The sequence below is a fragment of the Pseudomonas sp. P129 genome (assembly GCF_020312195.1).
Classification (GTDB): domain Bacteria; phylum Pseudomonadota; class Gammaproteobacteria; order Pseudomonadales; family Pseudomonadaceae; genus Aquipseudomonas; species Aquipseudomonas fragariae.
The window spans coordinates 1-57671 of sequence record NZ_JAGPYS010000002.1 but is presented as its reverse complement, the minus strand read 5'-3'; the positions used below and the strand labels follow the sequence as shown (position 1 = coordinate 57671).

Here is a 57671-nt window from a genome sequence, read left to right as displayed (position 1 = left end):
ATACCAGCAAAGGCACCAAAGCCAGGACGGTGAACATCGCCGGGCGTAGCCAGTGGACGGGAACAATGCGTTTGCTCTGCACCGACTCGCACACCAGCCAGGCGAAAATGACCACACCCGGCATCGCGAGGCCCAGCACACCCTTGCTCAGGGTTGCCAGCGCGATCCCTACTACGAAGAGCAACCAAGCCCCTGCAGAAGATCCGTCGCTGCGCAGACGCTGACTGGCGTGAAAGAACCCCAGTAGCGCCATGCTCACACCCAGCGCCAGCAACGCGTCCTCGCCCACCTGCCGCGAATTGCTCCAGAAGCTGGCCTGGGTCGCGAGCATGAATGCAGCCACCCACGCCACGGAGGCAGGTCGCCCGAAGCGACGCAGCATGCTGTACAGCAGCAACACGCTGAACAGCCCCGCACAGGCGGACGCGAGCCTGACCGTCCAGGGAGTCGCACCGAACGCCCCGATGGACGCAGCGTCGAGCCAGACACTCATCGGCGGCTTTTCCAGGAACGGTTGATCGTTCAGTTTCGGAGTGACCCAGTTGCCACTCAGGTGCATTTCCATGGCAATGCCCGCCACGCGGGGTTCTGTCGAGTTTTGTAATTGGTGATTGCCCAACGCGAGGAAAAACAGCATTGCACCCAGCAACAACAGCAACGGTGAAAGCACACGAGAAGTCATCAAGGTAGGTACCGGGTTGACGGGGGGCAAGCAAAGAAGCGAATCGGTCTGGCGAAGTATAAGTCGCCAATTGTTGAAGAATTGTTAACCGGCGGCACACCAGACAGCCACTCAACGCTTGTTTAAAAGCTCGGCAAAAAGTCGGCCGTGAACGCCTGACCTGGCGCAGACTCCCCGTGGCCCAGAACGCATCCGACATGCAGGATGCGACCGGTGATCGGGCCCAATAAATCTCTTCGCAGGTCTACTAATCTTACAGATAAGCCAGCCTGATGCAGGTCATGCCTAAGCGTGACCTGGCCGTGTTGGTCGATCCTGTGTTAACCGCGAACTTTTAGTTCAGAAACAGTTATAGGGCAAGCAAAATACAGACGGCGCAAGGGATGCGCCGACACAAGCAACAGGGAGAGTTATGAAAACAATGCCGGCTTTCACGTACGTGTTTTTCCTGGGTTTTTTTCATTCAAACGCCTTTTCTACGGAGATGAATCCTTATGAGCAGATCATCAGCATTGCGCAAGGTGAGCAGGTCTGTTTAACCCTCGACAGTGATTTAAGTTCTGTCTCACTGCAGAAGTGTGTCAACACCGATTATCAACAATGGATCTTTGTGTCATCAGGGTCCATGCTGTACCTAAAAAACAAGGCGTTAGGCGGATCAACGCAGGCCATGTGTTTGTCAGCGTCGAATCCACGTCACGTCAGCATGAAAACCTGTGCCAGCGCCGACAGCAACGACTATCAATCCTTGCGACTCTGGAGCAGAGACGGTGACCACACCAGCGTGTTATCAAATAAATACATCAAGGATTTAGGCTTTGATAACTACCTGCTCAGTGATGGAAGCGGGCAGTTGGTATTTGGCCCTGCAGAGGGAGCTTCATCACACTGGACAATCACCCAACCTCTTTACGAAGAAATCATCAGTACAGTGAATGGCCCGGACGCCTGTTTAACACTGACGGGTGACATGACCAGTGTGGTACTGCAAAAGTGCCTGGGGAGGGACAGTCAGCAATGGACTTTTACGCCCAAGGAAAAAAGGCTTTATGTAAAAAACAAACTGCTGTCCACATCAGCGCAAGAAATGTGTTTGTTTGCGGCGAATGCCAACAGCGTAAAAATGGCCGCGTGTGCCAGCGCGGGCAGTCATGATTATCAGTCCAAGCGACTGTGGAATCGGGACGGCAACAACCCCAGTCAGCTGTCAAACAAATATATCAGTGATCTGGGAATGGCTAACTACCTACAAATCAATGCCAGCGAACAGTTGATATTGGGTGGCAAAGAACAAGGCTCGGCGAACTGGAGTATCGCCAAGCGTTATGGTTACATCAGGAACGTTGAAAAAGGGCAGGAAACGTGCCTCGCGTTGTCTGCAGATGAAGTCAGCGTCGAGTTTTCTCCCTGTAAAAGTGTGCCCGGCCAAGACTGGCGAATGTCCGTCATCGTACCGGGGTATGACAAATTGACCAATCGCGCGCTGCTGGACAGGGATACAGAAAAGTGCTTAGGGTCAACTAGTAAAATGATCAACTGCCAAGGTACCGGGTATACCTCGGAGCGTTCCTGGAGTTACAACAGGAACTTCATTCCCCTCATAGAAGGGTTTGTACTGGCCAATAAATATCGCAACGACCTTGTCGGTGATAACGAAGTTCTGGGCTTTGCAGGTAACACCATCCAGATGGTGCCGGAGTCACGGTCGAAGGCAGTGACATGGAACTTTGAATTGGCAGTACCCAAGATCCCCAGACGCCCCATCGTAGGCGATAGAAAAGTTCTCCTGCTGCACACCCGATACAGTGACAAGCCAGAAACCGACTTCGAGGCCACCAGGGAGGCCTTCTTCGGAGCGCCTGGTGATAACACATCATTTGTCAACGCGGTCTCTTTTTCCTCCGGCGATCATCTGAAGTTCATCGGGGATGCGGTGACCGGTCTAGACCTGGGCCCAAGACCTTCAGGTTGCCCGTCCACTGAACTGAGGAACAAAGCGATAGAACTCGCACGCGACAAGGGAACTGACAGGGATAATTACGATTATGTCGCCGTTGAGATTCCTTCTACTTCGTGCTCCTGGGGTGGGCTTGCTGCGATGCCGGGCTGGTGGGCCATGGGAAATAATTCGGGCCACAAGCCATGGATGTGGCAACACGAATTCGGTCATAGCCTCGGCGGACCTCATGCGACCTCGCTGGAGCGCTGCCCTTACAATAGTCGGGAAGTTGTGCAAATCGGCGCCAGTGGGTGCGCAGTCACTAATAGCGCTGACCCTTCGGATACCCTGAATGGTGGGGGGTCACGTCTTTACCCCATTCCTTATTTGTACTACGCGGGCTGGCTCACTGATGACCAATTTCCTGAAGTGATGAAAAATGGCACCTATAACATTGCACCCTTGTTCAGAGCGGCGGATCCCGAAGTGGTCAAAGGCTTACGCCTGTTTCGTAGCGATGGCAGTTATCTCACGCTGGAATTCCGCAAGCCTTCACCCGGCTTTGAAAACTGGCCAACTGACGATCCATTTGTCAATGGTGTGATTGTGAGAATCGCTCGTTTTAATGGCAACTCCGTCTCCAACACGCTCGTGGACACAACGCCATCAGGCATACATGGCATGAATGACGCTCCGTTGCGGCAAGGTGGGTCGGCAGACGACGTTTTATCCGGGAAGCGAATCAGAGTGACCCATGCCGATGACACGGGGGCTACCGTTGAAATCAACGATATTCCTGGTAGCTCTTTGGCAGAACGCTTGCTCTTTGAACGCTCTTTTAATAAGCAGATTGCAGAACAGGATGATGAGGTGGTGGAAGATTGAGGATTTGCCGAAAGGTAACCTCAATCAAAAAATGTCGACTGCATCAGTATCAACTGCACGCCATCAATCGCCTGCATCATGAATAAAAACGGGGAGCGATCAACGCTCCCCGTCTGGTGCTTCCGTTCAAGTCTTATTGCAGTGAATCAGACCGCAGCAACAACCTTGGCTGGCGGCTGAGTGCGACGACCCAGTACGCCTGCACCCGCAGCTACCAGACCCGAGATCACCAGCGTGATCAGCAGAATCCAGGCACCTTGCGAAACACGCTTGGCGGTCACTTCAGCCGCTTCGCGGGCTTTCTGTTCGGCCTGAGCTTTCAGTTCCTGATACTTGGCATACGCCTGACGGTAGCTGGCCTGAGCCTGATCGACGATCTGGTTGGCTTCGGCGTCAGTCTTGTTGCCACGCGCCTTGATCAGATTGACCAGCGCCTGACGGTCAGCGGCGTCCCACGCCTGGTCGCCTTTAGCTTTGATGCGATCCATCAGGCCGCTCAATTGCTCGTCAGCTTGCTGAGGGTTCTGCGCGCTCTGCTTGGCAGTATTCTGCGCATCTTGCTGAGTCGCTTGCGCTTCCTGCTTGACGTTGTCAGGGTTCAGCTCGGGCTTGCCGGTCTGACGCATGGCTGTTTCGATTTCGCCCTGGATATCGTCCAGATTGAAATCAATGCCTTGGGCGCGCAATTGATCCTGAATCTTGCTGCCAACGGCCGGAGCCACCTGTGCGATACCGCTGCCCAGTGCCGACATGCCGCTGCCCGCCAGGTTAAGGCCGCCGCGCACGACGCCGGTCACTGCGCTGGAGACCAGATAAACAGTGATCAGCGAGACGCTCGCCCACACCAGCAGGCCATGAAACGCACCTTCGCGCTGCGCCAGACGTCCAGCGGCCCAGCCGCCGACGAACAGCGAGATCACCGAGCTTACAACGACCCAGATACCTGCGCCCGTACCAATGCCGGACAATGGATTGGCTTCCTGCATGGGATCGATACTGGCACTTCCGATTGCCGTACCCAACAGGTTCAGCAACAGCGAAACAACCATGGCCAGAACAACACCGGCCAGAATCGCACTCCAGGAGATTCGTTTAAGCAGCGGAGCCGCTGCATGAGTTTCGTGGTACACAGGGGCACCTGGGGCGATACGGTCGTCGCGAATCATAGTCATAGTCCTTTGAGTCATTGGCAGTAAACGCACACATGTGTGGCGTACACATCAATGACCCAGAAGACGTTCAAGAAGTTTAAAAATTTTATAGACTTTTTTTCAGGCTGGGCCCAACACAATAGAACTGTATTGATACTGACGCACATCAAGGGAACGTAACCTTTGCCCTATGCTCCAAGCGATTTACACACTTTTTGTTTTATTAGGCTGTTTGCTCTAACTATTGGGAGTTGTGTGATGTCCGTTAATAACAGACGGGAATTAACCGACTGCCCGCCTTTTTGAATGCCGACACTCACTGGCTATACGCAACACTCACAAGTGTTTGCGCAGGTATCGTAATAAAGACCGCGCCAAACAGCATGAAGGCCCGACTGAGAACAGGCAGGCCTTCATGTGTTCATTGTCAGTATCGTCAGGCGATACCGTTCGGCCCGTCGAGGACCTGCCTGACCTTCCTGGCGAGGTCCTGCGGCATGCAGGGCTTGGACACCACCTCAAACTCGGAGCCGCCAATGTCGGTTCGCTCGATCGAGCTCTCAGCGTAGCCGGTGGTCAACAGCACCTTGACCTTCGGAAACCGGCGCCTGACTTCCCGCGCGAGCATCACACCGTTCATCCCGCCCGGCATGATCAGGTCGGTGAACAGCAAGTCATACGTACTGCCGGCCTCGAAGCGCTTCAGTGCCTCACGGGCATTGAGGACAATTTCCGAGACATAGCCATAATCATCCAGCACCATCTTCGCCAGTTCGGCCACATCAGGACGATCTTCCACGATCAGGATCCGCTCGGAACTGCCAATGCGCCGTTCCGAAGCTTTCGGCGGATCGTTTTTGCTCAGAACGGCTTCGTCTACCGGGAAATACAGGCGCAGCGTGGTGCCGACACCTTCTTCGGTATAAATACGCGCCGCACCACCCGACTGTTTGGCAAAGCCGTAGACCATCGACAGGCCGAGCCCGGAGCCCTTGCCTTCTTCCTTGGTGGTAAAAAACGGGTCCATTACCCGATCACGGATACTCGCAGGCATGCCAATGCCATTGTCCGTGACCGCAATAGAGACATAACGGCCAGGTAACAGGCCGTCATAGGACATATTGGCCAGCTCATCGACGACCAGGTTACGGGTTTCGATGAATATCTTGGGGTTGAGCCTGCCAATCAGCGCGTCCCGGGCGTTGATGAAAATGTTCAGCAAGGCAACTTCTGCCTGGGTCGGATCAATACGGCAGTTCTTCAGCGCCGGATCCAGATCGGTTTCGATAATCACTTCCGGGCCAAAAGTACGCTCGATCAGCGGTTCTGTCGTGGAGACCAGACCATTAAGATTGAGGACTCGCCCCTGCAGTTTCTGTTTACGGGCAAACGCCAGCAATTGCTTGGTCAACGTACTGGCGCGTTCGACGGCAGACTTGGCGTGATGAACACTGCGCTGGACACGCTGCACATCAATGACGGGTTTCTCTGCCGCACTGCCGATCAGATCAATATAACCGCCCATCACTTGCAGCAGGTTATTGAAGTCGTGCGCGATGCCACCGGTAAGCTGCCCCAGCGCTTCCATCTTCTGTGCCTGACGCAATGCTTCTTCGGCATCTCGACGGCGACTGATGTCCAGTTGCGATGCAAAAAAATAAATAAGCTCGCCTGCGTCGTTATAGACCGGAGAAATAAACAGGGCATTCCAGAACGAGGAGCCGTCTTTACGGTAGTTGAGAATTTCAGTGGAGATATCGACGCGCTGGTCAATTGCATCGCGAATCGACTGCACCGCCGTCCGATCAGTGTCCGGCCCTTGAAGAAATCGGCAGTTGCTACCGATGATTTCCTCTGACGCATAGCCGGTCATTTCCAGAAATGCCCGGTTGGCAAAGATGATGGGATTGTCCGGGCGATTGGGGTCCGTCACGATCATCGGCATCCGTGTCGTTTCTACCGCCGCGAAAAAGATATCTTTCCCCTGATGCTTGATATCTCCCGTCGCCGCATTGTCGACCCGGGTTTTATTTTCCGACACTCCAGAAACTCCAAGACTGTTTATTGGGCTATTGCGCCTGCTCTCTCATGGCTAGGACTGGCGCAGCCTCAAAAGGGTTCTCAGGTATCTGACAAAAATCGAATTATATTCATTTGAGGGGTCACGCACTCCCGAAACGCTTACTCAAACGGCCGGTTTTCCATTCTTTTCTCGAATGAGAGCCGCCAATTCAAGCGTGTTGTCGCGCAACGCCACCTGCAAAGGGCCAAAGATCGCCCGCGTACCCTGCCCGTCTGCATAACCCAGCAGCCCCGCCGGACAGTATCGGCCGTCATCCCAGCCCGGATAATCGAGAACGGGATACCAGCAGATACCTTGCACAGGTACGCCGGCCCTCAACGCCTTGCCGACCTCGGCACAAACGTAATTGAACCAGGGCAGACGCTGAACGTCTTCCGCACCGGTTTCAGAAATCAATATCGGTCTGCCGTATCGCCCGTGCAACTCGCTCAACATGCCCTGAAAAGGCCTGTACTGCGGATCGTCGTGCGTAAGTTTATGGCCATTGAGCTGCCATTGATTATGCGGATAAAAGTTGACGCCCAGGATATCCAGATACTCGGGGCGGCCGCCCAGCCCAGGCCATTGCCGTCCGGATAAAAGATCCCAGGCTTCGAACTGCGCCAGCCGATAGCGCTCTGCTGCCGCAGCATCTCCGCTGCCACGTGTCGCCGGTACTACATGAATCAATGGCTCGGCCTGAATAAAACGCGCGTTGGGCTCTATCATGCGTATCGCGTCTATTGCCGCAATACTGGCCCGGACCAGTTGATGCTTGAGTTCCATGCCGCGCTGCTCACTACCGGGGTTGAAATAAGCCATGTCGCCCCCGGCCCAACTCCAGAACGAAATCTCATTGATCGGCGAATAGAAAGGTGCGGTCTCCCCTTCGTCCTTGACGCGCTGAGCCACCGCAGCGGCAAAACGCGCAAAGTGCTCGACAAACTGCGGCCGCCAGACATCCAGATGATCAGGGTAACCGTAATGGCACAAGTCCCAGATGACTTGGGTGCCCTGATGCCGCGCGGCTCGCAACATGGGCAGAAAACTGCTCCAGTCGTAACAACCTGGGCGGGCTTCAATCAGATGCCAGCGCAGACCGTCACGTACAGTACGCATTCCGCACTCGGCCACTGCGGCAAAATCTTCCTGCGTCCAGCGGTCGTGCCCGGTGGTGTGAAGCAGGTCGAGTCGCACACCGTCACCTCGTCGATGGCTGGCGCACTCGAATCCGCCGATGAAAAAACTGTCGAACAGACCGCCCATGCTCAACCTCGCGCAGGCTGTTCAATCGGTTCGGGAGGTTGCTCAGGGAAGTCATGGGCCAGCCGCTGGTACAACGCCAACGCCTGGCCCACGACCTGGTCCATGTTGTAATACTTGTAGGTGCCCAGTCGCCCAAGGAAAGTGACTTCATCCGACTGATCGGCCAATGCTTTGTAACGCTTGTACAACTCGGCATTTTCGGGTCGGGGAATGGGGTAATAAGGGTCGCCCTCGGCACTTGGAAACTCGTAGCTGAGACTGGTTCTGGCGTGCTGTTGACCGGTAAGGTGCTTGTATTCGGTGATGCGCGTATGAGGGACTGCCTCATCCGGGTAGTTGATCACCGCCACCGATTGAAACTGCGCCTGATCAACGGTCTTGTGCTCGAAACGCAACGACCGATACGGAAGACGGCCGTAGCAATAACCGAAGTATTCATCGATCGGCCCGCAATAGATCAAATGCGAATACTTCACCGCCTTGCGCACATCGGCAAAATCGACCCCCAGTACGGTATCGATAAGCGGGTGGTTGAGTATCTGTTCAAACATGTGCGTGTAGCCATGCAGCGGCATTTTCTGAAAAGTGTCCGTGAAGTAACGACTGTCCGAGTTGGTACGGGTAGGTACTCGGGCGGTGACCGACCGGTCCAGTTGCGAAGGGTCCAGCCCCCATTGTTTGCGGGTATAGCCACGGAAAAACTTCTTGTACAGCTCCCGACCAATCTGACTGATCACAACGTCTTCGGAGGTTCTTATCGTCTCGACAGGCTCGGCGCGGCTGGCAAGAAACGCTTCGGCTTCTTGTTCATTCATCTGCAAGCCGTACAGGCTGTTGAGCGTATCGAGGTTGATCGGAACAGGCAGCAGTTGTTTGTCTACGCTGGCGAGCACACGGTGTTCGTAATCGCGCCATTCGGTAAATCGTGAAAGGTATTCCACAATCCGCTCAGCGTTGGTGTGGAATATATGGGGCCCGTATTGATGAACCAACACCCCGGCACTGTCCAGGTGATCGTAAGCGTTACCCGCGATATGTGGACGTCGGTCGATCAACAAAACGCGCTTGCTCGATCCCGCCGCCAGCCTTTCCGCCAACACACTGCCTGCAAAACCTGCACCGACGATCAGAAAGTCATAGGGCGTCTTTTCACGCGCGGCTGATTCAAGATTTATCCGAGGCATTCGATGTGCTCCCCGATGGCCACCAGGGCGATTTGCGCCTTCATGGCCGCGCACGTGTTGTCCCAGGACTCGCCAACCAGCAATGCGTCAACTTTGCGAAGAAAATCGATAGTACCTTTGTGCGCCAGGGCCTCTTGAATCGCGCGCACAAACCCGTCGGCGTCATCGGCAATGGCCACAACACCCGACTCACCATACGCTCTGACAACATCGGCAATCCGGGTTGATACCACCGGGCAGCCGCCAGCCAGGTATTCCGGCGTCTTGGTCGGGCTGATAAAGCGTGTGGAGTCGTTCAGCGCAAATGGCATCAACGCAACGTCCCAGCCCGACAGATAGGCTGGCAAGTCGTCATAGGACTTGCTGCCTAGATAATGGACGTTGGCCAAATGCGGCAGGCTTGCCGGGTCGATTTTCACCACGGGGCCGATCAAGACGATTTGCCAGTGCGGCTGCAACTCGGCCAGTTGCTGAATCAGCCCGATATCAAAACGTTCGTCAATGACGCCGAAAAAGCCAAGCCTTGGATAGGGGATGTACTGTTGATCCTCAGGGTCAGACTGCCCGCTGCGAGCGGCTGCAAAATGCACGACATCGACGCTGCTGGGCATGGCGTGCACATTTGCATGCTGCAGACGCTTGGTCTCCCATAGGCTGAAGCCGCCAGTAAACACAACATCTGCGCGCTTCATCAAGGCTTTTTCCTGTTCGACAAGCGCTGGCGGCGCACCTTTGAACGCAGACAATTCGTCCATGCAATCGAAGATCGTCACGTGCGCGCTGAGGTGGTCGGTAAACGCCAGGCTCATCGGGGTGAAATACCACAACAGCAACTCACCGAAGTGTTGTGCATCGATAAAACGATTCAGTAATGCGCGCTGTGCAGTGATCACCTCATCAGGCTGCATTTTCCGGGGCAGGTGCGGCACCAGTACCGTGACACCGCACGCTTGCGGCAGTTGTTCAAGCCGGATATCAGGGGAGTCCGACAGAACAGGCTCCTCAAGAAACACCACCTGATAATCCTGCGCCATTCGCGACATGATGTGCTGAGGACGCTGATAGACAAACCCCCATCGCAGATGGGACAGGCACAGCAGTAAAGGCCTGATGGCAGCCTCGACTCTGGTTAAGGCCGACGTCTCGGATTGAATCGTTTGAACACCGTTCATAGAGTTTTCCCTTCTGTTAAAAAGTCCTGGATGAAACTGAAGGGCTCTGAAAAGGGCTGAACTTCGACGGCATTCATGATGAGGATAGGCAGTGGCGGCTGTTGCGTACATGGAACAATCACATGCATGGAGCAACCATAGACCGGCTCATGGGTTTCGAACACGCGCCCAGGCCGCTGTTCGTTGATTCCGATAAAGGGTAGGCGCCGTTGAGAATGAACCGTTGAACTCGGCGGAACAAATACGCCCCTAGTCTTGAGCGAATGTTTTTTTGGCACCTGCAGTACGTTTTCCCCACGCGGTGGTCTGGTCCTGATTTTCGCAAGCGAGGCTCCTCTGTCGTCCTGTTGAGAAAGGTCACGACGACGAGCCGTCAGCTCGCTTCTTGCCGAGGCGGCGAAAATCCAGGGAGGACAATCATGATTCTGGTTACCGGTGGTGCGGGATACATTGGCGCTCACATCGCGCTCGAGTTGCTTGAAGATGGCCGCGATGTCGTCGTGCTTGATAACTTGTGCAACAGTTCGCGAGAGCCGTTAAGACGGATAGAGGAACTCTGCGGGCGACAGGTTGCGTTCATCCACGGCGACGTGCGCAGCAAAGCGACGTTGCACCGGCTGTTCGCTCAGTACCCTGTCAAGGCAGTGGTGCATTGCGCCGGACTCAAGGCGGTGGGCGAAAGCGTTCGAGAGCCGCTGCGCTATTTCGAGACCAACGTGAGCGGCAGCGTCAACTTGTGTCAGGCAATGGCAGAAGCAGGCGTGTTCGACCTGTTATTCAGCTCATCCGCGACGGTTTACGGCGGGTGTGAGCAAATGCCGCTGGATGAGAACTGCCCACTGGGTTTACCGACCAATCCTTACGGGCACTCCAAACTGATGGCCGAGCATGTGATGCAAAGCGTCGCCCGCTCGGATCCACGCTGGTCCATCGGTCTGCTGCGCTACTTCAACCCCATTGGTGCGCATCCGTCCGGCCTGATGGGCGAGTCACCCTGCAACACGCCGAACAACCTGTTGCCCTTCCTGCTGCAGGTTGCCAATCGACTACGCCCTGCCCTGCACATATTCGGCAGTGACTACCCCACGCTGGACGGAACAGGTGTGCGTGATTACCTTCATGTGATGGATCTGGCCGAGGGACACCTGAAGGCGCTGGACAAAATTCATGACGAACGTGGCGTATCCGTCTGGAATCTGGGCACAGGACAGGGTTATTCGGTGCTTGAGGTGGTGCAAGCCTTCGAACGTATCTCCGGCAAAGCTGTGCCGTTGATCTTTGAACCACGCCGGCCCGGAGACATTGCAGCATGCTGGTCCGATCCGGGAAAAGCAGCGCGCGAGCTGGATTGGCGAGCCAGGTTCAACCTTGATTCGATGCTCACCGACGCCTGGCGCTGGCAGTGCATGAACCCGCAGGGTTACAGGCCGACAGCGCTGGTCAGTTGAATTTTTTCCAGACGTGTTGCCAGACGTGCTGAACGATCATCACGTTATCGTGACGCCTGCCAGCAAGCGCATGCTAGAAGTTGGCCGGCGTGTTGGCGCTGATGATCTCGGCTTCGTCCTGGCCAATATTGCGGAAGCGATGCGGCAAGGTGGTCGGGAAGTAATAGCCGTCCCCCGGACCGAGAATGTTGACTTGCCCATCGATGGTCAGCTCCACGGTGCCGCGCGTCACCAGACCGCACTCCTCGCCTTCGCTGTGAACGATCGGCTCATCGCCCGAGTCGGCACCCGGCGCGTATTGCTCACGCAGAAAACGCATCTGCCGGCTTGGCAGGGTCGCGCCCACCAGCAGCAAACGGGCACCGTTGCGCCCCAGATCGGGTTGATCACCGGCTCGAAACACGTACTGATCATGTCCCGGAGGCTGATCGAATGTGAAAAAATCCGCCAGCGTCATGGGAATCCCCTCAAGCAGCTTTTTCAGCGAGCTGATGGAAGGACTGACACGATTTTGTTCGATAAGGGAAATCGTGGCATTGGTCACACCACTGCGTCGGGCGAGCTCACGCTGTGACAGCTTGTAGCTTTCACGCACCAGTTTGAGTCGTGCTCCCGTATCCATAGTGGCCTTATGTGAAAGATATCCGGTGAATGAGGCAGCGCCCCGGCGCAATGGATCGTCCATTACCCGAAGCCGTCAAGCCGGATATTAAATCACGTTTGCCCGCAACACTCAGCAGCTCATCGCTCTAGCGGTGGTTGCGCGCATAGCTCTGGCAGGCCTCGCGGAAGGCCTTGAACAGGTTGAGCGACACGGGGTTGTCCATGAACTCCCATTCCGGATGCCACTGCACACCCAGCACAAAGCCTGGCGCGCCGGGCATGGACACCGCTTCGACCAGACCGTCGGGGGCCAATGCTTCTGCGCGCAGGTCCGACGCCAGACGATCGACACCCTGACTGTGCAGGCTGTTGACCTCGAAGCCCGGGCCCAGCCCGAGCGAGTCGAGCAAACCGCCAGGCTGCACCTGTACAGCATGCTTTGGCGCGTACTGCACCGCCAGCACCTCGCTTTGCGGCTCACGATGATCCAGATAGCCGGGCAACTCCTGAACCCGCTGATGCAGGCTGCCGCCAAAAGCGACATTCAGCTCCTGAAAACCGCGGCAAATGCACAACACCGGCACGCCCTGAGCGATGGCAGCCCTGAGCAGCGGCAGTGTGGTGCGGTCCCGGAATACATCATGAGCGGTGCCCTCCACGCTCGCCGGTCCATTGTAGTGACGCGGCTCGACGTTGGACGGCGAGCCGGTAAACAGCAGGCCATCCAGCGACGCGAGCAGTTGCGCAGGCTCGGTGGGCACCTCGAGTGCAGGCAGAATCACCGGCATGCCGGCGAAGGCTGCAGCCTCGACGTACTTGTCGCCTGCGGTGTGAGAAGAATACTTGCCCAACTGCTGACGGCAGGCGGTGACACCGATCAAGGGAGGTCGCGACATAGCTTGAATCCTGTGTGAAATCTGAATGGTCAGCGCCATTTGGACGCTATCCAGCGGGAATGAAACCAGTCTAGGATAGTCATCTGCGCAACAAACATAGGCATTCTGGCAAAGAAACAATGCACCGATGCAATATGAAATCACCCACGCCGACCTTTCATTGGTGCTCGCCCTGGTTCGCGGCCGCACGCTGGCACGCGCCGCCGATCTGTTGCAGGTTGATGTATCGACCGTATTCCGCTCGATCCGTCGCCTGGAAGCAGCCCTCGGTGCAGCGCTGTTTGAAAAGAACCGGCGCGGGTACATACCGACCGATACCGCGCAGGCCATGGCCGAGCAGGCCGAGCGCGCCGAACAGGCGCTTGCTGCTGCGCGCATCGCCCTGCAACAGGGCGAACAGGTCGTCAGCGGCACGGTACGCCTGACCTGTACCGATGCAGTACTGCATAGCCTGCTATTACCAGCGCTGGCGGACTTCATGCCGCAGTACCCTGCCCTTACGCTGGAGCTGGCCACCTCCAATGCCTTTGCCAACCTCAGCCGTCGCGATGCCGACATCGCCCTGCGCCTGACCAATACGCCACCCGAGCACCTGATCGGACGCTGCCTGGGCAGTGCCGACTACTTTGTCTGTGGCCGAGCCGAATACCGCGAGGCCTTGACGCAGAACCCTGCCTCGATCCCGTGGATCAGCCCGGACGACTCGATGCCCGACCACACCTCGGTAATCTGGCGTAAACAGGCCTTTCCGGGGGTATTACCGAGCTACCGCTGCAGCAACATGTCGGCAGTCTCGCAGTTGGTCGCTGCCGGCCTGGGCGTCGCGGCGTTGACCGGCTTCACGGTCGAGGGCCTTGGAGCGGTCGAACGCCTGAGTGGCCCGCTGGAAGGATGCCGCACCGACCTGTGGCTGCTGACCCGCCCCGACTGTCGCGCACTGCGTTCTGTGCAGACCCTGCTGGAAGCACTCGCGCCACGACTGCGAGCCGCATTGCAGGTATCCAGCCCCGGCTGATCAGCCTCTGTGGATCCATTAAATAATAGTTAACAAAATTAATCATTGGATTAATCGCGATCCTGTGGCATTAATAATCACGAGGAAACAACTTGATTCATTCTGTGGATCCATAAGACCAATAATCGAACCGTGGAGAACCATCATGCACCCGAAAAATGCGTGGTACGTCGCTTGCACAGCGGATGAAGTCGCCGACAAGCCTCTGGGCCGGCAGATCTGCAACGAAAAGATGGTGTTCTATCGCGACCAGAACCAGCAGGTCGTGGCCGTCGAAGACTTCTGCCCGCATCGCGGCGCCCCGCTCTCGCTGGGCTATGTCGAGAACGGCCAGCTGGTGTGTGGTTACCACGGGCTGGTCATGGGCGGCGACGGCAAGACTGTTTCGATGCCCGGCCAGCGTGTTCGCGGCTTCCCTTGCAACAAGACCTTCGCCGCGGTCGAGCGCTACGGCTTCATCTGGGTCTGGCCCGGTGACCGGGAAAAAGCCGACCCGGCACTCATTCATCATCTGGAGTGGGCAGTCAGCGACGAATGGGCCTACGGCGGCGGGCTGTTTCATATCCAGTGCGACTACCGCCTGATGATCGACAACCTGATGGACCTCACTCACGAAACCTACGTGCATGCGTCAAGCATCGGCCAGAAGGAAATCGACGAGGCAGCGCCCGTCACAACGGTCGAAGGCGAGGAAGTGGTCACCGCCCGGCACATGGAAAACATCATGCCGCCGCCGTTCTGGCAGATGGCATTGCGTGGCAACAATCTGGCCGATGACGTGCCGGTCGATCGCTGGCAGATCTGCCGCTTCACGCCGCCCAGTCATGTGCTGATCGAAGTCGGCGTCGCCCATGCGGGCAAAGGCGGCTATGACGCGCCTAAGGAGTTCAAGGCGTCGAGCATCGTCGTCGACTTCATCACCCCCGAGACCGACACGTCCATCTGGTACTTCTGGGGCATGGCGCGCAACTTCAATCCGGCCGACGAAGCGCTGACTGCCAGCATCCGTGAAGGCCAGGGCAAGATCTTCACCGAAGACCTGGAAATGCTTGAGCGCCAGCAACAGAACCTGCTTCAGCATCCGCATCGCAACCTGCTCAAGCTCAATATCGACGCCGGTGGCGTGCAGTCACGCAAGATCCTGGAGCGATTGATCGCTGCCGAGCAGGCCGGTCCCGGCGAGCAGATTCCCGTGATGGCGACGAAATGACCGGCCATTGCCCGTCGAAATACGAAGAAAACAATCAGAAGTGACCCTTGCCGCGGTCACCCGAGGACCTGACATGATCGACGTGACAGTGTTATCACGTAACGATGAAGCGCTGGATATCTGCAGCTTTGAACTGGTGCGGGCAGACGGAGCGCTGTTGCCGCCGTTCAGCGCAGGCGCGCACATTGACGTGCACCTGCCTGACGGGCTGATCCGCCAGTACTCGCTGTGCAATGCCCCGAGCGAGCGTCACCGCTATCTGATCGGCGTCCTCAACGACCCGGCCTCGCGTGGTGGCTCACGCAGCCTGCATCAGCAGATTCAGCCTGGCGCGCAGTTGCGTATCAGCGAACCGCGCAACCTGTTCCCGCTGGCTGAAAACAGCCGACGCACGCTGCTGTTCGCCGGCGGTATCGGCATCACCCCGATCCTGTGCATGGCCGAACAGCTTGCGTTGGAGGCTGCCGATTTCGAGCTGCACTATTGCGTGCGTTCCGCCGAGCGCGGCGCCTTTATCGAGCGCCTGAAGCATTCGGCATTTGCCGAGCGCATCACGCTGCACTTCGATGAACAGCCGGACACCGCACTGGAGGCTGGTAAAGTGCTCGCCACCCCCCAGCCCGATACCCATCTGTACGTGTGCGGGCCAGGCGGTTTCATGCAATACATCCTCGACAGCGCGCGTGCCGCTGGCTGGTCCGAGGACACTCTGCACCGCGAGTACTTCTCCGCAGAGCCGGTAGACACCAGCAACGACGGCAGTTTTTCGATAGAGATCGCCAGTACTGGCCAGGTCATTGCCATTCCGGCCAACAAGACGGTCGCTCAGGTGCTCGAAAGCCACGGCATCGATATTCCACTGTCGTGTGAGCAAGGTGTCTGTGGCACCTGCCTGACGCGGGTGTTGAAAGGCATTCCGGATCATCGCGATCTGTTTCTGACCGAAGATGAGCAGGCGCTCAACGATCAGTTCACGCCGTGCTGTTCACGTTCGAAGACGCCCGTGCTGGTGCTCGACCTCTGATCAGTCCGGGCGCTGAATGACCTTCATGCGCTCGTTCTGCCCGGCGCCGAAGATTTCCGCGTAACGCAAGGTGGCATTGGCATGCTCGCGCATGATGGCCTCGGCGCGAGCGCCCTGCCCGTTGACCAGCGCATCCACCACGGCGTGATGCTGCATGTGGGCGAAATTGAACCGCCGGTATTCGCGAATCAGGTTGTCGCGATCCACGGCCAGCGCGGTCACCGAGGCAAAAGGCAGATGGTCGTTGCGCGACAGTGCATCGGCAATGGCGCGATTACCGCTGCCCTCGACGATCACGCGATGCAGACGCATGTTCATGTCGTGATAGACCTCAAGGTCATCTTCAGTGACATGGCCTTTCTCGAACAGCGCGTCACCCTGCACCAGACAGGCCTCCAGTTCGTCGCGCGCCTCCTGGGTCACGCCGCGCTCGGCCATTTGCCGCGCAGCAAGCCCCTCCAGGACACCGCGGACATCCACCGCACCGGCGATTTCCATCGGGCTGATCGAACGCACCTGAAATCCACGCCCGCCAAAGGGCACCAGCAGCCCTTCCTGCTCCAGCGTGCGGAACGCCATGCGCACCGGCATGCGCGACACGCCGAACAGCTCGGCGGTCGGCACCTCCATCAGGCGCTCGCCGGCAGCCAGCTCGCCTGATGCGATCATCTTGCGCAGCGCAACAAGGACGGTCTGCCCGGGTTTGCTCATCAAAGGCTTCCGTGGGGATCAAAAAAGGCATCTTACCCCACGCGCGCCCGAGTGAATCGCCCACATGCAATCGATCAGAGGGGGCACGAAGCGGCGTAACCGAAGGTGCGCTCTTCATCGGGTATTTCAATCCATGCCAGCGTCTCTGCAAAACTGATCGGCGGGCTGTAGAAGTAACCCTGCACCATCGTACAACCCAGGGTGGTCAATGCATTCAACTCATCCTGTGTTTCGACGCCTTCGATCACGCAACCCAGCGACATGTCCAGACTCAAGGCAACCAGCGATTTGACGATCTTGTAACTGGCCGGGTTGTTATGCACCCCGGTGACAAAGCTGCGGTCGATCTTCAGCTTGGTCAGCGCCAGCGCGTGCAGTTGACTGAGGCTGGAGAAGCCGGTGCCGAAGTCGTCCAGCGAGATGCCGCAACCCAGCTTGCGGAACTGGGTAATGGCCTGCTGCACCTGGGCGATATCCTGCATGACCGCCGTTTCGGTGATTTCCAGATCGAGCCGCGACGCATCGAAGCCGCTGTGTTCGATGATCTCGACAATTCTGTTGACACTTTCCCAGGTCGCACAGTCGTGCGCGGACAGATTGAACGACAGCCTGACAGGCGCAGGCCACGATAGGGCCATGCTTAGCGCCTGGGTCAACAAGGGCACAGTGAGCTTGTTGATCATGCCGATGCGCTCGGCGATCGGAATGAAATGCGCCGGCGAAACAGCCCCCAGTTCCGGGCTGTTCCAGCGCGCCAGCGCCTCGAACGCCACCGTTTCGCGCGTGCAGCTTTCAATGATCGGCTGAAACAATACGTGGAACTCGGTTTCCAGATTGGCGCGCCGCAAGGCCTGTTCGGTAACGCCGTCGGCATGCAACTGCTCACGGTGGCTAGCGGAGAACAGGCAGGTGGTTCCGGGGTTATGGTTTTTGCCCTGATACAGCGCGTAATCGGCAAATTCGAACAGCTGGGTCGCGTTATCTGCGGTAGCCGGGTACGTCGCCAGGCCCAGTGTCGCGCCAATCTGGATCGGCATGTCCGACAGTTCGAAGCTTTCGTGCATGAGGTCACACAGGTGTTTGCCAAACGCCTGCAATGCCTCGCTGTCGATGTCTCCCTTGATCACCAGCGCGAACTCGTCACCGCCCAGTCGCGATACATGCACCTTGTCGCTTGAGGCGCTGGTCAGGCGTTCAGCCACCAGCATCAGCAGACGGTCGCCGATTCGATGACCATAAAGGTCATTGACCGGCTTGAACCCGTCCAGGTCCAACACGCCCACTGCCAGCCCGCTGCGCTGCGCCATTGCCTCGGTCATCGCGGTATCCAAAGTCTGAAAGAACTGCCGACGATTGGGCAGGCCCGTCAGGCTGTCCTGATTGGCCAGCAGCAGGTTCTCGTTGCTCAGTTGCTCGGTCTTTACCTGCACATTCACCAGACTGGTGAAATCGCGGTACTGGTAATGAAGAATGATCAGCATGCCGATCGACACCAGCACGATATTCACCGCCGTGGCGATAAAGGTAATGTTGTAAGTCGAGGCGAAGAAAATCACGAAGGCGGTGTTGACGACCAGCGCGGTGGTCAGCGCTGCGGGCCGCAAGTGCATCATGCAGAAGATGCAGACAATCACCGTAATGCCCATAAAAAACGCGACATGCGCCTGGGAATAGGCATCGCCATAGGGGTAAAGCGACAGGGACCAGGCGGCAAACCCGGCCGCTATCACGCCCGCCAGACCATGCGTACCGCGCAGCGTGGCCAGAATGATCGCCGGAGCGGGTGGCGGCCGGTTTACAGTGCGCAACCATTTGCTTGCACGGACGCCACAGATAACCGTGAGCAGCGCAGGGACCAGCAGCGTCAGCCACACCGGAGCGGTTCGCCAATGAGTGAACGCCAACGCCCAGGTATTGACCAGCAGCACGAAGTACATCAACGGCAGTTGTCGGGACAACGCAACGTACTGGGCCTGCAACAACCTGGGGTTATCAGCAGGCACAGACATCAGGGCACGCAAGGCACCCGGTAGTTTTTTCAGCATCGCAAGGCTTCTCTGTTACCACAGTCAAAGCACACGTGGCTTGCTGCTCATCATGCGAACCGGACAGCTAATTGTCGGCTCGCTTGTCAGGCTCTCGGCAGAAGTGATTAATTCTTTACGGTAAAACCGAGCCGTGCATCGGTTTAATTGAAATAACCCGCCGGTCACTTTCCCCTGCGCGCGCCTGGATTAATGACGCTTGTACACCTTTCAAGCGTCCCCTACGGGGCAAGGAGCATTAACGTGCCGATCTTCGATTTGCAGGCGACCATGCTGATGGCAGGCGGTATTGAAGCAGCGAAAGTCGATGAGCAGTTTCTATCGGTCAACAGCCTCACAGGCCTGACGCAGTCACTACAATCAGTTCGCCGCCACTTGCGCCCGGTCGGCCTGCATGACCAGGGCTTTGAGCGAGGCGTCGAACTGCTTCAAGGCATTCACTTGCAGATCACGCTGCTGATCGATCTGTGCGGCGATCTCCGGAGCGGCCTTGCCTTGCACCCAGACCGAGGTCATTTCCCGAACCACCTCACCTTCAGCCTTGCCGATGTATTGCAGGTCGTTGTCATAGAAGCGTGCCATGAACCGCGCTTCGACCTGACTGTTGCGCTTGCTCACCAGACGATTGTAAGTGTCGAGCATGACCACCACATCCGGCCGCGCCTGCATCAGCGCATCGAGCGTGTCGTAGACGGTCACCGAGGCGAACTCTTTCTTTAATGAGCCCACCAGCCAGTCGGTCGCCAGTGCCGGGTCCGAACTGTTGACGAATGCATTGCGGATACGCGAATCGAGCGCGCCACTGCGGCCACTCCTCAGCGCCACCGAGTGATAGTTGTTCAAATACTGAAGGTTGCTGAGGGTGTTTTCGCTGTACAGCACGCCCACCGACTGAGTGTGTTGCAGGCCCGCAGCGCTGTCGACGACGGGCATGAAATGGCAGGACTGTTCGGAGACCGGGGAGACGGCAGCATTGACGGGGGCAGTGAACACAATGCTGGTGCTGAACACGGCAGCAAACGTCAACAGATTGAACATTCTCATCGCGTCGTCTCCCTTTGGAGCAGGTGGCTATGGCGCCATCCTCCTCCTTTGCCGGAAAAACAGAACTTGCCTTGCTTGATGATGACTATCGACTGAATGAATGATAGTTGATGCCACTACGTTGCAAGGTTTTTCGCTTCAATTTTCATCTGCCCTGACGGCCGCCCGAATGGCTTGCAGCAGCATCCGGCACGCCGGATTGTCATTGTCGGTACGCCAGACCAGGTGCAACTCGCTCTGCACGCCTTCGCCCAGGTCAATGTCACGAAACACGACATCCTTGAACACCACATTGGTTGCACAACGCGGCACCAAAGCCAGGCCCATTCCGGCGTTGACCAACGCCAGAATAGTCAGTGACGATCCAAGCCATTGGACATACTCCGGTGCAACTCGTGCGGAGCGAAACATACCGGTCAGCAGTTCGTTGAACGGTGGATACGCCGAATGCGAATACATCAGGAACGGTGCGCCATCCAGATCGGCCACCGCCACCGAATCGGCATGCGCCAGGCGATGATTGCTCGGCACGGCCAGCACGAACGGCTCGCGTACCAGGCATTCGCTCTCGTAACCCGGCTGAAACAACGGTGCCCGCACGATGCCCAGGTCAATGCGCCGCGCCCTGAGTGCTTCGTGCTGCTGATAGGTATTCATTTCCGTCAGGGAAATCTTCACCTGCGGCTGTTTGAGGCGCGCCTCGGCGATCACCCTGGGCAGAAACTCGTACACCGCGCTGCCGACAAAACTGATAGTCACCGAGCCGATGTCACCTTCGGCAAAGCGCCGCGCGGAAATGGCCGCCTGCTGCGCGCGCTCCAGCAAGGTCTGCGCCTCAATGAAAAAGGCCCTGCCCGCGGCAGTCAGTGCCACACTGCGAGTGCTGCGGGTGAACAGTTCTACGCCTAGGTTGTGCTCCAGTATCTGAATCTGCCGACTCAACGGCGGCTGCGTCATGTTAAGCCGTTCGGCGGCACGGCGAAAATTCAGCTCTGTGGCCACCGTGGTGAAGCAACGCAGTTGGGAAAGCTCGAACATTGATCCACTCCCGGTATCAATCAAGTCACTGACACAGAGTACAGTAACTGCTCGAGCAACCCAGTGCGCCGTTTGACAAAGCAAAGGGAAAGACGCCCATAGCTGACACGTCTTTGAGCCTTTGATTATTCAAACGTATTATTCAAACGTACAGAGTGTTGGGTCAGCGGCTTTACATTCTTTGTCTTTCCAACTGCTCCCGACAGTCTTGGGCTCCGACGGAGTTTTAAGTATTAATCTAAACCCCGCATCCTTCGATCCTTTATCACTCGCTCCCTCATAATCACACGCGACAAAAAAACCCTTATCGTTATTGCGGATACCGGCCAGTGTAAAGTGAACACTTTCAAGGTCTGCTTCCGTAGCCAAAGGGTTTTCGCCACTCCAGTGCTGCCCAGAAGGGTCAGCAGCTTTGTAGGAGTAGCCCCAATCCTCGGAGGTTTGAGTTATGTTTTTGACTGCCGGGCATGCGCTGGTCGCTGCGTAGGTATTGCCCATCAAAGCAGTCATCATCACAAGGCATGCTGACGCGTTCTTGAATTTCATATTCATGTCTAACGCTCCGTTTTCAACGAAATAAGCTGGATAACTAATTATCAGCAAAGCGCACGACGCCGACAGAGATGACCGGAGGCCATTATTGCAAGACTAGCTTATGTACATACCTGGGCAAGACGGCCGCTTACAGGGGTCGTTATATCCGACAGGTGGAGTGACTAACGGAAGATACAGGGACTTGACAATGAAACTTACACTCGGCTCCAAACTGTAAGCGCCGATTGACAGGCAGCGATTCAATCAAGCACTCCGGCACTGGATTCTCTGCTTTGAAAATGCGCCCACTCTGCACGGGTTCCATAAATCATACCGAAGGTGCCCAGCACCGCACAGAAGTACAGCGATCAATACAATCTGGGTATCAATCAAGTCACTAACTGGATTGGACGGGAATAATACACGCCGCCATGATCGACTCATCCCCAAAAAAACAATGAATGGGAGTCGCCTCTTGAATACCGTCCCTGGTACTACGGACGTCACGGTGCTTGCCCGTGCGGCCGCCAAGGTGAAACGCCACGTGCTGCCGCTGTTCGTGGTGATGTTCATCGTCAATTACATCGACCGGGTCAATATCGGTTTCGTACGCAGCCATCTGGAACCCGATCTGGGTATCGGCGCAGCGGCCTACGGGCTGGGTGCAGGATTGTTCTTTGTCGGTTACGCGCTGTTCGAAGTCCCCTCCAACATGCTGTTGCAGCGCTACGGTGCCCGCGCCTGGCTGACCCGTATCATGTTCACCTGGGGCGCGGCCGCCATGGCCATGGCGTTCGTCCAGGGCGAAACCAGCTTCTACGTGCTGCGCTTCATTCTGGGCGCTGCCGAAGCCGGCTTCTTCCCCGGCATCATCTATTATTTCACCCAGTGGCTGCCTTCCGGTGACCGCGGCAAAGCCATGGCGCTGTTTCTCAGCGGCTCGGCGATAGCCTCGGTGATTTCCGGACCGGTGTCCGGCGCCCTGCTTGGCCTCGAGGGCCTGAACCTGCATGGCTGGCAGTGGATGTTCCTGATCGAAGGCTTCGCGTCTATCGTGCTCTGCGGTTTCGTCTGGTTCTGGCTGCAATCACATCCTCACGAAGCCCGCTGGCTCAGTGACGAAGAAAAAACCGCGCTCAGCACCGCTATCGCCGAAGAGCAACGGCTGCGCGAAGCAGCACAAACCGTCAGACCCTCGGTATTCCGACTGTTGGCGGACCGGCAGATCCTGCTGTTCTGCTTCATCTATTTTTCCGTGGCCCTGACCATCTATGGCGCCACCTTCTGGCTGCCGAGCATGATCCGCAAGATGGGCAGTTTCAGCGATTTCGAGGTCGGGCTGTTCAATTCGATCCCGTGGATCATCTCTATTGTGGCCATGTACGGCTTCGCAGCCCTGGCCGCACGCTTCAAGCACCAGCAGGCCTGGGTGGCGGTTACCCTGGTCATCGCCGCCGCCGGCATGTTCATGTCCACCGTGGGCGGTCCGGTGTTCGCCTTTGTCGCCATCTGCTTCGCGGCAATCGGTTTCAAGGCCGCGTCTGCGCTGTTCTGGCCAATCCCTCAAGGCTATCTGGATGCACGCATTGCTGCTGCGGTCATTGCGCTGATCAACTCCATCGGCAACCTGGGCGGTTTCGTCGCACCGACCACGTTCGGCTTTCTGGAACAGACCACCGGTTCGATTCAGGGCGGTCTGTATGGCCTGGCAGCGACATCGCTGCTCGCTGCCGTGGTGATCTTCTTCGCCCGCACTACGCCACGAGGTGACCGCGGCCGCCCGTCCAGGGCTGAGCGGCCCGCAGCGCTCAGCCCTGCCGTCAATGGCACCCCTTCCAGCCTCAAACCCTGACCTCCGGGAGACCGCCCTTTGAAAATCATCCGTGTAACCGTGACCCCTATCGCCTTTCGCGACCCGCCACTGCTCAACGCCAGTGGTATTCACGAACCTTTCGCCCTGCGCTCGATCATCGAGATAGAAAGCGACAACGGCTACATCGGCCTCGGTGAAAGCTACGGTGATGCCCCGGCACTGGCGATTCAGCAACAGGTGCAGACCCAGCTGATCGGGCTCGACCCGTTCAACCTCAATCAGCTGCGCAGCATCGTGCAGGCGACCGTGGCGGCGCATAAGCCTGCCAGCCTGGCCGGTGCCGAACTGGCGCCGGGCTCACACGCCAGCAAGGCGGTCAGCAATGCTTATTCTGCGTTCGAAGTAGCGTTTCTGGACCTGCAGGCGCGTTCCATGAACCTGCCACTGGTGGACCTGCTCGGCGGCGCCATTCGTGACCAGATACCCTTCAGCGCCTATCTGTTCTTCAAATATGCGCAGCATGCCGATGCGCCTTACGCGCCCGACAGCTGGGGTGAAGCGCTCAGCGAAGAGCAGATCGTCGCCCAGGCCCGGCGCATGATCGACGCCTACGGTTTCAAAAGCATCAAGCTCAAGGCCGGTGCACTGCAGCCGGAACACGAGGTGTCGTGCATCAAGGCGCTGAAAAAAGCGTTTCCCGGTTACCCGCTGCGCATCGACCCCAACGGCAACTGGTCACTGGAGACCTCGATTCGGATGGCCGAACTGCTGGGCGATGATCTGCAATATTACGAAGACCCGACGCCCGGCCTCGACGGCATGTCCGAATTGCACAAACGCACCGGACTGCCGCTGGCGACCAACATGGTGGTGACCGATTTCGACGAGTTCCGCCGCAGCGTGGCACTGGACAGCGTGCAGATCGTGCTCGCCGACCACCATTACTGGGGCGGCCTGCGCGACACTCAGGCGCTGGCGAAGATGTGCGACACCTTTGGCCTGGGCGTGTCGATGCACTCCAACTCGCATCTGGGCATCAGCCTCATGGCCATGGCCCACGTCGCAGCGTCGGTGCCCAATCTGGACTACGCCTGCGACACGCACTACCCGTGGCAGGAACCGGACGAGGAAGTCATCAAGGGCGGCAAACTGCCGATTGTCGACGGCTGTGTCAGCATCACCCGCGCACCCGGTCTGGGGCTGGAACTGGACTACGACCAGCTCGGCAAACTCAATGATCAGTACCACAGCTGTGGCATCCGGCAGCGCGATGATGTGAAGCAGATGCAGAAGTACAATCCGGACTGGAAGGCGGTCAAACCGAGGTATTGAAGCCGCCCGGCTCGGCTTAATCGGCCTGCTGAACAGGCGCGGGCCTCTGGTAGACACCCGGTGGATCCTGCCGGGTGCGGCCAAGGATCAAGGCTTCGGGGTTGCGGCTCAGGTAATCGGTGAGGACCCGTACCGAGCGGGCCATGCGCTGAACCTCATCCATTGTCCGGTCGATCTGTTGACGCACAGGCGAGTCCTCGTCGAGCGCTGCGCCGGCGACGTCCATCGTGCTTCGGGATTGCTCCAGAACGCCGTGCAGCTCAGGCATCACCTGCGCGTTGAAAAGCCTGAACGTTTTCTGCACCTCGTCAAGGCTGCCATTCAGGTTGCCGGCGATCTCCTGCACCGGCACTTTGCCGACCTTGTCGATGATCTGCTGTACCTGCTCCTGCATCTTTTCAAGCTCCCCCGGCACGGTCGGGATTATCAGCGGCTGCGCACTGACATCGAACGGTACCGGCGCAGCGTCAGCGATAAAACCCAGGGAAATATACAGCTGTCCGGTCAGCAGACTCTCGCTGCGAGGCTGCGCACGCAGGCCTCGCTTGACGAAGTCGGCTATCAACTGTGCCGTACGTGCATCGTCGGTAACGCCCAATGTCTTTACGATTTTTTCATTGGCCATACCCAGGCGATCCGGGTAAATCACCGCCCCGACAATACTGGTGAACGACTGGCTGGCCGCGTCGTAGTCCAGGTCTACCGAGACGACTCGCCCCAGTGTTATACCCATGAACTCGACCGGTGAATTGACCTCAAGACCACGCAGCGACTGACTGAAGATCATGCGGATGTAACCCGGCTCGCCGTCGGGCGGCGACAGCGCCTTCTGCTGATCGTCGAACAGCGTAAAGCGTGCATGCTCTGCAGCCCTGGGTGCCTTCGTGCTGTAATCCGGCTCGACGAAGGCCACCCCTCCCGCCAGTATCGTCGAAACTGATTCAGTCTTTATCTTCAGACCATCGGCGTCCACCGTCATGTCGATGCCGCTGGCATTCCAGAAGCGTGTATCAGTAGTCACAAACCTGTCGTTGGGCGCATTGATGAAAATTTCCGCATCCACCCCCTTGCCGTCATCGGATAAATGAAAGGCCGCTATCTGTCCGACTTGAATACGTCGGTAGTACACAGGAGACCCCACCTCCAGTGAGCCCAGGTCCCCGGCGTGCAGGGTAAAACGTGTGCCTTTTATGCCGTAGGTAATGGGTGGCGGAGTTTCCTGACCGACAAAGTGTTTTTTCGTACGCCCGGACGTGCCGCTGTCCGCCGCGATAAATGGCCCGGAAAGCAAGGTATCCACGCCCGACACACCAGTGGCGCCTATACGCGGGCGCACCACCCAGAACAGGGAATCCTCGGCAGTGAACGCACGGGCGTCGCCATCGAGATCCACCGTCGCCACCACGCCTGTGCGGTCTTTGTTCAAGACCACAGCCGATACCTCGCCGATCACGACATTCCTGACCTTGACCCTCGTCTTTTGAGCTTCAAGCCCCTCGGCGCTCTGGAAGGTGATGAAGATTCTCGGGCCTTTCGACAGTGTGCTGCCGATCAGGAGCGACAGGCCTATCAAGGCAGCAAGCAGCGGAACCAGCCAAACCGGGGATACGCCGAAACGTCTGTTTCGGGAGAGTGAAGCGCCGACTGCCGATGCAGAAACCGAACCTGAGCGATCAGACATTTTGTCCTCTGAGACGCCCACAAGGGGTCATGCCGACGATTGATACTGTCGGTAGAACTCTGAACCTCGGCTGTTAATAAACCATCAAGGAAATATCAAGATCTGATCAAGACGCGATGGTGCCGTTGCGGCGGGAATCCATCGTGTGGTCTTGCATGAAGCCGACCTTTTGCTCGGCTTCATGCCGTTGATCAGGGCAACGGGTCGAACTTCAATTCGCTGAGGCTTTGTACCTTGTCTTCGCGAACCATCTTGTATTCGGTGTTCGGGCCGATCCAGTGCGCCCAGATTGCGTCGATTTCGCCTGCGGCTTCCATTTCGCGCAGTGATTCGTTGACCTTCGCCAGAAAGGCCGGTTCGCCCTGGCGCATGCCGGCACCAATGGGCTCAAGCGCCATCGGTTCCTTGGCGATTGCCAATTCCACGCCGCCGGCCTTGGCCTGCCCTACCAGCTTGATCGCAGTCATGGTGTTGGTCACCAGGCCCACCACCTTGTTCTGTTGCAGCGCCATGTAGGCAGAGCCGGTGTCCTGAAAGGTCACTGGCGTTGCGTCAGCCAGGCGGATCGACTGCTCGGACGTAGAGCCTTTAGTCGAACTGATGCGTTTGCCCTTGAAGAACGATTTCGGTTGATCGGCATTCGCGGCACGGACTACCAGTGTTTCCTTGGCGATGTAGTAAGGGTCGCTGAACTGAATCTGCTCGGCACGGCTCTTGGTGTAGGCAAGGTTGGCGAAAATCACGTCCACGCGGCCCATTTTGACTTCCGGGATACGTGCTTCGACCGACAGCGGCTTGAGTTCCAGCTCCACGCCCATGTGTTTGGCCAGGGCTTTGCACAGGTCGACGTCCATGCCCACCAGTTCGCGGGTTTCAGGGTCTGGTGCCGAGAACGGCGGAACGTCGGCATACACGCCACAGCTCAGGCTTTTCTTGCTCATCACATCGCTGAGCTGATCGGCATGGACCACCGAAACAGCCAACGGCGACAACGCCAGTGCAGCCAGTACAGACTTGATACGCATGGTGAGACTCCTGGAAATGAATTGGGTGATTCGCTGAAATCAGTGCCTGCGCTCAATGGCTGCGCAGGTCGGCAATGAAGCGCTGGGCACGCGGATGGCTCGGTTGCTGAAAGAACACCTCAGGGCTGGATTTTTCGAGGATCTGCCCCGCGTCCATGAACCAGATGGTGTCGGCCACTTCCCGGGCAAAATTCATCTCGTGGGTGACGCACATCATGGTCATGCCCTCCTTGGCCAGGCCTTTCATGACACTGAGCACCTCGCCGACCATTTCCGGGTCGAGTGCGCTGGTGGGCTCGTCAAACAGCATGACGGGCGGCTCCATGGCCAGCGCGCGGGCAATCGCCACACGCTGCTGCTGGCCACCGGACAACTGTGCAGGGTAGGCACCGGCCTTGTGTGCCAGCCCTACCCGATCCAGCAACTCCATGGCGCGGGCGCGCGCTTCGCTGCTCTTCAGGCCGCGGACCTTGGTCGGGGTCAGGATGATGTTGTCGAGCACCGACAGATGCGGAAACAGATTGAAGCTCTGGAACACAAACCCCACGCGGCTGCGCAGCCGGTTGACGTTGGCGTCGGTGCCATTGACGTCACGGCCGTCAAACAGGATCTGGCCTTGCTGTACGTCCTCAAGACGATTGACGGTGCGGATCAGCGTCGACTTGCCCGAGCCTGAAGGCCCGCACAGCACCACCACTTCGCCGCGCTGCACTTCGGCGGTGATATCGGTCAGGGCCTGGTACTTGCCATACCATTTGTTGATCCTGGAAAACATGATCATCGGATGCATTGGGCAACCCTCAGTTATCGGTAGTCAAAGGCCGGGCAACGGGCACAGGCGATACATCGCCTTCGCGTTTGCGGGCAATACGCTGCTCCACCACGGCGGCGAGACGGGTCAGGCCGTAGCACAGCACGTAGTAAGTGATCGCCAGGATGAAGAACATCTGAAACGGCTTGGTCAGCAGCTGGTTATTGATCTGATTGGCGGCGAAGGTTACTTCCTGGACGTTGATCACGTAGCCCAGCGACGTTTCCTTGATGATCGAAATGAACTGGCTGATCAGACTCGGCAACGCGTTGTACAGCGCCTGCGGCAGGATCACCCAGACCGTGGTGCGCAGGTAGCCCATGCCCAGTGCGCGGGAAGCTTCGTACTGACCGGTGGGCAGCGCCTGGATGGCGCCGCGGATGATTTCGCACAGATAGGCGCTCTGATAGACCACCAGCGTGCAGAGCATGGTGGTGAAGCCGGTGATGTTATGGCCGATCAGCAAGGGGACCAGAAAGTAGGTCCAGAAAATCACCATCAGCAGCGGAATTCCGCGCATCACATAGACCCAGACCGTCGCCGGGTAGCGCAGCCAGCGCCACGGCGACACGCGCGCCAGCGACAGCAGCAGGCCCAGCGGAAAGGCCAGCAAGAGGGCCAGCGCGGCCAGCATCAGCGTCGAAATCAGGCCGCCCATCGGGCCATGGGGGTATTGACCGACCAGCAGCAAGGTCCAGTTATCGCGAACAATCGTGAATACATCGAACATCGCCGCCTACCTCGCCATGGCTTTGCTGAACTGCTGGGCCAGCAACGCGCCCAGGCCCATCAGCATCAAGGAAATGGCCAGGTAGACCACGGTTGCGACCAGATACGCTTCGAAGGTGCGGAAGGTGTAGTTCTCGACCTCACGGGTGGCATAAGTCAGCTCCACCACGCCGATGGCCATCACCAGACTGGTGTTCTTGAACAGCAGGACCGTGTGATTGATCAACGACGGCAAACAGTTGCGAACCCCTTGCGGCAGGATCACGTAGCGCATCGAACGCACATAGCCCAGGCCCAGGGCGCGCGACGCTTCGACTTGCCCGGCTGGAATCGCGCGTAACCCGCTGCGGATGTCTTCACTGAAATAAGCCGCCTGGCAAAGCCCCAGCGCGATGACCGAGAACAGGTACTCGGTGCTGTAGTTGGCCAGCCAGATCTGCGTGCTTTCGGACAGCAAGGTGGGGATACCGAAATACCAGAGCATCAGTTGCACCAGCGTCGGCACATTGCGGTGGTAGGACACATAGGCCGCCACCAGGCGTTCGGCGTACTTGTTGCCAGTCAGGCGAATCGACACCAGCAGCAGGGCAATCGCCATGGCCAGGCACCAGGCAACCAAGGCCAGTTGCAGGGTCGTTTCTATGCCCTTGACGATCAGCTCGGCGTACTCGCCCTGCAGGATCGCTGAAAGATCGAATTTACTCGTCATGGTTGTTCCCATAGACATTCAGCCAGGGCAGAAGCAAGGCGCCAGTGGGTCTGGCGCGGGTATCGCATGGCGGCTGGTGCCGCTCTCGTGATGGGTACAGCGCTTGAAGACGCGGTCTCAGCCTTCGTAGTCCTGCGGGCGTGCGGTCGACAGTCCGCCGGGCACCTGCAACGTCGGGGTGATCTCCATGTGGCCGATGTTGACTGCGATGGGCGCGGCAATCACATAGGCGATCGCATCAGCAATGTCCTTGGCCACCGGCAGCTCATAGCCCTCGATGAAACGCTTGCGCACTTCCTCGGAGTCGCCATGCACGTGGGCGAAGATATCCGTCGCCACGCGCCCCGGGCAGATTTCGGTAACCCGCACGCGCTTGCCGAAGGCATCGATACGCAACTGCCGGGACAGCATGCTCACCGCAGCCTTGGTCGCGTGGTACGTCGAGTTGCCACCGAAGTTGTAGGCCGCAGCGATCGAGCTGATGTTGATTATGTGCCCGCGATCACGCTCGACCATCCCCGGCAACGAAAGCCTGGCGATCTGCAACACAGCGCGCAGGTTCACATCGACCAGCAGATCAATCCCTTCGGCGTCCGCCTTGAGCAGCGAGCCAGGACGGTCGACGCCGGCATTGTTGACCACGACATCGAAATGATGGGCCTGGAACAGGGCCGTCAGGCCGGCCAGATCCGTCACGTCGATAGCGTGCGCGATACATCCGGTGCGCTGCGCCAGTGCTGCCAGCTTGTCGGCACTGCGCGCCAGCGCATGGACCTGCAGACCTTCGGCACACAGCCGCTCGACGACGGCTTCTCCAATGCCTGAAGAAGCGCCGGTGACCAGCGCGGTTTTGTAATCGGAAAATGGCATGTCGGGGTTTCCTTGAATAAGCGTCGATCAGCCGCTTGGTTATTAATGCTGATCGCCTTGTACTGGACTTTAACCAGCGTCATGGGCAGCGACCAAGACACAATGGTTGTGTGGCGATAAGCTGCGCTTATGACCCGAGCAGCTGTGAAACCGGGGTGATGACACCGCCCTGCTCTTCGATGCTCTGGCGAATGCTGCGCGCCAGCTGCACCGCTCCCGGCGTGTCGCCATGCAACAGAATCGACTGGGCGTTGACCGCCACACGCTTGCCACCCAGGGTCGTGACCGTGCCGTCCTGCAGCAGTTGCGCAACCCTGGCCCGGACCTGCTCCGGGTCCTTGATCACCGCACCGGCAATGCCACGCGGCACCAGCAGACAATTTTCGTCATAAGCGCGGTCAGCCAGAAAGGTCGTCGCCACCCTCAGGTTGCACGCCTCGGCGGCCTGCTCGATGGCGGCGCTGCTGGATGAGCTGATGATCAACTGCGGATCAAAAGCTGCGACCGCCCTGACCAAAGGCCCGGCCAGTTCGGCATCGGCTGCGGCCATATTGCCCAGCGCACCGTGAAAACTCATGTGCGTGACGCGGTATCCGGCAGCGGCTGCAAGGCCCGCCAGCGCGCCGAGTTGATACACCACAATGGCGCACAACTCCTTGAGTTCGATGTTCATCCTGCGGCGGCCGAACCCCTGCAGATCAGGAAAACCGACATGCGCACCGAGATCGATGCCCAGCGCCTTGGCGCGGCGCACCGTGCTGTCCATGATCAGCGGATCCCCGGCATGAAAGCCGCAGGCGACGTTGGCCGAGGAGATCAATGGCATCAACGCCTCGTCCTCGCCCATGGTCCAAGGGCCGAAGCCCTCGCCAAGATCAGCATTCAGATCAATGCGCATGGTCATGTTCCTCCAGTTCAATCAGCGGCTGGCCGTAACCGACGCGTTCGTTCTCGGCGGCCAGGAAGCGCAGTACGCGCCCTGCCTGGTTACTGCGCACCGGCAGATACAGCAGACCGATACGCAACAGCCCAAGCAACTGCCCTGCAGCCACTGCATCGCCGGGTTTCACGTAGCTGTCGCGTTCATCGGGATGACTCGAGACAAATACGCCGGGGTTATCGGCACTCACCACATGCGCAGTCAGCGCCGACTGTTCAGCGGCAACAGGTGGCGCAGAAGGCGCAGCACAGGCCTGCACAGGCTCGCCACGGCGGATCAACAGCTCGAACCCCGGGCGTTTCAGTTCCAGTACAGTAAGCCCGGCGTCCCGAATCCATGCTGCCAGCTGGCGAATCTCTTTGATGTTCATCAGCGATGTCCTTGCAGGCTGCGCAGCGCGAGCATGCGCCGGGCGTCTTCGATGAAAGCGTGATTGGTGGCCAGCGCCTCGACCGCCTCGTCGTAACTGCACTGCACAAAACGCACCTTGCTGCCGATCGGTGCCTGACCAAGGCGCCACAGATCGGCTTCAATGACCGTGGCAAACTTGGGATAACCGCCACTGGGCTGGGCATCACGCATCTGCACGATCGGCTGCCCGCCGTGGGGCACCTGAATCACACCGGGCACGATGCCGTGAGAGCGGATTTCCAGCGCCTCGCGCGCAAGCAAGGGCGTGCCCTCCATGCGGTAACCATAACGGTTGCTCTGCGTGGTGATTTTCCATTCGCCGGCAAAAAACGTTGCTTGCGCCTCGGCACTGAAACAGTCGAACTCGGCAGCCGGCAGCACCCGGATGGCGGGCAACCCGTCGAGCAGCAACGGCAAGGCCGCCACGGACGATTGCACACCGAAATCACTGGCGCGCGGCTCATTGGCAACGCCTGCAGAAATCACATCGCCCTGCTGCAACGCACGGCCCTGCCAGCCCCCAAAAGCCCCACGCAATTGCGTGCTGCGCGAGCCCAGTACCACCGGCACATCGACGCCACCGGCCAGACACAGGTACACGCGGCTGCCCATTGTCGGGTAATTGAGCCGCAACACCTGATTCTTGCGTGCCTGAGCGACCCAGTTACCCGGCAGCCGCTGACCATCGAGCGACGCACCGCAGGCGGCCCCGGTGATCGCGAAGGTGCAGTCATCGACAAACCGCACTTCAAACGGGAACAGCGGAATTTCAATACCTGCCGCGTCTTCATCGTTGCCCAGCAACAGGTTGCCGAGCCGCAGTGACAGCGTGTCCATTGCGCCGGACGTGCCGACGCCGTAACCCAGGCTGCCGTGTCGCCCAAGATCCTGAACGGTCGCCAGTGCGGTAGCGCTGATAACTTCGATCATCGGATGATCCTCTCGATGCGCAAGCGCAGTTGATCGCCGGGTTGCAGCAGCGCCGGAGGCTGCTGACCCGCATCGAAAAACACCATCTCCGTGCGTCCTATGGTGTTCCAGCCACTGGGGCCGGCCGAGGCGGAAATACCTGTCTGAACGCCACCGATAGAGACCGACCCGGCACCGATATCGAGTACCGGCACCTTGCGCCGCGGCGTCGCCAGGCGCTGGTCCATGCCGCCCAGGTAGCAATAACCCGGATGGCTGCCCAAGGCGTACACCGGGTACAGCGGCTCGCAGTGCAGATTGGCGATGGTTTCGATATCCAGCCCGGTATGGGCGACGACATCAGCCATGTGCGGGCCGCCATCGCCGCCGTACACCACCGGCAATTCAATGATCCGGCCCTGCAACGGCAGCGGCTGGCACTGTTCCCAGGTCTCCAGCAAGCGGGTGTTCAGACCGGCCAGATCCCGCGGTGGCGCAGCGAAGGTCAGCATCAGATTGTTCATCCCCGGCACTGCTTCGCGTACCTGGGGCCAGTCCTTGCTCAGACGGGCCAGCGCCCATATCCGTTGCTGCGTTGCCAGGTCGAGCTCGCCGGGTGCTTCGAACAGCAACGCGGTGGTGCCCAGCAAGGTAATTCTTGGCACATTCGGCGTCGGCAGGATGGTCATGGGTGGCTCCTTGTCTGCAACCAGCGCTCCAGGTGATGAATGTCCATGCCACCCTTGCAGAACACCGGGTCCTGCAGAATGTCGCGATGCAGAGGGATGTTGGTGGAGATCCCCTCGACGTGCATTTCGCTCAGTGCCAGGCGCATGCGTGCCAACGCCTCGTCGCGACTGGCGCCATGGGTGATGACCTTGGCCACCATCGAATCGTAATAAGGCGGAACGCGGTAGCCGTGGCTGACATGCGAATCGACCCGCACGCCGAAACCACCGGGGATCTGCCAGCGGGTGACCAGCCCCGGCGTCGGCATGAAGCTGCGCGGGTCCTCGGCGTTGATCCGGCACTCCAGCGAATGGCCCGACACGCGTACGTCGGCCTGACTGAAACTCAGGCGCTCGCCCATCGCCATGCGAATCTGCTGCTGGACAATGTCGATACCGGAAGTCATTTCCGTTACCGGATGCTCGACCTGCAGGCGGGTGTTCATCTCGATGAAATAGAACTCATCCTTTTCGAACAGGAATTCGAACGTGCCGACACCCTGATAGCCGATCTGGCGGCAGGCCTGTGCACAACGCTCGCCCACTCTGCCCATCAATGCCGCGTCGATGCCGGGCGCAGGCGCCTCCTCAAGGACCTTCTGGTGGCGGCGCTGCATCGAGCAATCCCGCGAGCCAAGCCAGACAGCATTGCCGTAGGCGTCGCATAACACCTGAATCTCGACATGACGCGGCTGGCCCAGAAACTTCTCGATATACAACTCGGGATTGCCGAAGGCGTGTCGGGCTTCTTCGCGGGTCAGCGCAATTGCATCGAGCAGCTGAGACTCTTCCTGAACCACGCGCATGCCCCGCCCTCCGCCGCCGCCTGCGGCCTTGACGATGACCGGGTAGCCGATGTCGCGAGCGATTTGCACAATGCTCTGCGAGTCGTCGGGCATGCTGGTGTCCGGACCGGGTACGCACGGCACGCCAGCCTCGCGCATCGCCCGCTTGGCTGCGACCTTGTCGCCCATGACCCGAATGCACGCAGCGCTGGGGCCGATGAAGGTCAGGCCAGCCTGTTCGATGCGTTCGGCGAACGCGGCATTTTCAGACAGAAATCCATAACCGGGATGGATCGCCTGAGCACCGGTCAGTTGCGCGGCATAGAGCACGGCCGCCTGATTCAGATAACTCTGCCCTGCGGCAGCAGGGCCAATGCACAGTGCTTCGTCGGCCTGCTGTACGTAATCGGCATCGCGATCCGCTTCGGAATACACCGCGACCGTGCGCAGGCCCAGGCCCTTGCAGGCTCGCTGGATGCGCAGGGCGATTTCGCCGCGATTGGCGATCAACACTTTATCGAACATCAAAAACCCCTGATCGGTGAACCCGCAAGACGGTCGGCAAGGCAACTCAAGACCATCACGCAATGCTGAACAGCGCCTGACAGGCCTGAACTTCTTCGCCATTGGCAACCAGAATGGCTCTCACCACCCCTGCCGCTTCAGCCTGCACCGGATGAAACATCTTCATGGCCTCGACCACGGCCAAGGTCTGCCCCACCTCGACGGACGTGCCGATCTCGACGAAAGGTGGCTGGTCGGGTGCCGGTGTCAGGTGCAACACCCCGTATAGCGAAGCGCAGGCCTGTGTCTGTTGCACGGCGGCTGTCGTACTTGCCTGAGCCGCAGAAACAGGGCGCGCGGCGGGCGTCGTCTGCGCTGTCGCAACAGCCGGGTTGACGCGGTTGGCGACCTGAACGGGCTCGCGCAGTAAACGCAGCTGCGCGTCGCCTTCACACAGGCTCAGTTCGCTCAGGTCCGATTCGGCCATCAGGTCGATAAGTGCTTTGATACGTTCCGGTTTCATGCAACAGCCCTTGCCTGGCAAATGAAATGTGGCTGAGGGCAATGTAACGAGACAGGTTTTTGACCGCCAAGACGGTTTGACTGTGGGGTGATAAGCGCCCCTTATGACGTCGCTATCATTGCGTACGGCGGTTGCCGCGCATTTCCGCGACCAGTTCCAGAAGGATCGCCTTGACCGCCTGAGCCGGAACCGACAGCGGCAAGTGCCCGGAAAGGCACAGCGCGAGAGGTGCTTCGATCTCGGGTTCGACAATGCGGCTCAGGTTGACCGCATGCGTGTCTGCCAGCACCCGTGCAGCAGACTCGGGAAGAATGGTCGAGCCGAATCGATCGGCCACTGCTGCGGCCAGCGTCGTCGAAGATTCGACTTCTGCCACAACACGGGCACTGCGCTCGATACGCACAAATGCCTCGTCCACCAGACGCCGGACAGTGTTGTAGGTGCGCGGCAACAGCAGGTCGATATCGGCCAGCTCGCTGAGCGGAATTTCCTCGCGCCCCTGGAGCGCCTCTTCGGCACTCACCAGGTACAACTGCTCGCGTATCAACGGCACGAAACTCAGGCCATGCACCTCGCGCCCGCCATAGAGAACGGCCATGTCCATGCGCCCGTTCATGATCAACTCGCTGAGGGTGGTGCCAAAGTTCTCATTGAGGTACAGCAGAATGCCCGGATGACGCTCGCGTACGCGTTTGAGCAACGGCAGCGACAGCGTCGAAGCGGCTGTGCCGGGTGCCAGCCCTACCGACACAGGCCCCGATAACGCCAGACCGCTGGCGTTGACGTCACTCTGCGCCTGCTCGCACTGGCGCAGGATCACCTGAGCATGCCCGTACAGCACCTTGCCCGCCTCGGTCGGGGTGACACCGCGCTTGGTGCGGATCAATAACTGTTGCTGCAACTCGGCCTCCAGCGTCACCAACTGCTGGCTCAGCGCAGGTTGTGCGATGTGCAGCACATCGGCGGCCTGGGTCAGGCTGCCAATGTCGACAATTTTCACGAAATATTTCAAACGGCGAAGGTTCAAGGTGCTGCACTCCAGAGTCACGACATACAGGGTTCAGCAAGACCCAGGCCAGCCCTGAAAAAACCAGGCATAAGCAATTGCTATGTCAGCTGCCGCTGATCGGGTTTGTCAGGCGCTGATCCCCCTGCAACCATTGCCCGCCCGCTTTTGGTGCGACGCTGGTTCATCTGCGGTCATAAGCGCTGCCTATCAACCCAGAACGAACTCGTCTTATGGCGCGCGCCTCGCTGGCTCGTAACGTATTCCCCGTCAAGGCCATCAACGAGGAATGCCAACGTGACCGCATCTCGCATCGCTGCCCGCGTGCTCCGCATCAAACCGTCGCCAAGCAGCGCCGCTGCCGATCGGGCCAATGAACTGCGGCGCGCAGGCAAATCGATCATCAATCTGGTGGTTGGCGAGCCGGACTTCGACACGCCGGCGCACATTCGTCAGGCCGCCTGTGCCGCCATCGAGAACGGTGAAACGCGCTACACGCTGAACGCTGGCACCACAGCGCTGCGCGAGGCTATCGCCGCAAAACTGCAGCGTGAAAACGGCCTTGCTTATGCGCCAGGCCAGATCGTGGTCACCAGTGGTGCCAAGGCGGCCATCTTCAATGCATTCGCGGCGACATTGGGTGTCGACGATGAGGTGCTGATTCCCGCGCCTTACTGGGTGTCATACCCGGACATGGTCCTGGCCTGCGATGGTCGCCCTGTGACCCTGGCATGCCCGGAAGAAAACCGGTTCAAGCTGACTGCCACGCAACTGCGCAATGCGATCACGCCGCGCACCCGCTGGCTGCTGCTCAACTCGCCGAGCAACCCGACCGGTGCCACCTACAGCGCATCCGAATGGCGCGCGCTGGCCGACGTACTTCTTGATTACCCGCACGTGCTGGTCATGACCGATGACATCTACGAGCACATACGCTACGACGACGCCCCACTCAGCCACCTGCTCACTGTCGAGCCGGCGCTGCGTGAACGCGTGCTGATCATCAACGGCGTGTCGAAAACCTACGCCATGACCGGCTGGCGCATCGGCTACGCCGCAGGCCCCGACGATATCATCAAGGCGATGGCGACCCTGCAATCGCAGTCCACCAGCAACGCCTGCTCGGTGAGCCAGGCCGCCGCAGTAGCCGCGCTGAACGGCGACCAGTCTTTTGTCAGCGACAGCGTCAAGGTCTACAGACAGCGCCGTGATCGTTGCCTTGAGCTGATCAACGCCATTGAAGGCCTGAGCTGCATCAAGCCGCAAGGCGCGTTCTATCTCTACGTCAATTGCGGGGCACTGATCGGCAAAACCACGCCGTCAGGTTCGCTTCTGGAAGCCGATACCGACGTGGTGCTCTACCTGCTGGAAAGTCAGGGCGTGGCCGTTGTCGCAGGCACCGCCTATGGCCTGGCACCGTTTTTCCGGATGTCTACGGCTACAGCACTGGAAACCCTTGAAGACGGCTGCGCGCGCATGGCGACTGCTGTCGCTGCGTTGCGCTGAGCACCTCGACATGACAACGCCGAGCCATCCAGCCCTGACCTTCAAACAGGCGTTGTTGGCGATGCTTGGCATATCACTGGTGCTGGGCCTTTCCGCGCTGGATCAGACGGTCATCGGCAACGCACTGCCCAGCATTGTCGCCGAGCTCAACGGTTTCGAGCTGTACGCCTGGGTCGCCACCGGCTATCTGCTGGCCTCTATCGTGACCATCCCGATCTTTGGCCGGCTGGGCGATTTTTACGGGCGCAAACCGTTCGTGCTGGCCGCCACAGTCATCTTCACGCTGGCCTCGCTGCTCTGCGCACTGGCAGACAGCATGTTGGTGCTGGTGATCGGGCGAGCCTTGCAAGGTGTGGGCGGCGGCATGTTGATCGGTACCGCCTTTGCCTGTGTGCCGGAGCTGTTTCCCGACACCCGCCAGCGGTTGCGCTGGCAGGTGTTGCTGAGCGCCATGTTCAGCGTGGTCAATGCCATCGGTCCGGGGCTGGGGGGTTATCTTTCCGGCGAGTTTGGCTGGCGTTCGGTGTTTTGGTTGAACCTGCCCCTGGGCGTGGTTGCCTTGTTTTTTGCCTGGCGCTTTCTGCCGTGGTATCGCCCGCAAGGGCATCGAGCCCATTCTGCCGGTGCGATCCGGCTCGACTGGCTCGGGGCTTTATTGATCGTACTGACGCTGGGCAGCCTGCAACTGTTCGTCGAATGGCTGGGCCAGCGCTCCCTGTCGATCAGTCTGACCTGTGGCGCTGTAACCCTCGTCGCCATGACCGGGCTCTGGTTTCAGGAGCGCCGTTGTGCCTTTGCCTTGCTCCCCGCCGGACTATTCTCCAACCGCAGCATCCGCCTGCTGTTCATCATGTCGCTGCTGGCCGGCGCCATCATGTTCACCCTTCTTTTTTACCTGCCGCTGCTCTTGCAGGGCAGCTACGGCTACTCGCCAAAAGACGCCGGGTTACTGCTTACCCCGCTGGCGCTGAGCATTACGCTGGGCGCCATCGTCAACAGCCGGATCGTCACACGCATGGCCAACCCCAACCGGCTGCCGGTCGCCGGGTTCGCGGCCTTGTCAGTCGCCTGCATTGCCCTGGCACTGGTCGGGCTGCATGCCGGGTTCAGCACCTTGCTGGGGCTCATTCTGCTGGCGGGGCTGGGGCTGGGTTTCATTCTGCTCAACCTGACCGTGTTCACCCAGACGCTCGCCGAACGGCAATTTCTCGGTATCGCCACGGCACTGACCCAATCCTTGCGACTGGTCGGCGGTTTGCTGGGCACGGCGGCCATGGGCGTGCTGGTCAAGGTGCTGTATGTCGCCAACCTGAAAAGTGCGCTGAACGCAGCAGGTCAGGCGGCGGCCCTACCGCGCCTGGCCGACCCTCAGGTTCTGCTGCAGCACATGCCCGCCGATGTCGATGCGGCGCTATTGATAGCCCGCACCGCCCTCGCCCAGGCGGTGGGCACGGGGCTGCTGACATGCGCCGGGCTGGGCGTGCTCGCGCTGCTGGTGCTGCATCGTCTGCCTCGCGTCACCCTTCATAGGGTACCCGGTGCAACAACGCCTGCAACGGATTCATGTGCAACACCTGCGCCTGAAAAATAACAAGAAACCTGACTGCCGCCTGACTCTGCCTCTCAAAAAACACTTAATTACAGCATGAGGATGAACCCGATGGAGCGTATCAATCGCGCCACCCCTTTCGTTGCGGGCTTTTGTGGTCTGCTGATCGCTCAGCAGAGCTACGCCGAAGGTTTTCTCGAGGACAGCAAGGCCAGCATTCTCGCGCGCAACTTTTTCAGTAACGCAGACAATCGCAGCGGCGCTGCCGACCCGAACTACACGCAGGAGTGGGGCCAGGGCTTCATGCTCAACTATCAGTCAGGCTACACGCCGGGCACAGTGGGCTTCGGTGTCGACGCACTCGGCCAGTTGGGCATTCGTCTGGACTCGGGCAAAGGCCGTCACTACAACCCGCAAAGCACGGCGTTCAACGGCAATATCTTCCCCACGGACAGCGACGGTCGTGCGGTCGACGAGTTCAGCAGCCTGGGGGCGACGCTCAAGGCACGCGTCTCCAAAACCGAACTGAAATACGGCACGCTGGTGCCGATGCTGCCGGTGGTAATGTCCACCGACCGCATGTTGCAACAGACTTTTCGTGGCGGGCAGATTCAGTCTGGCGACCTGAAGGACTTCACCTTCACGGCAGGCCAGCTGGAACATGTCATGGGCCGTGGTTCGACCAATCAGATGGGCATGTCCATTCCGGGTGCAAACAACCCGCTGACCGGCGAGTTCGTCAACAAGTTCTACTATGCAGGCGTCGATTACAAACCGACAAAAGACCTGACCTTGCAGTACTACTACGGCAACCTGGAAAACTTCTACAAACAGAACTTTCTGGGCCTGAAATACGACATGCAACTGGGTCCAGGCACCCTGCGCACCGACCTGCGCCATTTCGACAACCGCTCGGACGGTGCCAACGGTCACGACCCAGCGTTCTACACAGTAGGTTATTACGGCAACGGCGTCACCAAGGGTGAAGTCGACAGCCGCCTGTCCAGCGCCCAGTTCACTTACCTGATCAATGGCCATACGTTCGCTGCGGGTTACCAGGCCGTGACCGGCGACAGTGACGCGGTCTGGCTGAATCAGGGTGACGGCTCGACTGCCTATTTCATGACCGAGTCAATGATCGGTAAATTCCAGCGTGCCGGAGAGCGTACCTGGCAGGTTCGCTATGGCTACGACTTCGCCAGACTGGGCGTCCTCGGCCTGAACTTCCTGGCGATGTATGAAAGCGGCTCGAACATCCAGACGTCCGACGGCGACAAGAAGGAATGGGAACGCAACGTGACCCTGAGTTATGTGGTGCAGTCCGGCCCGGCAAAAAACCTCAGCATCGCGCTACGCCACGCGCAACTGCGCACCGAATTCGCCAGCCAGCGTGATTCCGATGAGCACCGGGTGATCGTGAGTTACCCGATCAATATTTTCTGAGATATCGGCGGTGCTCAATGCTGTGTGCTGGTTCATTAGCCCACTCCTTTCGCAGAACTGATCAACTCACTGCGAATGGGCCCGGACTGACCGGGCCCTTTCGGACACTCAGCTCGATACCTGATCAAGAAATATCAGCTGCGGCGGCTCTGCCAGCAACTCGCCGCTGACCGCCGCGAACTGCTGGTAGTGCGGCGTGGCGACATGGGCGTCCAGTGCTGCCTGATCCTTGAAGCATTCACGCATGTAGAACGTGCCGCGCTCATCACGCGCTTCGAACAGTGTGTACTCGATATTGCCCGGCTCCGCTCGGGTCGGTTCCACGAGTCCCGATAATGCGTGTTTCAGGGCCGACTCTTTGCCGGCACTGGCTTTCAGGACTGCCATCAAGGCCAATGGCTTTGCAGGTGCGTTCATTATCGATGCTCCGGTATTCGATTCGATCAATGGGTAGGTGCGGGCGCAGCGTCTATTTTCAAACGCAGCAGGCTGTAGGGTTTTTCCCGCTTGTCGTGGCCGACGTTGAAGTTGGCCTGGCGGTGCAGCTGGTTGACGATGAAGTACAGGTAGCCATCCGGGCCGATCGACAAGGTGTCAGGCCACAGCATGCGCGGATCGTGTGCCACCGTCTGCCAGGTGCCATCCGGCAGGCGTTTGCGAATCGAATTATGCTCGTAGTCGCCTGCGTATACCGCGCCTTTGGCATCAGCCTCCAGGCCATCCGAAGCGCCTTTTTCCCCGAGGTCCTGCACCGCCGCTGCCAACTGCTGCTCGCTGACCTTGCTGTCGTTCAACAGCTCGGTGGCCACGGCATACAGATGACGGCTGGACAACGGCGAAAAATACAGTGTCTTGCCGTCTGCCGACAACGCAATGCCGTCCGAGGCGACGCCGACCGGTTTGCGCGTTCCGTTCGGGCCATCGCCCAGCACAGCAACACCTTCGACGACGGGTACGAAAGCCGGATCGACAGACGTAGCCTGCGCCCCGTTCAAGCGCCGCACGGCGTGGCCGCTGGCAATGTCCATGACAATGATCGCACCCGGCCCGCTCAAGGATGAGTCCGTTACATAGACCGTCCCCTCCGCTCCCTTGCGCAAGTCAAAGCGCATGTCGTTGACATAGGTGCCGGGCAAGATGACGTTGTCCGGAAACACCAGGCGCTTGACGATTCGGTTGGTGGCCAGGTCCACCGCAACCAGTTTGGCGCCGCCTCGACGCGGAGACGCAAAGCCCGGTGCGGCCGTGTCCAGAAGCCAGACACGACCCTTGCCGTCGGCGACCACACTCTGCACGCTGATCAGCCCGTCGCCAGGGTCTTTGGGGTTCTCCTTGTTGACCGCCAGATCGGGGTAGGCAACCACTTTGCCGTCACGAATCTCGCCCACGGTAAACGGCACCTTGTCACCCCAACGCGGGAAATTGACGAAGATCCGTCCGGTTTCAGTCACCGTCACGCCGGTAGGCATCGCGTCATAAAAGGCATGCACCTGTTCGAGCTTGCCGATCGGTTTGTCGGCAGGCGCACTGGCAGGCAATGAAATGGCGGTCGCGCCGTAGGCCAGCGAAGTAGCGAGTGTGGCGGCGCAAAGAATGGCCAGTGCTGCGGAAGTTTTCGTTCGATGCATGGTGTGTTCTCCTGAGGGGCCAACTGCCCATCAGCATTGGGGCTTTTTGCGCGAGAGCCGTGATGACGCTCGTCACTCTTGTGCCGCGCAAGGGAAGCAATGGAAAGATTGGCGGCTAGTCTGAGCTTTCTTGTTACAAAGACAAACGCGGGGAATACGCTAACACTTTCAACGCGCAGGCGAAGATCCCTATTGCTCTTCAACCACCTCATGGACATAACATCCTGGCGATCAGCGGTTTTGATGACGGTCAGCATCAATGCTATATTCACGCTCTTCCAGGCCCAGACAGCCACCACCAGACAGGCAAAGAGGCAACCTGCATGAGAGTTACCAAGGCGCAGGCCCAGGCCAACCGGGCACACATCGTCGAGACGGCGTCCGTCCAGTTTCGCGAGCATGGCTATGACGGTGTCGGGGTGGCCGATCTGATGGCTGCGGCAGGCTTTACCCACGGCGGGTTCTACAAGCATTTCGCTTCCAAATCCGACCTGATGGCCGAGTCGGCAGCCTGCGCCATCGCGCAGACCGTGGCGAAATCGACCGGCATCGATCCAGCGCAGTTCATCGATTACTACCTGTCACGAGAGCATCGCGACAACCTTGGCACGGGCTGCCCCATGGCCGCGCTGAGCGGCGATGCAGCGCGCCAGTCGGACGAGGTCAAAGCAACCTTCGCCGAAGGCATCGAAAGCCTGCTGGCAGCGCTTGCTCCCGCGCAGGCAGCGCCCGACGACGAAGAATGGAAGCAGGCACGGGCAAATACCATCGACCGCTTTGCCCATGCGCTGGGGGCACTGCTGCTGTCACGCAGCTGCCCGAATGACTCACCGCTGGCGGACGAAATACTCGAGGTGTGCCGCGCGAAGATGCGGGCACAACTGGAGTCCGGGCAGGCCGACTGACAGCCTCAGGAAGGAAACAGTTTGCTCAGGCACGCCAGCTTCTTCTTGTATGACTTGCGCGCCTCCAGCGCCTCCTCCAGCGTTACGGCCACGAATCGGGCGGTCTGATTGGGTTGCATCTGACCGATCAGATCCAGGTCCGCGCTGATCACCGTGCCGATCATCGCGTAGCCCCCGCCCGACACCGCATCACGGTGCAACACAATCGGTTCCAGCCCGGCAGGCACCTGAATCGAACCGATCGGGTAGCAGCTGTCGACGATATTGGATGGATCGGAACCGGCGCCGAAGGGCTGCTCCCTGGGCTGGAAGGTCAGCGCCCTGCCCCCCTTGAAGCGATAACCGATGCGGTCGGCTTCCGACCCTACGCTCCAGGGCTCGGAGAAAAAACTGGTGGCAGCAAATTCGGTCAGGCGCTCGTAATACAGGCCCGGCACGACCCGCAGGTACACCTCACCACCCAGAGACTGGCGCAAGGCCATTGGCAGACTGGCGCCGGCACGTCCCTTGCCGCTGGGTGTGCCTATCGGCAGCTGGTCATCAGCGGCCAGTCTACGACCCTGAAAACCGCCAAGCGCACCCAGCGTGTAAGTCGAACGGCTGCCCAGCACCAGCGGCACATCAATGCCGCCGGCGACGGCCAGATAGGTGCGCGCACCGTCCTTGGGGAAGTCGAAACGCAGCACTTGCCCGGCCTTCACCGCAAAGGCGGTGTCGTGGTGCATTTCCACACCGTCGAGGCGCGCCGCCATGTGTGCGCCGCAGACCGCAGCCAACGTATCGCACTGAAACTCCAGTTCCGGTCCCAGCAGCGTGCATTCAAGCCCGGCAGCGCCGGGTGGATTCCCGACCAGCTGATTGGCGGCGCTGAGGGCGTACTGGTCGAGCGCACCGGAGGGCGGAATGCCCAGGTGATAATAGCCCTCGCGACCGAGGTCCTGAACCGAGGTGGCCAGACCGGGTTTGAGCACCTTGATCATGCCAGCACCTCCTGCAACGACTTGGGATAGCCCACCGGATCGGCCAGAAAGGCATCCAGGGAAAACTCGACCGGGCGGATGAGCAGGTCGAAGCGCCCGGCTTCCACCTCTGCGACAGCCTCGTCATAGGCTTGCCGGTCAAGCGGTTTGAACTGGACGATATCGCCCGGCCGGAAGAACACCATGTGCTCTTTCAGGTAGGCCAGCTTCTGCTGTGGGTCATAGATCGGCGCAGGAGTGACGCCAAACATCTGATAACCGCCCGCTCCGCGTACCGAATAGATGCAGCCGAAGCAGCCGCCGTGGCCGAGTGTGTGCTTGGGAGTATCGGTGCGCGGACGCAGGTATTTGGGCACCTGCAGCTGACGCTCGCGTTCCACCATCTGGAACATGAACGGCAGACCGGCGACAAAACCGACCATCGAAACGAACCACGGTGCGCCGCTGTGTGCGGCGATGAAGGCATCGACATCCGCCAGGTTATTGATGCGCGCAGCGTATTCCAGGTCGGTGGAACCGGGGTCCTGATGGCGGTCACGAAAACGCATCAGGGTCTCGTGGGTCCATGGATCGTTGTACAGCACCGGGATCTCGATGATCCGGGTCTGCAGGGTACGTTCGGCGACCGCACCGGCCTCGGCCGCCCTCACCGCTTCAAGCAAGACGTGTGGTGCGATGCGGTCCGGGTCAAAACGAATCTGGAATGACGCGTTGGCCAGGCACACGTCCAGCACACCGTCCAGCGCCAGACGCTCGACCGCACGGGTCACCGCCAGCCCCTTGAAAAATGCTTCCAGCGACATACTGTCACTGACCTCGGCGAACAGATGTTCATCAGCGCCAAAGCTGTAGCGAATCGGATCAGCCATGTCTGTTCCTTTCTTGAAATCGTTGTAGAACGGCAGGCAAAAATCAGTAACACGGCTCGTGCGTCTGTGCACACGATGCCTTTAACTCAACGCGGTGCACGCACCTCAATGCCTGCAGCGTCTAGCGCCAGGCGTGTCGCTTCTGCAAGGTCCAGCGCGCCCGGCGTGTCGCTGTGCAGGCAGATCGAATCGAATTCGATGCTCAGGTCCTCACCCTCGACAGTACGCACCAGACCTTGCAGGCACGCGCGCACCACGCGGGCTGCGACTTCGGTCGGGTCCAGGGCGCGTACGTGACGAGTGAAGACGATGGAGCCGCTGAGGTCGTAAGCGCGATCAGCGTAGAACTCGCGGATCACCGGCTGGCCCAGCTCTTCGGCGATCTTGCAGATAACCGAACCGGGCATGCAGTAGAGCAGCAAATCAGGCTCCAGGCGCTGCAGGTTCTCCACCAGCAGTCGGGCTGCGGCTTCATCCCTGGCCAGGTGCATGTACAAGGCGCCATGGGGTTTGAAATGCTGTAAGGCCACGCCTTGCACCCGCGCAAGCTCGCGCAGGGCACCCAGTTGGTAGAGCATGTCGTCGACCAGTTCCTGGGGCGTCGAGTTGATATGTCGGCGGCCAAAGCCGACCAGATCGCGGAACCCTGGGTGTGCGCCGATCGCAACGCCCAGGCGTTTCGCCTGCTCGATCGTGCGGCGCATGGTGCCAGGGTCACCGGCGTGAAAACCGGTCGCAACATTGGCGGAGCTGATATAGGTCATCAATTCAGTATCGACGCCGTCACCAATGGTCCACGCGCCAAAGCTTTCACCCATGTCCGAGTTGAAATCCACCTGCATGGCTGTTGCTCCTGTGGCTGGCCGGACAAGGGGCTATCCGGCTTCATGCAAACCACGTTAAATTCAGTTGCACCCCTTGGGTAGATCTATTAACAGATACGCCATCTTCTGAAAAACAGATACCCCGCCCATTGGAACCTCTGTCTGGAGTGCTTATGTCCCTGACCTTGCGCCAGGTCCGTTATTTCGTGGCAACTGCCGAGATCGGGCAGATCTCGCAGGCGGCCATTCACCTGAACATTTCCCAATCGGCGGTCACCACGGCGATCAAGGAACTGGAGGGCATGCTCGGCACCCTGCTGTTTCAGCGCTCGGCGCAAGGCATGAGCCTGACTGAAGCAGGCCGCCACTTTCTCAACAGGGCTTACGTCATCCTGCGCAGCGTCGATGATGCGCTGAACAGCCCGCTGCCCGATATCCGCGCCAGCGGCGTATTGCGCCTGGCCGCCAGCTACACGGTCATCGGCTACTTCCTGCCGCATCATTTGCAGCGCCTGGAACACTGGCACCCGGACGTGGCCATCGAAGTGCATGAGCAGGAACGACACGCCATCGAACAAGGCCTGCTGCAAGGTCGCTTCGACATGGCGGTGGTGCTGACAGCAAATATCACTCACCCGGATATTATCTCGGAAACGTTGTTCAACTCCGAGCGCCGCCTATGGCTGTCCAGCCATCACCCACTGTGCCAACGCGCTTCTGTCAGCCTCGCCGATGTCGCGCAGGAGCCCTATATCCTGTTGACCGTCGACGAAGCCGAACAAAGCGCCATGCGCTATTGGGAGCTGGCCGGACAGCAGCCCAACGTCAGAATCCGCACCAGCTCGGTGGAAGCCGTGCGCAGCATGGTCGCCAACGGCAGCGGCGTGGCAATCCTTTCCGATCTGGTGCATCGCCCCTGGTCGCTGGAAGGCAAGCGTATCGAAACGATCACCGTCACCGACACGGTAACGCCCATGAGCGTCGGCCTGGCCTGGCACCGCGAACGAGAACTGAGCCCGGCGATGCAGGCATTCCGCAACTATTTCCACGATGCATTTCTGGCCCCGCAGCAACTGTCGGCACGGCGTTGAACCCGCGACACGCTATTGCGGATGGCGTGCCGGTGGCCGAGTGACCTGGCTGTATGGCTTTGATTTCGAGATCAAGGTCATCGCCAGGTTGCAGGAAGCCGTCGAGCAATAACCGGGCGGCCTGCGTTCACTCAGCGGCGAATCGGCACCACGCGGTCGCTGGCATCCGCCGCCAGGGGCTCTTCGAACTGCTGGAAGAACTGCCCGGACACCACATGATCGAGAAACTGCGCCTGCTCTTCGGTGGCCAGGCGTATCGGCGAGTAGCCGTCGGCATCGGGCACAGCGAAAAGGCGCGCCTTGCGTTCATGAGCCACCGCGATGAACGCCCTTTTCTCTTCGTCGGACATCGACGAAAAACAATCGCAAAGATTTTCCAGCGAGCGCACCGCCAGATCCTGGTCGAGCTGCTTGTCATCCGTGAACATCAAATGCCAGACGAAATCGAAAGAAAGCTCAGCGAGGGCACGCATAGACGGGGTTCCGTGGGATCGAGAGATGCGAGATTCACTGTTCGCCACGATTCGGTCAAGCGCTAAAGGATGACCTGCGTGGGGGGTAGCGTTTGAAGCAGGAAAATGTCGCATTTGCGGGTATTTTCCTGGCTAGACACGGTTGGACACATAATGGGGATTGTCGATCAGCAGCGCCATGCCCTGCCCGCCGCCGACGCAGGCTGCAGCGATACCGTAGCGCAGGCCCGTGTCGCGTAATTGACGTGCCAGGGTCATGACCAGACGCAGCCCGGTGGCGGCCAATGGATGGCCCAGGCCCAGTGATCCACCCAGGCAGTTGAGCCGCTCGTGGTCAAGCTCCAGCGTTTGTGCCACTGCCAGAACCTGAGCGGCCTGCGCTTCATTGATTTCCAGTCGACCGATATCCCTCAGTGCCAGCCCGCTGCGCTGTAACAGCAAGCGGATCGCAGGTGCGGGGCCAATGCCCATGAACTCTGGCGCCACCCCCGTCACCGCGCTGGCCAGCAGGTGCGCCAACACCGGTCTCGTCGATTGTGAAGCACGCCCCACCAAGGCCGCCGCCGCGCCATCGACCACCGCACAGCTATTGCCTGCGGTCTGCACCCCGTTCGCGTGAATGGCGCGCAGACGCGACAGCGCTGCCAGATGGGTCGCACGCGGATGGCTGTCCTGCGCGACCACTTCAACCCCTCGCGGCAACTCGATGCCACGCGGCTGATAGCCTTCCAGCGCAAAGCGCTCATTGCGGACCGGCACAATTTCCTCAGCCCACTTACCGGAAATCTGCGACTGCAGCGCCCGTTCATGGCTGAGCAAGGCATAGCTGTCCACCGCCTCACGGCTCAACCCATGACGCCTTGCGAGGTTGTCTGCCGTGGCGATCATGTCCATCGCCGGTGCCGGGTCATACAGCGCTTCCCAGAGAAAATCCTTGAACTGCACAGCGGCACCGAGCGAGAAGCCATTGCGGTGGGTATAGGCCGCGATCGGGTTGCGCGACATGGACTCGGCGGCGACGCACAGCGCCATCTGCCCGCCTTCGCCCACGTGCAAGGCGGCCTGGCGCAACAATTCGAAACCGGTGGCACAGATACGCTGCACACCCAATGCCGGAACGCTGTGCGCGACGCCGCTGTACAGGCCGATGTGCCGGGGCAGCAGGTAGGCATCGAAACTGGCCTGCGCCATCGAACCGGCCAGTACGCTGTCGACCTGATCCGCCTGAATGGAGGCACGCGCCAGAACCTCGCGGCCGACCTTGATACCCAGATCGATGGGCGAGACAGGTGCCAGAGCACCGCCCAGATCCACCCAGGGCGTGCGCACCGCATCGACGATGGCCACGTCACTGAATGCCGAATACTGCCCGCTGCCACTCATGCCTTGGGCTCGGCACGGAGCTTGTCCGGATCCTGATCACGGTACAGCGCTTCGACCTTGTCTGCGCGCCACTGCAGAACAGCGCGCTGGTTGATCGACCCCTTGTCGGTAATTTCGCCGCGATCAATGGACGCGGGCTGATCAAGCAGCACGATCCACTCCAGCCTGCTGGCGTTGCCGTTCGCGCCCTGATTCAGGCGCGCCAGCCAGCCGGCGAACCACTCACGTACCGGCGCACTGGCCAGTACCTGTGCATCCGTGGCCTGTGCATCCAGCCCGGCCAGTTGCCGACACTCGTGCACTCTGGGAAACACCAGCGCCCCGAGGCATTCGCGGTCAGGCGCGGTGATGACCACATCCTGCACGTACGGCGAGCCTTCCAGCACCGCCCGATTGCGCATCGGCCCGACACTGACGAACACGCCCGACGACAGCTTGAAATCCTCGGCCAGACGCCCGTCGAACATCAGGCCCAGCTCGGGTGCCGCAGGATCGGCAAGCTTGATCGCATCGCCGGAGCAATAGAAGCCGTTCTCGTCGAACACTTCGGCAGTCTGCTGTGGCGAGCGCCAATAGCCCGGCATGATGTGCGGACCACGAAAACGTCCTTCGAGCTTGCCATCCACAGGCACCAGACACACTTCGCATCCCGGTGCGGGCAGGCCGATGTAACCGGCCATCGACAAGGGCCCGGTGGTGAAGGTGCAGGACGGCGCAGCCTCGGTCATGCCCAGTCCGGCCATCATGCGGATCCGCTCGCCGCAATGCTGCTCGGCCACCCGGTCAAGGCGATCCCAGATGCTTTGCGACAGGCCGGCAGCGGCGAAGAAGAACAGCTTGATACGCGAGAAGAATCGCTCGCGCAGCTCGGCGTCCTGCTCCAGTGCGTTGACCAGCTCCTCCCAGCCCTTGGGCACAGTCAGGTAAGCGGTAGGCGAAATTTCCTTGAGATTGCGCAGGGTCTCGGCGAAGCCTTGAACGGTTGGCTTGCCGTTGTCCAGATAGAACGTGCCACCGTTGTACAGCACGATGCCGAGATTATGACTGCCGCCGAAGGTGTGGTTCCAGGGCAGCCAGTCGACCAGCACGGGCGGTTCTTCGCCGAACACCGGAAATGTCTGCAAGAGCATCTGTTGATTGGCACACAGCATGCGCTGGGTGGTCACCACCGCCTTGGGCAGTTTGGTCGAGCCCGAGGTGAACAGAAACTTGGCGATGGTGTTGGGGCCGCTGGCCAGGAAAGCGGCATCCGCCTCGCTGCCACCCGGTTCTTCGAGCAGGCTGGCGAAGCTCAGCGCAGGCCTGCCATTGAGCTGTCCGCGTACAGTGATGACCGGCGTGTCGGCCGCAATGACCGCATCGATGGCTCGCTGAAACGGCGCGGCATCACTGACAAATACCAGTCCTGGCCGCAGCACGTCGCAGACGTGTCGTAACTTGGCGAAATCCTGAGACATGACCGAATATGCCGGTGAGACCGGGCAGTAGGGAATGCCGGCGTACATGGCACCCAGAGCGAGCTGCAAGTGCTCGATGTCATTACCTGACAGCAACGCCAGCGGCCGATCGGCGGAAAGTCCGTACGCCAGCAGGCTCTGTGCGATAGCGCGCACGTCAGTCAGCATCTCGGCATAACTGACCTTGCGCCAGCCGCCACGGCTGTCGCGAGCGGCAATGAAGGTCTGTTGCGGACGCAACTGCGCCCAATGCACCAGTCGGTCGAGCAGCCGGTCGGGTAACCGGGCCAGGGGTTCCAGGGCCCGCATGTGCAGAACGCCCTGCTCTTCCCGCACCTCGATGGGCGGGTGGCCGATGGAGACCTGACGATAGCGCGGTGGATTATCTTCACTCTGCAGCGTTGACGATCTGATATCGGAACTCACGTGCGTTCTCTCCATCAAGGTACGCAGGCGCCAAACGCCATGCAGCAGTTCGGGCCGAGCGTTGCAGCACCAGGCTGCAGCCTTGTTATTGTTGTGCCTGACTCACCGGAGGCTCAGTCTTGTGCAAAGACCGTTGCCGCCGGCCTGGAAGGGTTCAGATCGGAGGCCTCATATCGGATGCCTCATATCGGATAGTGCCGTGGCCCGTTCTGCAACGTCACCCAGCGCAACTGGGTAAATTGCTCGATCGAAGCCTTGCCGCCGAAACTGCCATAGCCACTGGATTTCACCCCGCCGAACGGCATTTGCGCCTCGTCGTGCACGGTGGGTCCGTTGATATGGCAAATCCCGGACTCGACCCGTTGCGCAAGCGCCAGGGCCCGGCTGGTGTCACGACTGAAAATCGCCGCCGAGAGACCGAAATCCGAATCGTTGGCCAGCCGCAACAGCGCCTCGTCACCGTCGCCGCGCAGCACCACGGCCACCGGGCCGAAGGACTCTTCGCGGTACAGGCGCATGGCGTCTGTCACGCCGTCGAGCAGCGTCGGTTGCAGAATGCTGCCCTGCAACTGCCCGCCAATCACGAGCGTTGCGCCACGCGCCACGGCGTCATCGATCAAGCCTTTGATGCGCGTCCCGGCACCCACGTCCACCAGCGACCCGAGGACCGATTCACTGTCATCCGGATTGCCAGCGCGCAACGTTTTGATCTTGGCCGTCAGCCTGGCAACGAAGGTATCGGCGACCTTGTGGTCGACGATCAGCCGTTCGGTGGACAGGCAGATCTGGCCCTGATTGAAGTAGGCGCCAAAGGCGGCAGCCTCTACTGCCGCGTCGAGATCGGCGTCGTCGAGCACCAGAAACGGTGCCTTGCCACCCAGTTCCAGGAGTGCCGGTTTCAGATACCGCGCCGACAGCTCACCGACGATGCGGCCTACATGAGTGGAACCGGTGAAATTGACCCGTCGCACTGCGGGGTTGGCAATCAGACGCTCGACAATCGCCGGCGCATCGGCAGGCGCATTGCTGATCACGTTCACCACCCCGTCACCCAACCCGGCATCCTGCAGCACCTGGCCGATCAGCCGATGCACGGCGGGGCTGAGCTCCGAAGCCTTGAGCACCACGGTATTGCCGCAGGCGAGTGGCATGGCAATGGCTCGCGTGGCAAGAATCACCGGCGCATTCCACGGCGCGATACCCAGGACCACACCACAGGGCTGGCGCAGCGCCATGGCAAAATTGCCGGGAACATTGGAGGGAATCACATCGCCGGTAATCTGCGTTGTCATGGATGCCGCTTCGCGCAGCATGTCGGCGGCCAGCCGTACGTTGAAGCCGTACCAGTTAGCCATTGCGCCGGTTTCGCCGGCAGCAGCGATGAACTCGCCGCTGCGGGCCTGCAACTGCGCAGCAGCTTCAAGCAGACGCGCCCGACGCTCGCCGGGCAGCATCGCTGCCCAGCCGGGGAACGCAGCCTGAGCGGCTGCGACCGCCGCATCGGCATCTTCCAGAGTCGCTGCGGCCACCCGTGAAACCACCTCGCCGGTCACCGGGTTGCAGCGTTCAAATGTACGTCCGTCACGCGCGGGGCACGACTGGCCGCCGATCAGCAGGGGCACGTCCAGCATGGTGATTCCTCTTTATTATCTTTATCAGGAACGACAGACTCGGCTTTAAAATTTCTGGTTACCCGACTAGCGTTTGTAAGCTTCCAGGCCGGGCTTGATGCTCTTGTCATCGAGGAACTGCTTCATGCCCTGCTCGCGCCCGCCTTCCTTGTCCAGCAGACGTGACTGGTCGAGCTTGGCGTACAGGTAGTCTTCGTTCTGCTCCCAGGTCAGTTCGCGGCAGCGTTTGAAGCCGTGCTTGGCGGCGCGCAGCACCACCGGATTTTTTTCCAGCAGATTATTGGCCAGATCGATGGTCACCTGACGCAGTTGCGCCAGCGGTACGCTTTCATTGACGAGGCCCATTTCAGCGGCCTTCTGACCATTGAAGGTTTTGCCGGTCATGATGTAGTACAGCGACTGGCGGTGGCCCACGGTGTCGGCCATGGCCTTGCTCACCAGGTTGCCGGGCGGAATGCCCCAGTTGATTTCCGACAGGCCGAAGGTCGCTTCATCGGCGCAGATCGCCAGATCACAGGCCACCAGCGGGCTGAAGCCACCACCAAAGCACCAGCCGTTGACCATTGCGATGGTTGGCTTGGCGTACATGCGTAACATCTTCCACTGCCACTGGGAGGCTTCGCGCCGGATTTTTTCCTGAAGAATTTCCGGTCCGGCATCCACCTCGCGGAAGTATTCCTTGAGGTCCATGCCAGCGGTCCACGCCTCACCCGCACCGGTCAGCACCAGAACCCCCGCATCGGGATCCTGCTCAAGGGTTTCCAGCACATCGATCATTTCGCGGTTCAGGGTCGGGCTCATGGCGTTGCGCTTTTCCGGCCGATTGAGGATGACCCACGCAATACCTTGCTCGATCTCGACCTTGATGGTTGACCAGCGACCTTCATATTTGCTCATGGCGATGCTCTCTTGTTCTTGGCTTGAAGATGACTCAAAGCTAAACCGCAAATATAGTTATGTCAATTAACTGTTATTCACATTAATCAAAATCTCGGCACTCCGCCCGAACAGGCTGGTCACAGTCACGTATGCCCCATAGCTATCGTTCGCCAACCTCGGCAAACTGATCGGCTGATTGACCCATCAAACCATAAGGACCGCATTTTCAATGGCCAAGCCATCTGACATCGCCGACGCCTGCCAGGCTCCCGTACAGGCTGCCGAGGCACGTTTGCCAACGGATTCTGCGCTGGATGATCTGATCGGTTATGCCATGCGCCGCGCACAGCTCAAGCTGTTCCAGAACCTGATCGGACGTCTTTCCGCACACGACCTGCGCCCGGCGCAGTTCTCGGCACTGGCGATCATCGAGCAGAACCCGGGTCTCATGCAGGCAGACCTGGCCAAGGCGCTGGCGATCGAACCGCCTCAGGTCGTCCCGTTACTGAACAAGCTCGAAGAGCGCGCGCTGGCCGTCCGGGTGCGTTGCAAGCCGGACAAGCGCTCGTACGGCATCTTTCTCAGCAAAAGCGGCGAAACACTGCTGCGCGAGCTGAAACAGATCGCCGTGGACAGCGACCTCGAATCCACTGCCGCGCTGGATCAGAAGGAACGTCAGGACCTGCTCAGGTTGCTGAAAAAGGTGTATCAATCGTAAACGGCTTCCCTGCCGTCAAGGCGGGGTGATTACCAGAGCGGCAAGCTGTATTGCACGATGAAGCGTGTCTGGTTTTCGTCACGAAAGGCTGCACCTGCCGGGAAATCGTTGCGATAGATCGACTTGCGCGCCAGCAGCCCGACGTTCTTCAGTGGGCCGCTTTGCACAACGTAGCCCAGCTCCATCTGAAACTCACGCTCCTTGCGATCATCGGCATTGAAAGCGGCCAGCTCGATGTTGTCGCCGCGCACATAACGCAGGCGACTGCGCAACCCGACCAGCCCGACCGCCGTGAAGTCATAGTCGTAGATAGCTTGCCAGGTGCGCTCCTTGGCGTTGAGGAAGTCAGAGCTCATGGTCATCTCGCTCAACCCCATCAGCTCGGTGCCCGAGACATAAGGCGTCGCCGTGTCGCCACTGGAATGCATGTAGCCAAGGCTGACGCTGTGCCCTCCCCACCTGTAGCCGAGCAACGCGGACAGGTTCTGGTTGTCGACTTCGCCGGCTTTCGCGCTGCCGGTATCGCGGCTGAAAAAGCTGCGCAGATCGGTGGTCAGTTCGCCGTCGCCAATCGCCAGCTTGTGCAACAGGGCCAGAGTGTTCTGGGTATAGAGATCGTCGACCTCGGCGTGATACGCACGCAGGCTCAGGTCCTTGTCGACCTGATAATCGCCTCCGGCATAAGCCATGTGCGACGACGTTGCCGCCCCGTTGAAACGGCGGTTCGGTGAAGCGATGCTGATGGGCTGGTAGTTGCTGGAGTCACGCTTGTTGACCCGGTCGATGTAGCCCGCATGGAGGGTCAGGTCATCTATATCCTTCGAGGTCAGCGTGGTGCCACGGAAGGTCTGCGGCAACAGTCGCGAGGGACTGGCGAAGGCGAATGGCAGGAAAATCGACACGTCACCGGTCTTGAGCGTGGTTTCGTGGAATTTCAGCTTGCCGGTCAGGGCCAGCCGCGAATACTCGTCAGCCGCTCGGCCATCACTGGCGGATACCGGCAACAGCTCGGTGCCGCTGCGGTCTGGCGAGGAATCCAGCTTCACGCCGACCAGCGCTCGCGCATCGAGGCCGAACCCCACCGGCCCTTGGGTAAAGCCGGACTCCGCATTCATGATGAAGCCCTGCGCCCACTCCCGAGTCGCAGTCCTGGTGCCATCATCCTTGTAATCGCGGTCCATATAATAGTTGCGCAGCGTCAGGGTGCCATGGCTGTCATCCAGAAAACCCTGCGCCTGTGCCGGGTCGGGAATGGCACTGATACCCAGCAGGCCCAGCGCAAGGCCACAACGTTTTCCACTAAAAAAGGGAGCTGACACAGTGCTTGCTGCATCATGAGCGAGCTTTGACATGTTCGGTGTCCACTTATTGTTGTTGTTTTTGGAGTCGGTCCGGCGCTTGATTGCAGGTCCGTGAGCAGAGAATTGAAATATTCAGCGGCGACGTCAATCCAAACCGACCGATAATCGAACATTAATATGATTAACTACTTTATCGGTCGCTCAACATTAATCCTCTAACTCAATGTTTTTAAAAGACTAAGCCCGGTTTTTTACGAGTCTTTCGACCAGATTCTCTTTTTAGTTATTTTTGTTACCTTGATGAATACCTGTGACAACGCCTCGATTGGCGCTGGGGAACAGGCTTTTCTCCACAACAAAAACAACAATGAGGCTTGCCATGAACAGTCCGTTACGTCGATCGACGCTGACCATTGTCTTGTGTTTTATCGTTGCGCTCATCGAAGGCTTCGACCTGCAGGCTGCGGGAACGGCCGCCGCCGGATTGCGCCAGACCTTCGCCCTCGATCCGAAAATGATGGGCTGGGTATTCAGCGCCGGGATCATCGGGCTGCTGCCTGGCGCGTTCTTTGGCGGATGGATCGCCGATCGCATCGGCCGCAAGAGGATTCTGGTCAGCGCAGTGCTGCTGTTCGGGGTCTTTTCACTGAGCACTGCTTATGTCGAGAGCTTTTCCGGACTGTTGCTGGTGCGCTTCATGACCGGCCTGGGTCTGGGGGCCGCGCTGCCCAATCTGATCGCCTTGTGCGCAGAAGCCGTCAGCGAACGTCACCGCGGGCTGGCCATCAGCGTCATGTACGCCGGTGTTCCATTGGGTGGTGCCCTCGCGGCGGTTGTGGCCATGTTCACCAGCGAGCACTGGCAAACCACGTTCATCATCGGCGGTCTGGTGCCGCTGCTGGTAGCTCCGCTGATGATCCTGTTACTGCCCGAGTCCAGCGCCCTCAAACAGCAGACCACTGCTGACAGCGTTCGGTATTCAAGCGCCACTGCGTTGTTCGGCGAAGGCCGGGCGCGCACGACACTGGCTTTATGGCTTGGCTACTTCTTTACCCTGACCGTGATGTACATGCTGCTCAACTGGCTGCCTTCACTGCTGATCGGTCAGGGTTTCAGCAAACCGCAGGCAGGCATGGTGCAGATGCTGTTCAATATCGGCGGCGCGCTGGGCTCGTTGCTGGGCGGGTTGTTGCTCGATCGCTGCAATGGCATCAAGGTCGTGCTGTTCGTCTACGCCGGTTTGCTCGCGGCGCTGGCAGGCGTGGGTCTGTCGGTCGGTATCGTACCGATGGCCATTGCCGGGTTTGCAGCCGGGGTGTTTGTCATCGCCGCGCAGTTGGTGCTGTATGCACTGGCCCCGCCCGCCTACCCGACCTCGGTACGTGCCACCGGTGTGGGTGCAGCAGTGGCCATCGGCCGTCTCGGTTCGGTCGCCGGTCCCCTGGCAGCCGGACAACTGCTGGGCGCTGGCGCCGGAACCGCCGGCGTACTGCTGGCTACCTCGCCAGGCCTGGTGATTGCCGCACTGGCAGCGATCACAGTGCTGTCCAGGTCAGTCGCCGTCGAGCAGCGTGAGCTCAAGGCTGCAGAGTCGAGCTGATCAGCTCGCAAGAGCAGCTATCCATCGCGCGTGAGAATGCAGTTCGTGACGCTGCGGGTCTTCTTTGTCAGGTGGATTGGGGTCCGACTCAGGCCACCTTTTCGCCCCTCGGCGAGTTACTTTGATGAGGCCAAAGTAACCAAAGCCTTTCGCTCCTGTTTCCGGCCCGACTTCGTCGGGTTCCTTCGCCCTGTCACTGATCCGGGGGTCGCCGCAACGGGCCATCCATGGCCCAGAGTGTGTAAAAACCAGCCCAAGTATCGGCTGCGCGTAGCGCAGACGATACTTGGCTAGCCGGAACGCCTGAAAGTCCTGCCATCGCT

At 59.4% G+C, this 57671-nt stretch carries 51 protein-coding genes and 1 pseudogene (1 of these 52 running past the window's edge); 15 read left to right on the top strand and 37 right to left on the bottom strand.

Going from position 1 to position 57671, the window contains the following annotated elements; all coding sequences use genetic code 11:
- Window positions 1-682 carry the start of an ArnT family glycosyltransferase gene (locus tag KBY02_RS06005; protein ID WP_024660374.1) on the bottom strand. The gene continues 800 nt to the left of window position 1, outside the view, so only the first 682 of its 1482 coding nucleotides appear in the window; it begins with the start codon at window positions 680-682; the stop codon falls past the left edge of the window.
- Window positions 683-1094: 412 nt separating this feature from the next.
- Here KBY02_RS06005 and KBY02_RS06000 point away from each other — a divergent pair, with 412 nt between their 5' ends.
- Window positions 1095-3506: a lectin gene (locus KBY02_RS06000; protein ID WP_011267899.1), complete on the top strand. Its 2412-nt coding sequence runs from the start codon at window positions 1095-1097 to the stop codon at window positions 3504-3506.
- A gap of 146 nt (window positions 3507-3652) precedes the next feature.
- On the opposite strand, the gene KBY02_RS05995 is transcribed toward KBY02_RS06000, so the two are convergent.
- The 5 genes from KBY02_RS05995 to KBY02_RS05975 form a co-directional block, all read right to left on the bottom strand.
- Entirely contained in the window at window positions 3653-4672 is a 1020-nt protein-coding gene (locus KBY02_RS05995) for a hypothetical protein (protein ID WP_003401109.1), read from the bottom strand.
- A 421-nt stretch (window positions 4673-5093) separates the two neighbouring features.
- The gene (locus KBY02_RS05990; RefSeq protein WP_024638141.1) at window positions 5094-6698 is read right to left on the bottom strand and encodes a hybrid sensor histidine kinase/response regulator; all 1605 of its coding nucleotides are present in this window, start codon (window positions 6696-6698) and stop codon (window positions 5094-5096) included.
- A 144-nt stretch (window positions 6699-6842) separates the two neighbouring features.
- Window positions 6843-7985: a family 1 glycosylhydrolase gene (locus KBY02_RS05985; protein WP_003401106.1), complete on the bottom strand. Its 1143-nt coding sequence runs from the start codon at window positions 7983-7985 to the stop codon at window positions 6843-6845.
- 2 nt (window positions 7986-7987) lie between these two features.
- Window positions 7988-9169, bottom strand: a complete 1182-nt coding sequence (gene glf / locus KBY02_RS05980; protein WP_003401105.1) for a UDP-galactopyranose mutase — start codon at window positions 9167-9169, stop codon at window positions 7988-7990.
- A complete protein-coding gene (locus tag KBY02_RS05975) occupies window positions 9157-10341 on the bottom strand; it encodes a glycosyltransferase family 1 protein (RefSeq protein WP_011267902.1) in 1185 nt (394 codons plus the stop codon). The genes glf and KBY02_RS05975 overlap by 13 nt, the downstream gene beginning before the upstream one ends.
- A gap of 419 nt (window positions 10342-10760) precedes the next feature.
- Between KBY02_RS05975 and galE the strand changes: the two genes are divergently transcribed.
- A complete protein-coding gene (galE, locus tag KBY02_RS05970) occupies window positions 10761-11789 on the top strand; it encodes a UDP-glucose 4-epimerase GalE (RefSeq protein WP_024660378.1) in 1029 nt (342 codons plus the stop codon).
- A 73-nt stretch (window positions 11790-11862) separates the two neighbouring features.
- Here galE and KBY02_RS05965 read toward each other — a convergent pair whose 3' ends face one another.
- Together KBY02_RS05965 and KBY02_RS05960 are read right to left on the bottom strand one after the other, a co-directional pair.
- A complete protein-coding gene (locus KBY02_RS05965; protein ID WP_058823090.1) occupies window positions 11863-12411 on the bottom strand; it encodes a cupin domain-containing protein in 549 nt (182 codons plus the stop codon).
- Between the two features lie 127 nt (window positions 12412-12538).
- On the bottom strand, window positions 12539-13288 hold the full coding sequence (locus KBY02_RS05960) for a gamma-glutamyl-gamma-aminobutyrate hydrolase family protein (RefSeq protein ID WP_104684720.1): 750 nt from the start codon (window positions 13286-13288) through the stop codon (window positions 12539-12541).
- Window positions 13289-13415: 127 nt separating this feature from the next.
- Between KBY02_RS05960 and KBY02_RS05955 the strand changes: the two genes are divergently transcribed.
- The 3 genes from KBY02_RS05955 to KBY02_RS05945 all read left to right on the top strand — a co-directional run bounded on the left by KBY02_RS05955 (window position 13416) and on the right by KBY02_RS05945 (window position 16537).
- Window positions 13416-14303 carry a LysR family transcriptional regulator gene (locus KBY02_RS05955; protein ID WP_011267906.1) on the top strand — a complete coding sequence of 296 codons (888 nt, stop codon included), beginning with the start codon at window positions 13416-13418 and terminating at the stop codon, window positions 14301-14303.
- Window positions 14304-14448: 145 nt separating this feature from the next.
- Window positions 14449-15513 (top strand): aromatic ring-hydroxylating oxygenase subunit alpha, encoded by a 1065-nt coding sequence (locus KBY02_RS05950; RefSeq protein WP_003401095.1) that lies wholly within the window; start codon window positions 14449-14451, stop codon window positions 15511-15513.
- A gap of 73 nt (window positions 15514-15586) precedes the next feature.
- A complete protein-coding gene (locus KBY02_RS05945) occupies window positions 15587-16537 on the top strand; it encodes a PDR/VanB family oxidoreductase (protein ID WP_024651942.1) in 951 nt (316 codons plus the stop codon).
- Here KBY02_RS05945 and KBY02_RS05940 read toward each other — a convergent pair whose 3' ends face one another.
- The gene (locus KBY02_RS05940) at window positions 16538-17248 is read right to left on the bottom strand and encodes a GntR family transcriptional regulator (RefSeq protein ID WP_003416800.1); all 711 of its coding nucleotides are present in this window, start codon (window positions 17246-17248) and stop codon (window positions 16538-16540) included.
- Window positions 17249-17322: 74 nt separating this feature from the next.
- Entirely contained in the window at window positions 17323-19293 is a 1971-nt protein-coding gene (locus tag KBY02_RS05935) for a putative bifunctional diguanylate cyclase/phosphodiesterase (protein WP_011267909.1), read from the bottom strand.
- 228 nt (window positions 19294-19521) lie between these two features.
- On the opposite strand from KBY02_RS05935, the pseudogene KBY02_RS26375 reads away from it, so the two are divergent.
- Window positions 19522-19626, top strand: a pseudogene (locus KBY02_RS26375) (nucleoside hydrolase); the annotation flags it as partial.
- Between the two features lie 27 nt (window positions 19627-19653).
- Here KBY02_RS26375 and KBY02_RS05930 read toward each other — a convergent pair.
- From KBY02_RS05930 to KBY02_RS05920, 3 genes are all read right to left on the bottom strand, one after another.
- Window positions 19654-20337 carry a hypothetical protein gene (locus KBY02_RS05930; RefSeq protein ID WP_003401089.1) on the bottom strand — a complete coding sequence of 228 codons (684 nt, stop codon included), beginning with the start codon at window positions 20335-20337 and terminating at the stop codon, window positions 19654-19656.
- Window positions 20338-20475: 138 nt separating this feature from the next.
- Window positions 20476-21375, bottom strand: a complete 900-nt coding sequence (locus tag KBY02_RS05925) for a LysR substrate-binding domain-containing protein (RefSeq protein WP_011267910.1) — start codon at window positions 21373-21375, stop codon at window positions 20476-20478.
- A 138-nt stretch (window positions 21376-21513) separates the two neighbouring features.
- The gene (locus KBY02_RS05920) at window positions 21514-21927 is read right to left on the bottom strand and encodes a DUF3757 domain-containing protein (protein ID WP_054091205.1); all 414 of its coding nucleotides are present in this window, start codon (window positions 21925-21927) and stop codon (window positions 21514-21516) included.
- Window positions 21928-22417: 490 nt separating this feature from the next.
- Between KBY02_RS05920 and KBY02_RS05915 the strand changes: the two genes are divergently transcribed.
- Window positions 22418-23761, top strand: a complete 1344-nt coding sequence (locus KBY02_RS05915) for an MFS transporter (protein ID WP_225650229.1) — start codon at window positions 22418-22420, stop codon at window positions 23759-23761.
- 18 nt (window positions 23762-23779) lie between these two features.
- On the top strand, window positions 23780-25054 hold the full coding sequence (locus KBY02_RS05910; RefSeq protein WP_104684235.1) for a glucarate dehydratase family protein: 1275 nt from the start codon (window positions 23780-23782) through the stop codon (window positions 25052-25054).
- 16 nt (window positions 25055-25070) lie between these two features.
- On the opposite strand, the gene KBY02_RS05905 is transcribed toward KBY02_RS05910, so the two are convergent.
- The 13 genes from KBY02_RS05905 to nac all read right to left on the bottom strand — a co-directional run bounded on the left by KBY02_RS05905 (window position 25071) and on the right by nac (window position 36706).
- The gene (locus KBY02_RS05905; protein ID WP_225649994.1) at window positions 25071-26735 is read right to left on the bottom strand and encodes an intermembrane transport protein PqiB; all 1665 of its coding nucleotides are present in this window, start codon (window positions 26733-26735) and stop codon (window positions 25071-25073) included.
- Window positions 26736-26926: 191 nt separating this feature from the next.
- The gene (locus tag KBY02_RS05900) at window positions 26927-27760 is read right to left on the bottom strand and encodes an ABC transporter substrate-binding protein (RefSeq protein WP_003401080.1); all 834 of its coding nucleotides are present in this window, start codon (window positions 27758-27760) and stop codon (window positions 26927-26929) included.
- 52 nt (window positions 27761-27812) lie between these two features.
- Entirely contained in the window at window positions 27813-28541 is a 729-nt protein-coding gene (locus KBY02_RS05895) for an amino acid ABC transporter ATP-binding protein (RefSeq protein ID WP_173645854.1), read from the bottom strand.
- A gap of 19 nt (window positions 28542-28560) precedes the next feature.
- Complete coding sequence (locus tag KBY02_RS05890; protein ID WP_104684239.1) at window positions 28561-29301, bottom strand: amino acid ABC transporter permease; 741 nt, start codon at window positions 29299-29301, stop codon at window positions 28561-28563.
- Between the two features lie 6 nt (window positions 29302-29307).
- The gene (locus KBY02_RS05885) at window positions 29308-30009 is read right to left on the bottom strand and encodes an amino acid ABC transporter permease (RefSeq protein ID WP_104684241.1); all 702 of its coding nucleotides are present in this window, start codon (window positions 30007-30009) and stop codon (window positions 29308-29310) included.
- Window positions 30010-30126: 117 nt separating this feature from the next.
- A complete protein-coding gene (locus KBY02_RS05880) occupies window positions 30127-30879 on the bottom strand; it encodes an SDR family oxidoreductase (protein WP_024643282.1) in 753 nt (250 codons plus the stop codon).
- Between the two features lie 127 nt (window positions 30880-31006).
- Complete coding sequence (locus tag KBY02_RS05875; RefSeq protein WP_024661186.1) at window positions 31007-31777, bottom strand: LamB/YcsF family protein; 771 nt, start codon at window positions 31775-31777, stop codon at window positions 31007-31009.
- Window positions 31767-32189, bottom strand: coding sequence for a biotin/lipoyl-containing protein (locus tag KBY02_RS05870; RefSeq protein WP_096126810.1), 423 nt, complete (start codon window positions 32187-32189; stop codon window positions 31767-31769). The genes KBY02_RS05875 and KBY02_RS05870 overlap by 11 nt, the downstream gene beginning before the upstream one ends.
- A complete protein-coding gene (locus tag KBY02_RS05865; RefSeq protein ID WP_060409626.1) occupies window positions 32189-33160 on the bottom strand; it encodes a biotin-dependent carboxyltransferase family protein in 972 nt (323 codons plus the stop codon). The genes KBY02_RS05870 and KBY02_RS05865 overlap by 1 nt, the downstream gene beginning before the upstream one ends.
- Window positions 33157-33828, bottom strand: coding sequence for a 5-oxoprolinase subunit PxpB (gene pxpB, locus KBY02_RS05860; RefSeq protein WP_225649986.1), 672 nt, complete (start codon window positions 33826-33828; stop codon window positions 33157-33159). Before pxpB ends, KBY02_RS05865 begins: the two co-directional genes overlap by 4 nt.
- Complete coding sequence (gene accC, locus KBY02_RS05855) at window positions 33825-35177, bottom strand: acetyl-CoA carboxylase biotin carboxylase subunit (RefSeq protein ID WP_032655740.1); 1353 nt, start codon at window positions 35175-35177, stop codon at window positions 33825-33827. Before accC ends, pxpB begins: the two co-directional genes overlap by 4 nt.
- Before the next feature lie 55 nt (window positions 35178-35232).
- Window positions 35233-35679 carry an acetyl-CoA carboxylase biotin carboxyl carrier protein gene (locus KBY02_RS05850; protein ID WP_096126808.1) on the bottom strand — a complete coding sequence of 149 codons (447 nt, stop codon included), beginning with the start codon at window positions 35677-35679 and terminating at the stop codon, window positions 35233-35235.
- Between the two features lie 115 nt (window positions 35680-35794).
- A complete protein-coding gene (nac, locus tag KBY02_RS05845) occupies window positions 35795-36706 on the bottom strand; it encodes a nitrogen assimilation transcriptional regulator NAC (protein WP_003394172.1) in 912 nt (303 codons plus the stop codon).
- A gap of 276 nt (window positions 36707-36982) precedes the next feature.
- On the opposite strand from nac, the gene KBY02_RS05840 reads away from it, so the two are divergent.
- The 3 genes from KBY02_RS05840 (at window position 36983) to KBY02_RS05830 (ending at window position 41183) form a co-directional block, all read left to right on the top strand.
- On the top strand, window positions 36983-38191 hold the full coding sequence (locus tag KBY02_RS05840; RefSeq protein ID WP_024661182.1) for an aspartate transaminase: 1209 nt from the start codon (window positions 36983-36985) through the stop codon (window positions 38189-38191).
- Between the two features lie 10 nt (window positions 38192-38201).
- Complete coding sequence (locus tag KBY02_RS05835; protein ID WP_096126818.1) at window positions 38202-39782, top strand: MFS transporter; 1581 nt, start codon at window positions 38202-38204, stop codon at window positions 39780-39782.
- A 69-nt stretch (window positions 39783-39851) separates the two neighbouring features.
- Entirely contained in the window at window positions 39852-41183 is a 1332-nt protein-coding gene (locus KBY02_RS05830; protein ID WP_104684243.1) for an OprD family porin, read from the top strand.
- Window positions 41184-41291: 108 nt separating this feature from the next.
- On the opposite strand, the gene KBY02_RS05825 is transcribed toward KBY02_RS05830, so the two are convergent.
- Together KBY02_RS05825 and KBY02_RS05820 are read right to left on the bottom strand one after the other, a co-directional pair.
- Window positions 41292-41600, bottom strand: a complete 309-nt coding sequence (locus KBY02_RS05825) for a putative quinol monooxygenase (RefSeq protein ID WP_104684245.1) — start codon at window positions 41598-41600, stop codon at window positions 41292-41294.
- 26 nt (window positions 41601-41626) lie between these two features.
- The gene (locus tag KBY02_RS05820) at window positions 41627-42811 is read right to left on the bottom strand and encodes an L-dopachrome tautomerase-related protein (RefSeq protein ID WP_096136103.1); all 1185 of its coding nucleotides are present in this window, start codon (window positions 42809-42811) and stop codon (window positions 41627-41629) included.
- A gap of 323 nt (window positions 42812-43134) precedes the next feature.
- Between KBY02_RS05820 and KBY02_RS05815 the strand changes: the two genes are divergently transcribed.
- Window positions 43135-43716 carry a TetR/AcrR family transcriptional regulator gene (locus KBY02_RS05815; protein ID WP_011267916.1) on the top strand — a complete coding sequence of 194 codons (582 nt, stop codon included), beginning with the start codon at window positions 43135-43137 and terminating at the stop codon, window positions 43714-43716.
- Window positions 43717-43721: 5 nt separating this feature from the next.
- Here the strand turns inward: KBY02_RS05815 and KBY02_RS05810 are convergent, their stop codons facing one another.
- The 3 genes from KBY02_RS05810 to KBY02_RS05800 all read right to left on the bottom strand — a co-directional run bounded on the left by KBY02_RS05810 (window position 43722) and on the right by KBY02_RS05800 (window position 46407).
- Window positions 43722-44696 (bottom strand): biotin-dependent carboxyltransferase family protein, encoded by a 975-nt coding sequence (locus tag KBY02_RS05810; RefSeq protein ID WP_011267917.1) that lies wholly within the window; start codon window positions 44694-44696, stop codon window positions 43722-43724.
- Window positions 44693-45565: a 5-oxoprolinase subunit B family protein gene (locus tag KBY02_RS05805; protein WP_003344902.1), complete on the bottom strand. Its 873-nt coding sequence runs from the start codon at window positions 45563-45565 to the stop codon at window positions 44693-44695. Before KBY02_RS05805 ends, KBY02_RS05810 begins: the two co-directional genes overlap by 4 nt.
- 86 nt (window positions 45566-45651) lie before the next feature.
- A complete protein-coding gene (locus KBY02_RS05800; protein ID WP_003401042.1) occupies window positions 45652-46407 on the bottom strand; it encodes a 5-oxoprolinase subunit PxpA in 756 nt (251 codons plus the stop codon).
- A gap of 155 nt (window positions 46408-46562) precedes the next feature.
- Between KBY02_RS05800 and KBY02_RS05795 the strand changes: the two genes are divergently transcribed.
- Complete coding sequence (locus tag KBY02_RS05795; protein WP_003401040.1) at window positions 46563-47480, top strand: LysR family transcriptional regulator; 918 nt, start codon at window positions 46563-46565, stop codon at window positions 47478-47480.
- 131 nt (window positions 47481-47611) lie between these two features.
- On the opposite strand, the gene KBY02_RS05790 is transcribed toward KBY02_RS05795, so the two are convergent.
- The 5 genes from KBY02_RS05790 to KBY02_RS05770 all read right to left on the bottom strand — a co-directional run bounded on the left by KBY02_RS05790 (window position 47612) and on the right by KBY02_RS05770 (window position 53747).
- Window positions 47612-47953, bottom strand: a complete 342-nt coding sequence (locus KBY02_RS05790; RefSeq protein ID WP_003401038.1) for a hypothetical protein — start codon at window positions 47951-47953, stop codon at window positions 47612-47614.
- 132 nt (window positions 47954-48085) lie between these two features.
- A complete protein-coding gene (locus KBY02_RS05785) occupies window positions 48086-49336 on the bottom strand; it encodes a thiolase family protein (RefSeq protein ID WP_104684250.1) in 1251 nt (416 codons plus the stop codon).
- Window positions 49333-51219, bottom strand: coding sequence for a feruloyl-CoA synthase (locus KBY02_RS05780; RefSeq protein WP_058823099.1), 1887 nt, complete (start codon window positions 51217-51219; stop codon window positions 49333-49335). The genes KBY02_RS05785 and KBY02_RS05780 overlap by 4 nt, the downstream gene beginning before the upstream one ends.
- A gap of 182 nt (window positions 51220-51401) precedes the next feature.
- Window positions 51402-52850, bottom strand: a complete 1449-nt coding sequence (locus KBY02_RS05775; protein ID WP_024660133.1) for an aldehyde dehydrogenase — start codon at window positions 52848-52850, stop codon at window positions 51402-51404.
- Window positions 52851-52916: 66 nt separating this feature from the next.
- Window positions 52917-53747, bottom strand: coding sequence for a p-hydroxycinnamoyl CoA hydratase/lyase (locus KBY02_RS05770; RefSeq protein ID WP_003401024.1), 831 nt, complete (start codon window positions 53745-53747; stop codon window positions 52917-52919).
- Window positions 53748-53958: 211 nt separating this feature from the next.
- On the opposite strand from KBY02_RS05770, the gene KBY02_RS05765 reads away from it, so the two are divergent.
- Window positions 53959-54447, top strand: a complete 489-nt coding sequence (locus KBY02_RS05765; RefSeq protein WP_003401022.1) for a MarR family winged helix-turn-helix transcriptional regulator — start codon at window positions 53959-53961, stop codon at window positions 54445-54447.
- Between the two features lie 29 nt (window positions 54448-54476).
- Here the strand turns inward: KBY02_RS05765 and KBY02_RS05760 are convergent, their stop codons facing one another.
- A complete protein-coding gene (locus KBY02_RS05760; RefSeq protein ID WP_060406277.1) occupies window positions 54477-55799 on the bottom strand; it encodes an OprD family porin in 1323 nt (440 codons plus the stop codon).
- Window positions 55800-56127: 328 nt separating this feature from the next.
- Here KBY02_RS05760 and mhpT point away from each other — a divergent pair, with 328 nt between their 5' ends.
- A complete protein-coding gene (mhpT, locus tag KBY02_RS05755) occupies window positions 56128-57348 on the top strand; it encodes a 3-(3-hydroxy-phenyl)propionate transporter MhpT (RefSeq protein ID WP_225649984.1) in 1221 nt (406 codons plus the stop codon).
- The last annotated feature ends 323 nt before the right edge of the window (window positions 57349-57671 follow it).

Bases quoted from the DNA above. Each gene is read 5' to 3' on its own strand.
- KBY02_RS06000 (WP_011267899.1), top strand. From the start codon at position 1,095: ATGAAAACAATGCCGGCTTTCACGTACGTGTTTTTCCTGGGTTTTTTT.
- KBY02_RS05995 (WP_003401109.1), bottom strand. From the start codon at position 4,672: ATGATTCGCGACGACCGTATCGCCCCAGGTGCCCCTGTGTACCACGAA.
- KBY02_RS05985 (WP_003401106.1), bottom strand. From the start codon at position 7,985: ATGGGCGGTCTGTTCGACAGTTTTTTCATCGGCGGATTCGAGTGCGCC.
- glf (WP_003401105.1), bottom strand. From the start codon at position 9,169: ATGCCTCGGATAAATCTTGAATCAGCCGCGCGTGAAAAGACGCCCTAT.
- KBY02_RS05975 (WP_011267902.1), bottom strand. From the start codon at position 10,341: ATGAACGGTGTTCAAACGATTCAATCCGAGACGTCGGCCTTAACCAGA.
- galE (WP_024660378.1), top strand. From the start codon at position 10,761: ATGATTCTGGTTACCGGTGGTGCGGGATACATTGGCGCTCACATCGCG.
- KBY02_RS05965 (WP_058823090.1), bottom strand. From the start codon at position 12,411: ATGGATACGGGAGCACGACTCAAACTGGTGCGTGAAAGCTACAAGCTG.
- KBY02_RS05960 (WP_104684720.1), bottom strand. From the start codon at position 13,288: ATGTCGCGACCTCCCTTGATCGGTGTCACCGCCTGCCGTCAGCAGTTG.
- KBY02_RS05955 (WP_011267906.1), top strand. From the start codon at position 13,416: ATGCAATATGAAATCACCCACGCCGACCTTTCATTGGTGCTCGCCCTG.
- KBY02_RS05950 (WP_003401095.1), top strand. From the start codon at position 14,449: ATGCACCCGAAAAATGCGTGGTACGTCGCTTGCACAGCGGATGAAGTC.
- KBY02_RS05945 (WP_024651942.1), top strand. From the start codon at position 15,587: ATGATCGACGTGACAGTGTTATCACGTAACGATGAAGCGCTGGATATC.
- KBY02_RS05940 (WP_003416800.1), bottom strand. From the start codon at position 17,248: ATGAGCAAACCCGGGCAGACCGTCCTTGTTGCGCTGCGCAAGATGATC.
- KBY02_RS05935 (WP_011267909.1), bottom strand. From the start codon at position 19,293: ATGCTGAAAAAACTACCGGGTGCCTTGCGTGCCCTGATGTCTGTGCCT.
- KBY02_RS05930 (WP_003401089.1), bottom strand. From the start codon at position 20,337: ATGAGAATGTTCAATCTGTTGACGTTTGCTGCCGTGTTCAGCACCAGC.
- KBY02_RS05925 (WP_011267910.1), bottom strand. From the start codon at position 21,375: ATGTTCGAGCTTTCCCAACTGCGTTGCTTCACCACGGTGGCCACAGAG.
- KBY02_RS05920 (WP_054091205.1), bottom strand. From the start codon at position 21,927: ATGAATATGAAATTCAAGAACGCGTCAGCATGCCTTGTGATGATGACT.
- KBY02_RS05905 (WP_225649994.1), bottom strand. From the start codon at position 26,735: ATGTCTGATCGCTCAGGTTCGGTTTCTGCATCGGCAGTCGGCGCTTCA.
- KBY02_RS05900 (WP_003401080.1), bottom strand. From the start codon at position 27,760: ATGCGTATCAAGTCTGTACTGGCTGCACTGGCGTTGTCGCCGTTGGCT.
- KBY02_RS05895 (WP_173645854.1), bottom strand. From the start codon at position 28,541: ATGATCATGTTTTCCAGGATCAACAAATGGTATGGCAAGTACCAGGCC.
- KBY02_RS05890 (WP_104684239.1), bottom strand. From the start codon at position 29,301: ATGTTCGATGTATTCACGATTGTTCGCGATAACTGGACCTTGCTGCTG.
- KBY02_RS05885 (WP_104684241.1), bottom strand. From the start codon at position 30,009: ATGACGAGTAAATTCGATCTTTCAGCGATCCTGCAGGGCGAGTACGCC.
- KBY02_RS05880 (WP_024643282.1), bottom strand. From the start codon at position 30,879: ATGCCATTTTCCGATTACAAAACCGCGCTGGTCACCGGCGCTTCTTCA.
- KBY02_RS05875 (WP_024661186.1), bottom strand. From the start codon at position 31,777: ATGCGCATTGATCTGAATGCTGATCTTGGCGAGGGCTTCGGCCCTTGG.
- KBY02_RS05870 (WP_096126810.1), bottom strand. From the start codon at position 32,189: ATGAACATCAAAGAGATTCGCCAGCTGGCAGCATGGATTCGGGACGCC.
- KBY02_RS05865 (WP_060409626.1), bottom strand. From the start codon at position 33,160: ATGATCGAAGTTATCAGCGCTACCGCACTGGCGACCGTTCAGGATCTT.
- pxpB (WP_225649986.1), bottom strand. From the start codon at position 33,828: ATGACCATCCTGCCGACGCCGAATGTGCCAAGAATTACCTTGCTGGGC.
- accC (WP_032655740.1), bottom strand. From the start codon at position 35,177: ATGTTCGATAAAGTGTTGATCGCCAATCGCGGCGAAATCGCCCTGCGC.
- KBY02_RS05850 (WP_096126808.1), bottom strand. From the start codon at position 35,679: ATGAAACCGGAACGTATCAAAGCACTTATCGACCTGATGGCCGAATCG.
- KBY02_RS05835 (WP_096126818.1), top strand. From the start codon at position 38,202: ATGACAACGCCGAGCCATCCAGCCCTGACCTTCAAACAGGCGTTGTTG.
- KBY02_RS05830 (WP_104684243.1), top strand. From the start codon at position 39,852: ATGGAGCGTATCAATCGCGCCACCCCTTTCGTTGCGGGCTTTTGTGGT.
- KBY02_RS05825 (WP_104684245.1), bottom strand. From the start codon at position 41,600: ATGAACGCACCTGCAAAGCCATTGGCCTTGATGGCAGTCCTGAAAGCC.
- KBY02_RS05820 (WP_096136103.1), bottom strand. From the start codon at position 42,811: ATGCATCGAACGAAAACTTCCGCAGCACTGGCCATTCTTTGCGCCGCC.
- KBY02_RS05815 (WP_011267916.1), top strand. From the start codon at position 43,135: ATGAGAGTTACCAAGGCGCAGGCCCAGGCCAACCGGGCACACATCGTC.
- KBY02_RS05810 (WP_011267917.1), bottom strand. From the start codon at position 44,696: ATGATCAAGGTGCTCAAACCCGGTCTGGCCACCTCGGTTCAGGACCTC.
- KBY02_RS05805 (WP_003344902.1), bottom strand. From the start codon at position 45,565: ATGGCTGATCCGATTCGCTACAGCTTTGGCGCTGATGAACATCTGTTC.
- KBY02_RS05800 (WP_003401042.1), bottom strand. From the start codon at position 46,407: ATGCAGGTGGATTTCAACTCGGACATGGGTGAAAGCTTTGGCGCGTGG.
- KBY02_RS05795 (WP_003401040.1), top strand. From the start codon at position 46,563: ATGTCCCTGACCTTGCGCCAGGTCCGTTATTTCGTGGCAACTGCCGAG.
- KBY02_RS05790 (WP_003401038.1), bottom strand. From the start codon at position 47,953: ATGCGTGCCCTCGCTGAGCTTTCTTTCGATTTCGTCTGGCATTTGATG.
- KBY02_RS05785 (WP_104684250.1), bottom strand. From the start codon at position 49,336: ATGAGTGGCAGCGGGCAGTATTCGGCATTCAGTGACGTGGCCATCGTC.
- KBY02_RS05775 (WP_024660133.1), bottom strand. From the start codon at position 52,850: ATGCTGGACGTGCCCCTGCTGATCGGCGGCCAGTCGTGCCCCGCGCGT.
- KBY02_RS05770 (WP_003401024.1), bottom strand. From the start codon at position 53,747: ATGAGCAAATATGAAGGTCGCTGGTCAACCATCAAGGTCGAGATCGAG.
- KBY02_RS05765 (WP_003401022.1), top strand. From the start codon at position 53,959: ATGGCCAAGCCATCTGACATCGCCGACGCCTGCCAGGCTCCCGTACAG.
- KBY02_RS05760 (WP_060406277.1), bottom strand. From the start codon at position 55,799: ATGTCAAAGCTCGCTCATGATGCAGCAAGCACTGTGTCAGCTCCCTTT.
- mhpT (WP_225649984.1), top strand. From the start codon at position 56,128: ATGAACAGTCCGTTACGTCGATCGACGCTGACCATTGTCTTGTGTTTT.